Raw genomic sequence first — 57671 nt, 5'->3', positions numbered from 1 at the left:
CGTACCAGCAAATCGAACATTTCCATTTTCTGGGCCACACTCATGGGCGACACCAAGGCCTGATTGCCATCGCGCAAATCCACGCTGGTCCAGGTGGGTGCATGATGCATGCGCCGGTTGGGCCAGCGCCGATCCGGCTTGTGAACCGCCGGGAAAGCCCGATAACGACGATGATTAAAGCTGTTCATGATGATTCTCCTGCCTGCTCAAGACGATGGGAGAACTATACGTGGCATTATCCGGCAGGTGCTTGCGAATTTTGACTTTACTGCGGCTGTTCACGCATTATTATTGCTATAATAGTCTTTTTTTAGATTGGATATTGCGCCATGAAAAATGGAGAACCCAAAATGCCCCTGGACCGGTATGATCGCCGCATCCTTGAAGCCTTACAAAAGGATTCCAGCCTGAGCAATCAGCGCCTCGCTGAAAAAATTGGCCTCTCCCCTTCCCCCTGCCTGCGTCGGGTGCAGGCACTGGAAGAAGCAGGCATCATTCGCAAACAGGTGGCCTTGTTACAGCCGGAAAAAATCGGGCTGGAACTCATGGTGCTGATGCACATCAGCATGGACCGCCATACCCCCGAACGCTTTGAGCATTTTGAAGCAGAGATTAAAAAATCCGACGAAGTTCTGGAATGTCATCTGATCACCGGGCACGATGCCGATTATCAGTTGAAAGTGGTCCTGCGCGACATGGCCCACTTTCAGGATTTCTTACTGAATCGCCTGACCAGAATCGAAGGCGTGACGGGCGTACATTCCAGCTTTGTGTTGCGGAAAATGATCGATAAAACCGAATTTCCTATTTATTGAGAACCTGATTTTCTCAAGCCAACTTGCAGGTGTATTCAACCAATTTAATTGTCAGCAGTGCTTTCGATAGCATCAAGATGTTTTATTTTATTATCTTTCTATTCCTGCAATAAATCAGCTGGTTTAACATCTCCTGATTCTCGCAAAAATTTCTGATAATGACTTTTTACACGAAAATACCGAGCTAGTGCATACCCGCCAAGCAGGATGGACATTAGCAAGAAAAAACCCCCAATACCAATAATCCAACCATATTTAAAAAAACGAATAAATATCAAACCTGTTACATTGAAGTCCAGTGTTGTACGCATAAAAGCATACAGTGTGCGTTTATTTGCTGCTACCGTTCTGTCCATAGCCAGCCAGTCCTGAAGTACCAGGTCTTTTTTCTGGTAACAGTGAAAATAACGACGATGGACATCCATGTGCAATGCGTCCAGCCAAGTATTGTTTGAATGGCTACTCATGATGCAAATTCCGATGATGCAAATACGCCTGCACAAGCAAAAACAATCCCGCCACCAACATCATGCCCGCAAAAATCAATCCCAGATAAATCACCTCATCCCATATTTTTCCATTGAAGATGACCAGAAAAACAATCGTAGCGATAACGGCAGTTATGAAAATTTTGATATAATCATTGAACGTGCGGGCAGCAGCAAAAACCGTCCGATCCATCGCCATCCAGTCCCGCAATACCATTTTATCGCGATTATAATCATCGTAGGGATGTCGGTACATATTTTTCTCCCTTCTCCTGTTCATCGTTTTCTTCAGTTTGCAGCTCTGTTACATACGCATGATAGTTCTTTTTTCTTCCCAAATAGATGCGGAATCCGGTCAGCCACAGGATCACGCCTACCGCAAGCGTCAGATAACCTAAAGCTGACCAACTATTCGCCCCAAAAAATCGTATAAAAGTCATTCCTGCAAGAATGAGTACCAAGGCTGTCCGGGTAAAGGACAAGATGGTTCGTTCGTTGGCGAGAATGGTGCGATCCAGCGCCAACCAGTCCCTCAGGATAAAATTATGGGCTGAAAACTTATTTAGATAAGGCAATATTCTCCTCCTGTTATTGACTGACTGCCCTAAAATTTGGATATCAATGACGCCATCGGCATTTTAAGCTGCGGAATCGAGCAGGAATTGGGCTCGACGGGCCACATCAGCGGCCTCGCTTCGCGCAGCGGTCTTCCACCAATGAATCGCCCTATTGATATCACGTGATACACCCCATCCATGCGCATAAGCATTGCCCATCATAAGTTCTGCCTACGGATAAAGGTTGTCAGCACTCTTACGCCACCAATAGGCAGCTTCACTCAAATTTTGAGGAACACCATCACCTGTTGCATACGCCAGTCCTAGACGATATTGATCTGGACCATAACCATGTTCGGCACCAGCACGCCAATTGGCCAGCGTGTGCGCCGTCACCGAAATACTTGATAAGGCGGAAGTAGCATCGGAACTTGCCATTGCGCCAATAGGCATCAACATTAAGCCACACATAAAAATAAACTGCTTGCCAGGCATATTGGTCATTTACGGACTCCTCGAATCAGTAGTTGCGCTCGCGGAGGAATATCATTCAGCCGAAAAACGCTTATTTGGCTTTAAAAGTGTTGAATGGTCCCTACAGTATGGACCATTAGGACGGTTGTTTGGTTTCATCGGCAAGACGGATACCTGAAACTATTAAAGACGAAGAGGTCCCTGAATAGTTCGAATATAAGACATGACCACATTCAAATAACGCATAACCGTCCACCAGATGACTTGTGGTCTGAATGTCTTTAAGCCAAGTATGCTGACTGACGCTCCAGAAGCCTGGACTATCCGGCATTGCTAGTTCGGCAATAATGGCTACATCGGGGAGCGTCTTGCGTATAGCGGCGGAGAAAAAACGAACAATATGCGTATATTCGGTCGGTCTATTTTCATAAGATGCCACGCGAAGAATGATACCATTTCCCTGAGCGGAAATTTTTAGCAGTTTTGATAACGCTGGTGGGACTTGTGCCTCGTTCCTTTTTGCTGAAGCAAAACCGCTTCCATGTAAGCCCAGAACCCTTAAGGATGGGGCTAAAATCGCATATTTGGCGTGCGCAAATGCCAATTTACCGAAAAGCTGAGCCAAGCTTACCGGATGATGCCATTGTCCTTTAGGACTCTCTTCACCAAGGCTTAAAATCCAATTGTTCGGCTGGGCGTGCGCCAAGGCGGAGAAGGAGTTTATATTACTACTCCAATAGGCCCGATCGCTAGGATTTGAAGTAATTTCCACTTTGGATTGATAACAAGGATTGGTTCCCTCTACCAATATAAAATGATTATTATTACCATTCACAAGCGGTAAAGAGCCCAGTGCTGGCAAAATATGTAACCATAAGCTAATTGGTATCAACCATAACATTGTCAACTTCTCCTAATATTTGAAATTCAGGCCTATAATCGTCAGTTACCTGGTTACAAACGATAAGCTCCAGACCATCCTATACACCGTCATTCCCTGTGAATAGCGGAACTCTACAGCAGCAGTACGAGTCTAGATAGTATACATCATTCGGGTTTCAGGAATAATCATCGATATGATAATGCAAATGCTGCTATTTTTAGTCACACCTAAAAAGGCTAGGTGAATGATCAGAGCAGAATTCCGACTGCTTCCTTTGTATTTTTCTGCACTAAAAATATTTGCAGTTTCACTAGCTATACTTATACTCTACTTTTTGCCATCACTGTGGTATAGAATTGCAAAAAAAAGGAACAAATACAAGTTATACATGTTTAATTTTCTATTTGGATGGAGTCTCATTGGCTGGTGGTGGTGCTGGGAACTAGCCGCATCGAGAAGGTCCTTCAATAGTGGTCCTTCTTTCAAAAGAGCTTTCATACGTAGCTTGTTCAGCATGATGATTGTTTGTGGCGGAATAATCATAACCACCATCATTAAGCTCAATTTGCAACCAAATGCCATGGATAATACGAAAATCACTGTTATCAAGCCTTCATGGAACATAGATAATGTAAAAGCAAAACAACGCAGTAGTTCTCATGAAGATGTGTAGATGTTTATGATTGTGCAGACAAGGATAAAATTGCATTATGTTTTTTGCGCTAGTGATTGTTGTGCATATCAAGAAAATCATGCTGGATTGTCATATAAATATCTTAGCCATTACAGGGGATAGATAATGCTACACTGGATTTTACACAGTCCGACGGGATTTACTGTTTTATTGATGATAGGATTTATGATAATAATAGCCATCTATATTTTACCAGTGTTATTGGCTTGGAGCTTGGAAAGTCCTTACTTCCTGGGCATTACCACACTGGATTTGCTATTAGGCTGGACAGTCATTGGCTGGATCGTCGCCTTGGTCTGGGCGCTGGTCTCTGGAAACGGTGAATCATTTGATGAAGAAAACCCATAAAGAATCTGATCACTCCCCTCCGTTTTTTATAACAGGTCTTGTGACATGCCAAAGAAAAAAGTGGTGGTTCTTACTGGACTCAAAAATCTGTTCAATATGCGTGTGACCCTGATGACCAATCCAGAATAACCAGAATACCGCGAATAGAACTACCACGAGGACTTTCAAAATACGCTTGAGCACAAAACTTACTCATCTCTTGCGATCTTTTGCGGATTGTTGCCACCAATAAACGGCTTTGTGCCTATTCGGCGGCACACCCTCGCCGAAGTTATAGGCGAAGGCCAGTTGAAAAGCCCCATTGGCATTCCCGGCATGGGCCGACTTACGGAACCAGGCATCTGCTTTTTGCCAGTTTTCCGGAACATTTATACCATGTAAGTAGTCTGCACCCAAAGCATTTTCTGCTTCAGGATCTCCAACATGCGCCCATTTTTCAAGTTTACTCAAAGGCATTCCCAATACAGATTTTGGCATCTCCATTACATGCACCCGAAATTCAGGTACTTTATGCACCAGTAACTCACCTGCAATTGCTACACCGGATATCCAGGTGAGCCCAACAACCAAAAAGAAGTAGAAAATGCACTTGCGAAATAATAACGGAAACATAACACCTTCCTGTCATCTGAAAATGTCCCGTGACGTGGGGCTTAATTCGTCAAAAACAGCTAATAATTCCCGACATAAGACTGAATTAATGAGGTATTTGGAGTGTTCACCAAAATCATCTGCTGCTCGCGTTGAGACACCACGAGCTGATCTTTTTGATGTACTTCGTAATGCTATAAAATGGGCATTTGGGACGATCCGTTTTCTCAGGATGCATCCAGCGTAGCGACAGGATCTCTAGAGGGACTTCTTTTCATGGGTATCCTCCTTTGCGAATGGCATTTATGGATGTAATCAACAAATCGGTTATGGACAGGCTGGGCGCCCAATCCCAAGAATTTCGGCATACGCAGCCTTACCCATGGATCCGTATTTCGGATTTTCTTTATCCGGAAAAGTTTGACCAGCTCTGCAAGGATCTTCCTGATCCTGTTCTTTTTGAATCCCAAATGGGTTACAAAAGAGCGCACGGGCAAGCAAGCCATGATCGTCTCGCACTGCAATATCGACCAGCGCTGGAGAAAGTCCTGACGCCCAGCTGGAGGGATTTTATTCACGAATTGCACAGTGAGGCTTACCAGGATTTCTGGCGCGAGATGCTCGGTTTAACACCCAGGACACCGGTTATTCTGACCATGCATTGGCATTATGCGCCATCCGGCGCCTCCATTTCACCCCATACGGATGCCCGGCGGAAAATAGGTTCGCATATTTTTTATTTCAATACGCCAGAAGACTGGGAAGAAGCCTGGGGCGGACAGACGCTGGTTCTGGATGATGGTGGCAAATGGCCACGTCATTCGGCGCCGGTCTATACGGATTTGCGCGAGGCCGGGGCCTCACAGGTACTGGGAAATCGCAGTTTTCTTTTTGCACAAACCGATCATTCCTGGCATGCCGTCAAAGCCGTGCAGTGTCCGCCCGGCCATTTCCGCAAGGTTTTTATTGTCGTTGCCAACCGCCTCACCCCGCAGGTCATCTGGCGACGCGTCCGGGGCAAAGACGCCGACGGCTACCGTCTGGCTGGTGGTGTTCAAGAAAAAAACAAGCAGTGATGCGGTTCATGAACAAGCAGGCAACTTCATCCACGCCGCCGTTTCGGGCAGATAATGCGCGAGTCCCTCCAATACGCCGGCGCTGTAGTTCCCGTTCATGCCCAGAAATCCTCCATGGGCCATATAAAGGGTGTCCGCCAGATCCGACGCTGCAGCCATACGTATGGCCTCTTTCTGGACCTCCTGATGGGCGTTGGCTACCAGCACGGAGTGAATATGGCTGCCTAACACCTCCAGATCGTTACCCGAATCACCGGCAAAAACCGTGCGCTCCTGGGGATACGCGCACTGTTGACCGAGAAATTCTATAGCATGGAGCTTGCTGGCGCTGCTGGGCAGAATATCCAGCAAACCCGTATCGGTCATTTCATCGAAAGACAAGACCAATCGCGCATTAACCCCGATGCCCCAAAGGCGGCGGAGCAGTTCGGCCTCGAGGATGTCGCGATTAATACCCATATCCACCTGGTAACTGACCTTGAATATTCCCTGCTGTTCAGCTGGCTGCAAGGTGATGGCGGAAATATCGGCAAGCTCCGTAGTAATGTCGTGATGCGTCATTCCTCCCCAGTCAGGGCCAATTTCTGCTGACCAATGATCCCAATGACGCCAATGTCCTTCTTCGAGAGTGTAAATGCTTGTACCGACATCACCGATGATAAAGTTGGGAACAGGTAGTTGCCATTGCTCAATGGCTGCGGTAACCAGTTGCAGATGGCGGCCGCTAACCAACGCCAGGTGTACAGCAGGATGGGCGCAAAGCTCCCGAAACAAAGGACGGGCCTGTGCGGATTCAGGCTGACTGCCGTTTGGTATCAGGGTTCGATCCAGATCACAGCAGATTAATATTGTCGGAATGTTTTCCTCTGTTGCGTTCATCATGCTTGTCTCCTGCTTCCTTTAAGACAGATCACCATTTCCCTTGCTTAGATCGCTGCATTATTGCTCAGGAAATCATAATGCGTGATAGCCTCCATCGCTCCTGGTAGCCCACTTACCTGACATTGATAAATATCCTCATGTTGCTGCAGATCTTTTTCTCCGCCCACCTGGGCAGCCAGAATATTACCTCCCAGCAAATCGAGATCCGCACGGGCACTGCCGACGACTAGTACGTGGTCAAGAGCGATGTCATGGCGATCCGCCACATAACGAATAGCGAATCCCAAGGAAGCGCGCTGGGGTACAACCAGAAATTCCTGCGGATTGAGGGCCATCAAACGGCTGGGAATATCACAGTTGTGAAGCTGATCATTCAGCTCTGCCAATCCCGCAAATTCGGCGTTGTCATGGATGAAACCATGCACGGCATAAAAACCCTGGCCGCTGCGGCCTACAATCTGCACGCCAGGGGTTTCGGCAAGCAGGTCGTATACCCGATCGCCTTGCCAATCTACGCCAATGTGGCGGCTCCAACCCTGATCGCGGGAGAGACTGGTACCATAATGAATCTGGGTCCCTCCACGGGTTATGAGAATATCAGGAACATTCATGCGGCGCTGCTTGAGCAGAGCCAACAACTCATGGAGAGGACGAAAACTGACCAAACCAAAGGCCATTTTCCGCCGCTGGCGATGCAGCAGAGCGACCAATTCTTCCTGTTGCTCAGGAATGGGTGCTGGATCAAGCAAACGGGCACCAAGAAATAACAGCCGATCGGCAGTAATACGTTCGCCCGTTGGGATACTTTCTTGTTGCTGAGGAACAGTAAGGGGCAATTCATCCAGAGCGGTCAGGTAATGGTTAACGTGGGTCTGCCAGGAATAATAGCGACGTACCCCGGCAATACCGTTCTTGGCATAACTTTGCCAGATAGTCTTATCGCTCAGCATGCTGAGCAGCTTCTCGCCAATTTCTTCAGTACTCAGAGGATCAATCAACACGCCGTTTTGGCAATTGGCAATAATATCTTTGGGCCCTCCGTCTTCAGTCGCCAGGATCGGTAAGCCACAAGCTGCCGCCTCAATGAGTGTCAGACCAAATGGCTCGGTCAGGGCCGGATTGATGAAAACACCCCCCAGGCCTGCCGCCCAGCGATAAAGATCAGGAACGTCATCAGGGCGATGGTAGCGGGGATAGGCGGCTTTCCCATAAAGATCGTAACGATCAATCAACAGCAGAATTTCCGTCAATACCCGCCGTGGACCGGCGGTCATGTCACGAATGTCTTCGCGTGTTCCGGCCACAATCACCAGATTGGCGCGCGCCTGTAAATCTGGATTTTGGCCGTAGGCATGAATCAGACCGGCAATATTTTTTCGTTCGTCGGGACGGGACAGGGCAAGAATAGGTGGCTTTTGTGGTGCCCGTAAAAACCGTCGCAATTCTGTGCTGATGGGCGGCGAGGGTTGAGGACCGGGCTCAAAGCGGGAAACATTAACCCCTGGCGGAATCACCCGCATCCGCTCAGCATTTGCCCAATCATACATCCCGTATTGTCTATCAATCTCGTCCTGGGTACTGGTGATGATCAGGGAGGCAGTAGCCAGAATTTCTTCCTCAACACGGATACGCTGGGACAGGCGATATTTTTTCTCGAGGGTGCGCTCTGACTCTCCAGAGGCCAAAAGACTCTGGCGTTTGCTGCGCCCGAGGGAATGTCCGGTATGTACCAGGGGCACACCGAGTTGCAAAGCCAGACGCATACCCACATAGCCTGCGTCGGCGTAGTGAGAATGGATAAGACTCGGAGATTGCTGACGCAGATACTCCATGGCGTGATCACTAAAGCCATCCAGATAAGGCCACAGGGCTTCTTTGGGCAGGTATTCGTCAGGTCCAGCCGGAAAACGAATAATATGCGCCTTCGGCAAGTCAGGCAGGATCTCGTGTTGCTTGGCGTAATCATCAGCCACGTTAGAATCGTGAATCCTCCGGGTGAGCAGATCGACCCTCCCGACCCGAGGATCTGCGGCAAGCGCGCGCAGCAGTTCGACGACATAAAGAATCTGACCGCCCGTATCCGCATCGCGGCCCAGTTCCAGATTCTGGCCGCGAATCAGTCCGTGAAGGCTGATAAGAACCAGATGGAGCTGGGCTGAGTCCGGCTTGTTTTCCGGGCGATTGTCCATTATCTAACCCTCACTGTATGCTCCCGAAACATATTACCTACTCCTCTGCACTCTCCGTGGTTTCGTCCAGTGTTTCATCGAACCCCAGCCGCTCCAGAAGACCCGGCTCATCCAGGAAATAGCGCGCAAGTAATAGTCCTGCAGCGCTCCACACCTGTCCGATATTGGCCCGACGACCTACCAGACGTCCAAGACGGCCGTCGTAGTATTCTGGCCAACGGTCGGCAAACAGGCGTGGCTCAACCATTTGCCAGGCCCGCTCTGCCAGATCCATGCGTCCCGCCTTGATAGTTGCCGCCACCAGGGGCCAGATCATGACCGGCCAATTGCCACCATTGTGGTAAGACCACGGAATATTTTTAGGGTCAGACCCCGTGATCAGCCGCCATTCATCCCCCTCAACGGCGGGATAAACGAGTTTCATGGGGACTCGTCCAAGCAGGTCGTTCCAGCGCTGCTCAATCAAGCTGGTCAACGCCTGTGCCTGGGCAACCGTGGCCATGCCCGTAGCCAGCATCAACAAATTTCCCTGGGCAAAAAAGCGAAAATCCATCCGCCCTGGACCCAGATTTCCTACGAAAAAGCCGGCCCCGTCGGGAAGCCAGTCCTGGACCCAAAGAGGAATGGATTCGGGGTGGATATTGAATAGATTTTCAATATCCACCCCGAGCATTTCCGTTTCAAAGCGATAAATCCGGTTAAGGACGTCCATATCCAGCCAGTAATACTGCTGTACATAAGAACGCAATACATTTCTGCGGCGCTGTGCCAAATCTACCAACCATTGACTGCCCTGCTCTGGAAGCAAAAGGGAAGCGCAGCGCAGGGTAGCATTGAACAGCGCCTGAATTTCGATGGGATGACCATTGACGCCCATACGTCGATCAATCATGAAGGAGGCATCAGGAACCAGCAGGGTCGGAAAAACCTCAAAGCGACTCTGCAAACACAGGCTCAGAATCATCCGCAACATGCGCTGGATTTCTGGGCTGTGGGCAAAATCCAGGTCCCCTGTATACAGCACGTAGGCATGCAGGAGCATGGACCACCACATCATCGAGTCCACCGGGGCGACCCGGCCAATGGCCCGGTCGCCAAAGTCCGCCAGCACCTCCTCTTCTCCATGGTCATTGCGCTGCACGCGAAACGAGGCAGGCATAACCCCGGGAGCAATCTGCTGCCCTTCAAGTTCTTCCTGCTGTCCTCTGAGCTGCATAATCAGATGCAGGAAGGAGCGGACGACGTTAGCCCGATTTTCCAGCAGCAGAATCAATCCGACGGGGAAAAAATCCCGTACGAAGCAATCTGCATAATTTTCTGCAGGGGCCTTGGGGTCGACGCTGGCTGCCGTACCCACCAGTTGCCCTCCATAGAAGACACCAGCAGCCTCAATCAGTCGATAGGCATCATCCAGGGCTGGACTGACGCCATGGTACCGGGGTTTATTGAAACAAGGTTCATTCTCGGCCAAAGGCTTTTCTCCTCACAGCTGATACTGGGCTAGCGCCTTCGCATTGGGTTAAACAGATTATTCGCCTTGGGTCCAGCGACTCATGAACGATTCATAAAAATCCAGGGAATCCGGCGTCGCACCTTGCAGAGCGCAAACTGCAGCCGCCAATTCCCCGCCCCGGCGCAGGCGTAATTCCGGGCTTTCCCCCCGCAGCAGACTCCATAACCAGGCGGCAGAAAAGGCATCACCCGCTCCTACCGTATTCACCAGATTATTTACTGGTTCAGCAGCGGCTTCATAAAAGTCGTTATGATCCCAGTAGGCAGAGCCTTCCCGTCCACAAGTCAGCAACATCGACTCCAATGAAAAACGGTCTGCAAAAACCCGCATCTTGTCGCGTAGCACAGGCCCGGAACGTAGCGAAAAAACGGCCAGCAAAGTTTCTAATTCATCAACGTTACATTTCAGTATAGATGAATCGGTCAGTAACGGGGCAAGCGTATCAGGCGTCCACCAGGGTGCCCGTAAATTGATATCCAGAAATCGCTTGTTACTGATGGAAGCTAATTTCTGCAAGGTTTGCCGGGATGTACCGAATTCCCGCAAGGCAAGAGAACCGTGATAAAGCCAGGAAACAGGTTCAGGTAATTTTTCGGGGAATGGAATGTAATCATAAGCCTGATGGGGTAGAATTTCGAAGCGATGACCTTCTACCGGGTCAGGTAGCACCTCCACACGCCCGGTTGGCAAAGTCTTGCTGACTGCCACCCCTGACAAGGGCATCTGCCATTGCCGCATATGATCCAGGATATTCCTGCCATTGATGTCATCGCCCACCTGGCTGATAAAAATGGCGGGCACTCCCAAGCCGTTTAAATGACGCGCCACATTAAAGGGCGCGCCCCCAAGACGCTGGCTGTCGCCGAAGTCATCGACCAGACATTCGCCGAAAATCACTCCAAAACGCTTAAAATCATGCATGCATCTCACCATATCGAAAGCATAGGTCACTGACAAGCAATCCCATTTTTTGGCGACATTGAACCTAAAAACGGCAGGTGCCGTGGGTGCTTTGCCGCGACTTTTGTTTCGAGCCGTTGTTGTTCTTGGCGAAATCCTGCGCCCGTCAGGAGAGCTGTTTGAGCCCGCAGGGCGAGTTCTCTCCTGACAGCAGGATGAGCCCTAGAACAACAGGCGAGGAACAACGGAGCAAAAAACACCCACGGCAACTGCCGTTTTTAGGTTGAACTATTTACCCAGATAGTCATCAATATTTTATATACCCATGATTTTTACGCCAATGCAATTTATCACTCAACGTGAGGGGTCTTGCCATGCTTGTAAAAACAACAGCCGAACAGCATCAACCCAGAAACCCGATATTTTCCAAGGAGCGCAGACGTCTGGCCCAAGCACGCTTCGCCACTGTGCTGAAAATTCTGAATGAGCCAAGGCGCTGGATATCGGTCTGGTTTCTGTCCTACGCCCTTCTCGGCGCCATTTCATCTGGCCTCCTCCCCATCCTGTTACCGTTGATGATTGTTGGTTTAACCCATCATCTCAGTTGGGTCGCCTATGTAATGGGTGGGTTTAATCTGGGACTTCTGAGTTCACCCCTCTGGGGCTTTCTGGCAGACAGCAAACAATGGCATCGACCGGTCTTTTTTACCGGGTTTTTGATGCTGATCATCGCCCTTGCGCTCATGCCTTTTCTTCCGGGGCTTTTGCCCTGGAGTCTGCTGGCACTACTGGCAGGGGCTGGTACCTCGGCCGTGGCCACCGTGGCCAGCTTATTCATTGTCGAATTTGATCCCAAAGACCACTGGGAGTCTCGTCTTGGCTGGTTGCAGACTTTTAATGGTGCCGGACAGGTGGTCGGCCTACTGGTTGCCAGTGCTTTTGTGGCCAATTTCAAGATGGGTTTAATCTGCTCGGCAGTGGCATTAATTCCAGCCATATGGCTGGGCGCCAAAGGTCTTCCCGCTGCTGCAAAACGTTTTGACTGGCCTGCAGAAATTGGCAACCAGATGCGTCGGGAAATAGATTGGCGACTGCTGGCCAATTTTGGGCGTCCCGAACTGTTGGGAGGTGGGGTAATGCGCTTTTCCCATCATTTATCTCTGCGGGGTGGCAAACGCTTTAAGGAAGTCTTGTCCACCCGTTTCGGACGTTTTCTGTTCTCCTGGTTTGCTGTAGCTTTCGGCGTTGCCGCCTTTTTTGCCTATTTCCCCGTAGCCATGCAAAAAGCCTACAGCGTGGCCCCCGCCTTGACTTCCAGTGTCTATGCAGTGACGGCTGCCGTTGCCCTGATTCTCTATTCTGTGGGCGGACAACTCTCGGGAAAGTTTGGCGCCGGACGGGTATATCGCTGGTCGCTCATCGGACGACTGCTTGGGTTTACCCTGCTGTTGGCTGTCTTTTTTACGCCCATTCCCAAAACCTTCGTGGCTCTGTTGGGTTTTGTCCTGATTATTGCCGTATGGCCTTTGCAAAGCATCTCGGGCACTACTCTTACAGCCCGTCTGACGCCGTTCAGCCAGGGTGCCGCCATGGGTTTATTTAATGCCAGTGGCGCGGTAGCTACCGTGCTGGGTACTTTTCTGGGCGGACCGCTGGTGCAGTTCATCGGTTACCCCGCACTATCTGCCATGGCCATTGTGGGGATTATTCTCGGTTGGTTAAGCGGACATAATCTGCAGGCAGAAAATGTGTCACTCGCAACAGAGGCGTCAGCCAACGCAACTACGCGATCTACCATATAAAAATGGAAGACTGTTACAAGAAGTCTGACTGAACATCTAAACGAAAAATATGCAATTCCGGAGAAAATTATTCACTATCTTTCTTATCGCCCACATCCGGTAAACGGCGGATCACACGCTGAAAGAAAAAATTATTGGGGATGACGACCACCGCGCCATCGTCCTGTTTGAGCTCGGTAAACATCAGGTTTTCTTCAACCACTTCACCGATGAGTGCTTCAGGGAAAATTTCGATACGCTGACCTAAACGTAAGGGCTGCCAGAACCAGATAAAAAACCGCGCGGTAATATTGCTGACCATCGCCCACAAAGCCAGCATACCCACACCGATTACCGCCAGCAGACTGACAAAAGTCGTCCATATGGCAGTCACATCCACCGCCCAGACGCGCAACACCACTACCCAAACCAGAAGCCATAAAAACCAGGTAGTTATGCGTTTAAAAACGATGCCATAACCATGGGAAATGGTGCGCCGTGATCCCAGAAAAGACAGCAGGTGATTGATGGCTTTACCGTACCAATGCAAAATGACATAGCTGCCCAGTATAATCAGTACCGTATAAATCGCTCTATGCAATAGCCATTCGGGATCTACATCAATCCCGTATACTGTCATTACCATGTCCTATCCTTGCCGGGTATTTTATAGGCGCACCTTAGCCGAGGTGCTAGTATATGGCAACAAACAAGGCAAGGAGTAAGCATTGAAACTCAGTAAAATCAGTAGTAACAGCACCATCGAATTGGCGCTCTGGCGCGGTCGCGACTTGCTGTCCCTGCGGAATATCGCCCCGCGATTGACCCTGATGGATTTGCTCGGCGCGAGTGCCAGCCTGCGCAATGATCTGGAACAACGACTTAATCGTGCTCATGCCCAGGACCTGCTCGATCCCACGCAACTGAATTTTCTGCCTCCCTTACCCGAAAACTGCAAAATCCTCTGCGCAGGGCTGAATTATCAAAGTCATGCCACGGAAGTCTCTGCTCCACCAGCGGAATATCCCAACTTTTTTATGCGTTACGAAGATACTCTGGTGGGACACGGTCAAGCCCTGCGTATCCCTTCCAGCTCCCGGGAACTGGATTACGAAGGAGAACTCGCTGTGGTTATTGGCAAGCCCTGCTTCGGGTCCATGAACGATGCACAAGCACTGGATTGTGTGTCAGGTTACACCATTTTCAACGATGCCAGCGTCAGGGATTTCCAGTTTCGCGCCAGTCAGTGGACCCTGGGCAAAAACTTTCCTGCTACGGGCGGATGTGGGCCTGTGGTAGTCAGTGCCGATGAACTTCCCATGGGAGCCAAAGGCCTGGCCTTGCAGACGTTGATTGATGGTACGGTCATGCAGACCGGCAATACGGCCGACTTGATTTTCGACGTTGCGGCGCTAATTCGTGCCCTGGCGGCAGTCACGCCCCTGCGTAGTGGAGACCTGATCATTACCGGAACACCGGCTGGTGTAGGATTCACCCGCAATCCGCCGCGTTTTTTACAGGCCGGTGAACACTGCGAAGTTCGTATTGAAGGCATCGGGTCGCTCATCAATCCGGTCTCGGCAAATTAACCAGGCATGCAGCCTAACGATTGCGCATAAAATCCGCCGTGCGCTGCAAGGCGGTCTGTAAATGCGTATACACTTCGGGTGGCATGTCCTGTTCCTGCATGGAGCGCAACATGCAGGCCATCCACTGATCCCGCGCCTGATCATCTACCGGAAAGCTGGCATGGCGCGCCCGCAGGCGGGGATGTCCAAACTTTTCGACATACAAATCCGGTCCCCCCAGCCAGCCTGAAAGAAACAAAAACAGTTTCTCCTTGGATTCGGTCAGGTCAGCCGGATGCATTTCCCGCAAAGGACTGCGCCATTGGGCTTCACTGTCCATCAAGTCATAAAAACGATTGACCAATGCCCGGATCGCGCTTTCGCCGCCCAACAGAATATAAGGAGAAGTTTCAGGTTCAAGAATCACAAATCACTCCAGATAAGTATAACCATGCAGACCATCGGCAAATTGTTGCAGGAAAAGATGCCGTTGCTCAGGGTTGAGATGGGTACAATGATCGACTTTTTTCTGGTAACGCGCCAGTAAATCCGGAGCAGAAAACTGCACGTAATTCAATACCGATTCTACGGTATCTCCGGCCACAGGCTGCTCCAGAAGAACCTGACCCTGCGCATTACAAAGCACATTCACCGAATCCGTATCGCCGAAAAGATTGTGCATATCACCAAGAATTTCCTGATAGGCACCCACCATAAATATACCCAATATATAGGGCTTGTCATTTTGCACGGCATGAACCGGCAAGGCCGGCGTCAGGCCTTCTGCGGTCACATAGGCGTCAATCCGACCATCGGAATCACAAGTAATATCTTCAATCCGGGCGCGACGTTTTGGTTCTTCATTTAAGCGCTGAATGGGCATAATGGGGAAAATCTGATCTATCGCCCAGACATCCGGCAAGGATTGAAATAATGAAAAATTCACGAAATATTTATCGACAATTTTTTCATCCAGTTCATCCAGAATATCCCGATGCGCCCGATTATGGGGGTCCAGAAAGCGACGCACCTGCCAGATAACGCGCGCGTAAATTTCTTCCGCCTGCGCTCTTTGTTCAATATGCAGCAGACCAAGATTAAATTGTTGATGTACTTCACCCAGCAGGTAAATGGCTTCCTGATAAACCTCCAGGGCATCTGATGACTGGGCATTCTCCAGGCGTTGGAGCAGACGTTGCCATTCCTCGGTGATTCCCTGCGCGGCAGTTGGAGACAAGGGCAGCTCTCCTGCTGCCATTTCCACATCTGTCACATTCGTCAACAAAATGGCATGGTGAGCGGTCAGAGCCCGGCCCGATTCCGAAATCACATGGGGCTCCGGCAAATTTTCCTGACGGGACACCTCAGCCAGGGCACTGACAATGGCATGTGCATAATCGCTGACATGATAGTTGGTCGAGCAATAGGCACGCGAATGGGTTCCTTCGTAATCCACCCCCAGACCGCCGCCTACATCCACGACTTCCAGGGCCGCGCCCAGACGCCGCAACTCGGCATACAGTCGCGCGCACTCGCGCATACCACCTTTAATAAACTGAATATTGGGAATTTGCGAACCCAGATGAAAATGCAGTAACTGCAGACTTTGCAGAGCGTTCTCCCGGCGTAGATGTTCAAGCAAATCGAGAATATGCGCGGTGGACAAACCAAACTTGGATTTTTCCCCACCCGTGTTTTGCCATTTACCCGCCCCTGCCGAAGCCAGCCGGGCACGAACGCCAATGCGGGGTTGCACACCAATATCCCGGGATTCACTGAGGATGAGCGGTAATTCCGATATTTTTTCCACCACCAGATAAACCCGCAAGCCCAGCTTTTCGCCGCTCAAGGCCAAACGAATATACTCGCGATCCTTATAGCCATTGCAAATGACTGTTCCGCCTACGGGCATTAAGCCCAGCACGGCCAGTAATTCCGGCTTGCTGCCTGCTTCAAGACCCACATTGCCTGAGCCCGCCCGTAGAATTTCTTCCACAACCCGACGTTGCTGATTGACCTTGATGGGATAAACCGGGGTATAGCCCCCCTGATAGCGCGTATCCTGCATGGCGGCCGTAAAGGCGCCACGCAGTTTTTCTACCCGGTGACCGAGAATTTGTGGAAAACGCAGCAGACAGGGCAGCCCCAGGGAGTGTTCTCCCAATTCGCTGGCCACATCAGCCAGTCCAATCGCCGGACTGTCCGCACGCGCATCGGGCCGCACCAGCATTTGCCCGTCTTCGGCGATGTCAAAATAACCCTCGCCCCATTGCTGAAGATTGTAAAGATGACGACTATCGGCCACCGTCCAGCTCATGCCCGCTCTCCCCCTCAAAAGCCTAGCGCAGTCTAAGGGTTCTGCAGGCCACCCGACAAGTCATCTATAGAGCTTCGTTGGCAAAATCCGCCAGTCTTGAGCGTTCGCCACGGCGCAGGGTAATGTGGCCGCTATGTGCCCAATTCTTGAAACGATCCACCACATAGGTCAGACCCGAAGTGGTCTCCGTCAGATAGGGCGTATCAATCTGGGCAATATTGCCCAGGCAGACAATTTTGGTGCCGGGGCCTGCCCGGGTAATCAGGGTTTTCATTTCCTTGGAGGTGAGATTCTGGGCCTCGTCGATAATGACAAATTTCTCCAGAAAAGTGCGCCCCCGCATGAAACTCATGGATTTCACGCGAATGCGTTTGTTTAGCAAGTCCTGGGTCGCACTGCGCCCCCAACTCCCGGCTTCATCGCTGCTGCGCGCCAGAATTTCCAGATTGTCTTCCAGCGCACCCATCCATGGCTGCATTTTTTCTTCTTCAGTCCCCGGCAAAAAACCAATTTCTTCGCCTACTGGTACCGTTGCCCGGGTAATAATGACTTCCGAATAGCGTTTATGTTCAAAAACCTGATCCAGAGCGGCCGCCAGGGTCAGCAGGGTTTTTCCGGTGCCGGCATGACCCAGCAGGGTGACAAAATCAATGTCCGGATCCATCAGCAGATTCAAGGCAAAATTCTGCTCAGGATTACGGGCGACAATTCCCCAAACGGCATGACGATCATGACGATAATCCGTGATCCGCTCGATGATGGCATGTTCAGGATGCACTTCGCGGACAATAGCCGAGAATTCATCGGCATCCGCCTCCCCCTGATGCAGGGCAATAAATTCATTGGCATGCCAGTGCTGAATGGCAGGACCACTGATTTTATAGAAACTGCGCCCGCTTTCCTGCCAGGCATCCAGATCGCGACTGTGCTGATCCCAGAAATTTGCACTGAGAATTTCCGAGCCTGTGTACAATAAGTCCGCATCTTCCAGGGCACGGTCATTTTCGTAGTCTTCCACGCGGATACCCAGGGTCCGGCCCTTGATGCGCAGATTGATGTCCTTGCTGACCAGAATGACATCTTTCTCAGGGTGACGATTTTGCAAGGCCAAAGTGACCGCAAGAATTTCATTATCGGCCTTACCACCCGCCAGATCTTCCGGCAAAGCCTGCTGGTAGGCGGCCGTCTGAAAAAACAGACGGCCCTGGGCGTAGGGCAAAGGCAGGCCCTGATCCAGATCCGCCGTATCCGTCAGCAGTTCATCCAGCCTGCGACTGACCTGACGGACGTTACGAGCCTGCTCGCTGAGTCCTTTTTTATGTTGATCCAGCTCTTCCAGAACAATCATGGGAAGCAGAATGTCGTGTTCCTGAAAGCGGAACAGCGACGCTGGATCGTGCATCAGGACATTGGTGTCGAGAATATAAAGCCGTGGTTTTTGGGGATCGTTGGCAACCGCTTTGCCGGCACTCATGGGAGTTTTTTGACAATATCAAGTATCGCCGCCGCATGACCTGCCGCTTTGACCTTGCGCTCCACATAGGCAATTTTGCCTTGCCGGTCAATAACAAAGGTGCTGCGCTCTACGCCAATACTGACTTTGCCGTACATGTTTTTTTCCTTGAGCACATCAAAAGCGGTGCAGAGGGCTTCGTCCGTATCTGCCAGAAGCGGAAAAGGGAAATTGAACTTGCAGGCGAATTTTTCATGGCTGGCCAGACTGTCGCGGGAAACGCCCAAAACTTCTGCGCCAGCCGCCTGAAAATCAGGATAAAGGGCAGTAAATTCCTGGCCTTCTGTGGTGCAGCCGGGAGTATCATCCTTGGGATAAAAATAAAGGACGACAATTTTGCCGTTGAGATCGCGCAAACGGATTTCTGAATCCTTGCCATAAGCAGCAGCATGAAATTGCGGGGCATCTTGACCAACGGCGATTTTTTCTGAGGACATGGAAGACTCCTGAGTGAACCTGTTGAAAATCTAGCGCGGCTGATGCCCTGATGTCCAGCCATTCCCCGGATCACGGTCGGACTTGCACCCATGCAGGGGCTGCTCTAGCATGAACCCATGAAAAATCATGTTCATGATACGCCCTCCCCCACGCACAGCGATGCAGAAGTGACTCAGCTATTGCGGGACGCGGGGCAACGCGTCACCAAGTTACGCGTTGCTGTTTACAGGACGCTCCTGGACGCCGAGCAACCCCTGAGCCATCCCGAGGTCCAGCAACGTCTGGAATCAAGCATCGCGAGCCCGGTAGATCGGGTCAGCTTATATCGCAATCTGGAGTGGTTAGTGGATATCGGCCTGGCCCACCGCATTACCGCAGATGATAGGGTCTGGCGTTTCAGTGCCCGACGACTGGAACAATCTAATCAGCATCCCCATTTTCACTGTGTTTCCTGTGGACAGGTTTTTTGTCTTCCGGAAAGCCCGGTCTCCACGCCCACTCTTCCCAAGGATTATTCGGTCATCGAAATGGAACTGGTGGTGAACGGTGTCTGTGCCCATTGTGGTAAAAACAAAACCCCCGATTGATCGTAATACGAGGGCTAATATCAGTCTGATTTTCATCCGTCGATCCTCCATGAATACTCCCTTTGCACAAAGCGAGGGAAATGGGAGGATGGCCGTTAGTCTCCCGGCAATGACTTGCAGAAATCCGTGTGTATAATACACACCATGACGAGCTCAGAACTGATCAAATGCCTGGAGTCGGCGGGATGGTTGCATCGAAGTACAAAAGGTTCGCATCACGTCTATGTGCATCCCGATCGCCCAGGGCATCTTTCGATCCCGCATCCACGTAAAGACCTGGGCACAGGATTACTCCACAAACTTTTGAAGCAGGCAGGACTTAAAGAGGGCAACTGCAAATGAGATACCCAATCGCTATTGAATCCGGGGATGAGACCCATGCCTTCGGGGTAGTAGTTCCCGACTTGCCGGGCTGCTTCTCTGCCGGGGATACCCTGGACGAAGCCATCCAAATGGCCAAGGAAGCCATCGAACTGTGGCTGGAGGTGCAGATTGATGAGAGTGGAGACATTCCAGAACCTAAAGCCATCACGGAGCATCAGGCTAATCCGGAGTTTGCTCACTGGATCTGGGCGCTGGTGGATGTGGACCCGGCGCTCATCTCTGACAAGGCGGAACGAGTCAATATTACTTTGCCTGCACGAGTGCTGCGACGTGTAGACGAGGCTGCTAAAAGCCGTCACGAGAGCCGTTCTGGTTTTCTAGCTCGCGCCGCACTGGCGACATTGCGGCGCGAGGCCTCTTAAATCTGCTACAAATTGGGCGACAAAATGGGGTATTCGTAATTTGTTGTGTATGGCGCCTCAGCTGGATCATAGCTCATTCAGGTCGTGTTTGTGTAATTACACCTATGCCCCACCCCCGCCCTCACTCCAGATTTCTGCCTGAGCTCTGGAAACTAGTGGTGCCTGAAAACGGCAAATATGCTTACCCCCCTTGGGAGTGGGCACCATGAGTAATGCGCCCGAGTCGATATCTTCCGGATTAGTCATCTGATTAATCTGCATGAGATGGGCAACAGAACTGTGATACTGCTGGGCAATTTCTGCCAGATTCTGGCCAGGCCTGATGGTGATGGGCATGGTCGGGCCATGATGGCAGGCAGGAGCCACATCCAGCTCCTGCAAGGCATGACGCATGGTCACCCGAAATACGGGTGCCGCTTCTATGCCCCCAAAATTCCATTTGAAATGACTACCGCGCAGGGAAACGGCCATCACCAGTTGTGGATGATTGCCGGGAGCAAAGCCGACAAAGGTGGCATTGGTGGTATGTCCATAAAAGCCGCCATGACCATTGGCCATATTGGCTGTACCCGTCTTGCCCGCTACATGATAGCCCTCAATGGCCGCCAAGATACCTGTTCCTCCCGGCTCCGCCACACTCTGCAGCCAGACTCGCAATTTTTTGGCCACCCAGGCAGGCATAATTCTCTTGGCGACTGGTGCCTGCCCCATGACCAATTCCGGTCGCATATGGTAGCCCCCGTTGGCAAAGGCGGCATAAGCATCTGCCAATTGCAGGGTGGTAACACTAACCCCATAACCCAAGGCAATGGTGGCATGGCGCGCCAGACTCCAGCTATGCCAGTTGGGCAGTACCCCTGAAGTCGCATCTACGAAACCGAGATCGGGTTTGCGCCCAAAACCGGCGCTACGGTACATATTGTAAATAATCTGCTCGGGGGTTTTGAGTGCAATTTTGGAGGCCCCAATACAACTGGAATATTTGAGAATATGTTCAATATTCAGGATGTGATGGCGCACATCATCCGTGATGGCATAACCGTCTACTATCAGCGGATGAAAAACATTGAATCGGGCAGCAGGCTGAACACTGTGGCTCGCCAGGGCTGCCGCTACAACAAAGGGTTTCATCACTGAACCCGGTTCAAAGGCCTGATGCACGGCATTATTGGTATAGTCGGCAGGATCCATGCAGGAACCCTCTGCATTGGGATTGCAACTGGGTGCACTGACCATGGCCAGAATCTGTCCGGTGTGCACATTCATCACCACCGCAGATCCATCTTTGGCGTGAAAATGATGCAGTGAACGGGTCAGGGTAATATAGGCCCAATATTGAATCTGGGGATTAATGGTGAGCTGCAGGGGATGCCCAAAATGCGCGAGTTTTTGCACTTTGGCCACATGCACTATCTGACCATGTCCATCCACCAGTGCCAATTCCTTTCCGGGATGCGCCCTGAGCCAGGTGTTGTAACCACGCTCCAAACCTGCAGAACCCTGGTGTGCCTCATCCACCAACCCCAGCAGGGGGGTTGTCACCGCGCCCATAGGATAATAACTGCGGCTGGTATCCTGTACATAAATGCCCGGCACCTGCAGCTTTTGTAGAGCCGTTCCGAACTCCGGAGCAACCTGACGTTCAATATAAGCATAATCTGCTCCTCCGCTGGCCACTCGACGGGCAAAACTGGCTTCGGAGAGATGCAGGGCATGACTGAGTTCTGCCCATTGGTCGTGGTGTTTATCCAGAATGGCAGGATCCGCCCAGATGGTAACCGCATGCACATTTACCGCCAGAGGTTCACCATTACGGGCTGTGATGATTCCCCGACTGGCTGGCAAAGGAATAGTCCGTAAATAGCGCATCTGGCCCTGCTGACGCAAGGTGGACTGGTCCAGAATCTGCAGATAAATATCGCGAATCAACATAACTGCAAAAGTCAGTAACAGGAAGATGATGACCAGACGCGCCCGTCCTGCGGGCAGGAATTTTACGGGTCTATCCATTGACAATACGGTTCAATAACAACAAATAGTTCTACCTGAAAGCATTGGAGCAGTTAGTCGGCGTATAAGCTTAATATGATATGTAGACAATGCAAAAGTTCCCGGCAACCCGCTTGGCAGTAAGCTATGGAGGATCAGCACCATATTTTTGATATGATAAGCGCCGCAATGCTGACCCCTACCATGGAGACCGCCTGCTGATATGGCCTTCAACAAAACGCTTAGTCTGTCCCGTTTTTATTTTTTATGCGGCCTGTTGTTTCTGGGTGCTTTTATCCTCTTTGCCTACCATAGTGGCAGCGGCAGCCTCTGGGATATTGATGAGCCCAATAATGCCCAGGCGCTCAAGGAAATGTTTGCGCAGCATAATTTTGTGCTTCCCCTGTTCAACGGGACCCTGCGCGTTGCCAAACCCGCTCTGAATTACTGGCTCATGTGGGGTGGCGTGGAAGTGTTCGGGATGAACAGCTGGGGTTTGCGTATGGGTTCGGTGTTGGTGGGAGCGCTGTTTGTCCTGTACCTGACTGTCTCCACACGGCGTCTGATAGGCAGCGGTCCCGCTTTGCTGACGGGCCTGGTGGCTGCCACTATCTTGCATAGCCAGATCATTTTCCGGGCGGCGGTACCAGACCCTTTATTGATTTTATTTGTCAGCATGAGTCTGATCAGCTATTTGCACGCCTATCAATTCCCGGAGACACGCAGCTTCAATATTTTACTCAGTTATGCCGCCATGGCCCTGGCCACTGTGGATGAAGGACCGATAGGCTTCCTGATTCCGGGGCTGATTATTGTGGTTTTTTTATTGTTGCGCGGTAATCTCCCCTATTTATGGAAAGAAGGGCGCCTGCAATGGGGCTTACCTTTGTTTTTGCTGATCGGCCTGCCCTGGTATGTTGCCGTAGGGGTAGAAAGCCACTGGAGATGGGATCTGGGCTTTCTTTTGCGGGCCAATATCAGCCGGTACAATGCTGAAATGCAGGGGCATCAGGGCCCGTTTTTTTATTACCTGCTGACCATTCCCCTCGCCCTGCTCCCCTGGTCCGTATTTCTCCCTCAGGCAATGCGACCTCTGTGGCGCAAACGCAAGCAACTGATCCGGCAATATCCTGTAGATACCTTTTTGCTCAGCTGGTTATTGGTGTGGGTCATTTTTTTCAGTATTTCCGCCACCAAACTGCCCAATTATGTCTGGGAAGCCTACCCGCCCCTGTTTATTTTTCTCGGAAGACGCTTTTACCAGGCCCTGTCCGGGGAAATACCCTTTCGCAGCCGGGGATTATATATGTCCTTGTCCGTACTTTTCAGCGTCGGGGCGGCTCTGGTCTATGCCGGCGCTATAATCGTGCCGGCAAAAATTCCTCCCCTGGGCTCGCTTTATTACCTGGGCTTACCCTATGCCGTGTCTGCCGTCCTTGCCGCGCTTTGGGTATGGAAAGACCAAGTTGGACGCTGGTTGATCACTCTGACCGCCGGGGCCGCCGCCTTGACTTTCGTGCTGATGACCTACACCGAGCCAGCATTGAATATTTTGAAGCCTTCTTACTTCATGGGAGAAAAAATCCGTCAGTACCAAGGTGATAAACCCTACAGTATTGCCGCCTGGCATTGGTTTCAGCCCAATTTTCTGTTTTATGCCGGACGTGGCAACATGATTTTGCACCGGCCCAGGCATATGGCGGAATTACAGAACATTCTGCGTCATAACCCCAGTCCCCTTTATCTGGTCTTGCCCAGTCGGGATGTTCCTGACATGCGCAGAAGCCTGCCGGATCATCTCCATATCCAAAGCATTTATGTCAGTTATGAGTTATATAATCACGAAAATCTGACCTTGTTACGCATCAGCCCGCAATCTGCTGTTTCCCTTCAGCACCAGGCCCCTTCGGGTTAATCTCGGGATTGGGTCCGGCGGAAGTGGAAAACGCCTGCTCTGTCAGATTTTCCTCGCCAGCCACCTGTTCCAAATTTTGGCGGGCAGGTTCAGGCAATAAAAAAGTCAGTGCCAATCCCGTCATACTGAATAAAAAAGTAAGCAGAAGGGTGTTTTCTATGCCCATCGCCTGGAGCAGAATGGGAAATAAAAACACCCCGATAAATGCGCCTACCTTGGCTGTCCCTGCGGAAATACCAGCGGCTGTAGTCCGTAAATGAGCAGGATAAATTTCTGAGGCCAGGACAAATGTAGTGGTATTCGGGCCAAATTCTGCAAAAAAATAACTGATGGCATACAAGGCAATAAACAGAGCAAATGCCCCGGCTATATCAGGAATCACGCCAATGGCGAGAAAAGCCATGCCCATGCAAAAAAAACCGATCAATTGCAGACGGCGATGACCAATACGGTCCAGAGTGAATGCCGCAAGAAAATATCCCGGCACTGCAGCAATTGCAAAAACAATCCAGCTCCAGGCAATATTGGCCATTAGCCCACCATGTGGGGCCAGCGCATGCATAATCATGGGCGTCGAAATAGTATTACCATAATAGGCATAATCAAAAGCAAACCAGGCCCCAGCCGTACCCAACAAATATCGCCAGTAATGTCTCAGTGACTTTGGAGAGGTAACCGATGAATCCGCGTTGTTGGGAGCTTTTGTGGCCCGATTCAGCCAACGCGGTGATTCCGGCATGCTGCGTCGCATCCAGTATGCACCAAGCGCAGGAAACGCCCCCAGCCCCAGCATGATGCGCCAGGCCAGATCATGGTCAATTTGTGCGGCCAACAATGCCAGGGCAATACCAGGGCCAATCAAAACGCCCAAAGCCTGAAAGGAAAAAGTCAGACCCACCAGCAATCCGCGATTATCCCGATTGGCATATTCGCTCATGATCACTGAAGACAAAGGATAATCTCCACCTACCCCCAGCCCCAGAATAAAACGAAAGATAATCAATGTGGTGATATCATTGGCGCAGGCAGATCCGAGTGCGCCGAGCACCATCAACAGGGCTTCAATACCGTATATTTTGCGCCGCCCATAAATATCCGCAATTCTACCAAACAGATACGCCCCAAATAGTACGGCGAGCAAAGAAACGGAGCCAATCAGGCCCATCATCAGGGCATCAGGATGCCATTCCTGACGAATCAGTGCCAAAGCGTATCCAATGATAAATAAATCGTAGGCTGCCGAAAAAAATCCCAGCCCGGCAGTCAACATGGTTTTTAAGTGAAAAAGCCCGAGAGTGGCGTCATTCAGCGCGGCAATGGACGAAACAGATGTATTTGCTGATTTCATATACCCCGACGGACGTATTTGGGCAGAACAGCGCTATTTACAGACCGGCAATGTTTTCAGCTGGCTGAGCACCTGCCCCGCGAAAATTACCCCCGCCGGATGCACCGGATAACCCGCCGTTTTCAGAGCGGTTACGGTCCAGGTATTGCAGGTATGAAAAGCATCATACGTACCCGGCGAGGCAAAAAATTTGCTGCGAGGATAAGGCCCGGCCCCAACAACTGTCAACCCGTCTGTATGGTTTACAGTCAGAAAGGCAGCTATATAATTATCCAGTCTGTGCAGATTTTCCGGAGTGACCGGTAACCACCGGACTTTAACACCCGGCAGATCGCTTGCTGCACTCAGATTTTCCACGGCTCTGATCAGCATCACGCTATGGGAAGGCAACAGGGCGCTGATTCCCTCCCAGACACTGGGGTTTTCGGCCATATAGTAGCGCCGGTTACCCCATCCAAAAATCCAGTCATGAGGCTTGACCCGAAAATACTGCGGTACAAACTTTAAGTCACCCTGCATTTCATCAGCAGGAATGATCAATCCGGTATGCCAGCCTATATCAATAACACCGATCTCAGATCTGTCGCGGGCACAAGCTGCTGTAGCCGCATGGCTGGAAACCGGCGGTAAGGCTGCACAACCGGCCAGGAAGGCCATCATGCCGATCTCCAGAAAAACTGGTCGCCAAGCGCTCACGCGTCTGCCAGTACCACTAGTTGGAGTCTGATAACATGGCATGATAGACAAAATCCACGCGCCGGTTGCGCTTCCAGCACTTGGGATCATTGGCGTAACAAAGCAGATTGTCCTTACCAAAGGAAACCATCTGAATTCTGCTGGCAGATACCCCGTCGGCTTCCAGCAGGCGCGCCACGGCTTCTGCACGGCGATTACCCAGAGCCAGATTGTATTCCTGGGTACCGCGTTGGTCACAATTACCTTCCAGACGTACATCTACATGGGGGAATTTCAATAAAAACTGGGCATTATCCAGGGCAATACGACGACCGTGGACATTGACCTGACTACTGTTCGTAGCAAAATGAACGCGCAGATGCGAGGGTAAGGCGGCCAGTTCAGCGTCAGACAAATACTTGTTCCGCCCCCCGAGGGGACCATTAATATCCTCACTCTGTACGCCTGGAGCCGCATAACGCTGGGTAGGTGGCTGGGTTATAACATGGGAAGGCACAGGTATGTGGGCGACCGGATGGGGTGAGACTTCCTGCGCGCATCCAGTCAAAAGCAAGGAAGCAGGCAATAGCATCCATAGCATATGCATAATGGGCAGGCGGACACGGAAACGTGGCATTTTTTCTCTCCTTGTGGCAATAGCCTTGTGACCGCCGCCGCGCCGCTAAGTTTCAATCCATATGTAGGGTTGTGTGTGACTCCTTTAACAGTTCCAGCAACTGCGCTTCATCCACAACCGTAATGCCCAGCTTGGCTGCCTTCTCGGCCTTACTGCCCGCATCCGCACCCAACACCACATAATCGGTTTTCGCGGAGACGGAACTACTGACCTTGGCCCCGGTTGCCTCAATGGCCGCCTTGGCTTCCTCCCGACTCATCTGCGGGAGAGTTCCTGTCAGGACAAATATGCGCCCAACCAAATATCCAGAGCTTTTGGGCGCGACCTTCTCCCAGTGCAGGCCGGCAGTGCGCAAGGCCGTAATCACTTCCCGATTATGGGATTGCGCAAAAAAATGCTGGACGGACTCGGCGACAATAGGCCCTACATCCGGAATATTCTGCAGTTGTGCCTCATCTGCCGCCATCAGCGGGTCAAGATCGCCAAAGTGCTCAGCCAGTGATTTGGCTGTCGTTTCACCGACCTGACGAATACCCAGGGCATACAAAAAGCGCCAAAGTTGTGTTTGCCGCGAAGCTGCAATTTCGGCGAGCAGATTTTGTGCGGATTTACGGGCCATACGCTCCAGACCACACAACACGTCTTCATTGAGGGAGTAAATATCAGCCACCGTTTTGACCAGTTCACGATCTACCAGTTGGGTAATCAGTTTTTCGCCCAGACCACGAATATCCATGGCCTTGCGTGAAGCGAAATGACTGATTGCACCCACTCTTTGCGCCGGACAATAAATACCCCCCATGCAACGATGCGCGGCTTCATTACTGAGGCGCAACACTTCCGATCCGCAAATCGGGCAATGTTCAGGCATCTGCCACGGCTGCGTATGCTCCGGCCTGGCTTCAAGGATGACCATGACCACTTCAGGAATCACATCCCCCGCCCGTCGCACCAACACGGTATCGCCCACCCGGATATCCTTGCGATCTACTTCATCCTGATTGTGCAGGCTGGCACGACTGACGGTCACTCCACCCACCTGCACGGGACGCAATTGGGCAACAGGGGTAATCACGCCCGTACGTCCCACCGAAGCCAGAATGTCCTCAACCACTGTTTTTTCCTCGTGCGCCGGAAATTTATAGGCAATAGCCCAGCGTGGCGCGCGCGCTGTGAAGCCCAGGCGCTCCCGTTCATGCAAATCATTCACCTTAAACACCAGGCCATCTATTTCAAAGGGCATTTGTTCACGTAAATTCTGCATTTTTAAATAATATTCTCTATAATCATCAAGATGATCGATCTTACTAAGGTAAGAAGTTACTTCAAATCCCCAGCCAGCCAGTTGCTGTAACGCTTCAAGATGGGTTTCTGCAAAGGGAGCACTCAGTTCCCCCCAGCCCCAGGGAAAAAAAGCGAGGGGCCTTTGTGCCGTGATTTGTGAATCCAGTTGCCGCAAGCTTCCTGCCGCCGCATTGCGGGGATTGGCAAACGGGTTTTCAGCATTCCGTAAACGTTCTGCATTCAAACGCTCAAAAGCCGCCACCGGAATGACTACCTCGCCGCGCACTTCAAGAATATCCGGCCAACCTGCTCCCTGAAGTTGCAAAGGCACATTACGAATGCTGCGTACATTGCTCGTTACATCTTCGCCCGTGTGACCATCTCCCCGGGTACCTGCCTGCAGTAATTGTCCGTTTTCATAGCGGATGTTGACTGAAAGACCATCAAATTTGGGTTCGGCGCTCAAACTGACCTGCTCGCGTCCCAGCCCCTTGTGGACTCTCGCCAACCAGTCTGCAAAACCCGCATCGTCAAACACATTGTCCAGAGAGGTCATGGGCACACGATAATGTATTTCGGCAAAATTGCTGAGGGGTACCGCACCTACCCTTTGCGTCGGCGAATCGGCACTGTGCCACTGTGGATAGCGATTTTCGAGTGCCTGAAGTTCCCGCAGGAGCACGTCATATTCCGGATCGCTGAGCGTCGGCGCATCTTTCTGATAGTAGGCGGCATTGGCTTCGCTCAGTTGCGCGCGTAATTGCATAATTCGCTGCAGATCCCTGTCATTGGCTGATGCCACTCATTGCTCCTTTGCTGAAATTCAAGCGTGGGTAATTTTTGGGCGGCGTATCCCGAATGCCCTTTCTGGTATATTTTTGCAGATAATTGAACTACCAACCAGAAGGAGAATGTATGGCTTTGACCCTGTTTGACCTCGATAACACCCTGCTGACCGGTGATTCCGACCACGCCTGGATGGAGTTTTTGGGTAGTCGTGGCATTGTCGATGCGGAAGAATTCAATCACCGCAATGATCAGTTTTACGCCGATTATGTGGCCGGACGCCTGGACATCCATGCTTTTCTGTACTTTCAGCTCACGCCTTTAGCCGCCCATCCCCGCGCCCAACTGGATGTCTGGCATCGTGATTATCTTCAGGAAAGGGTTTTGCCCATGATTTCCAATCGGGCGCGGGCTTTGGTGGAAGATCACCGTCAGCAAGGCGATGTGCTGGTCATTATTACGGCTACCAATCGCTTCGTGACCGCACCCATCGCCACTGAATTTGGCATTGAAAATCTCCTGGCTACCGAACCCGAAGTAAACGCAGACGGAGAATTTACGGGCAAAACAGTCGGCACCCCCTGCTTCCAGGCGGGAAAAATCGAACGCCTGCGTCACTGGTTGCAAGAGCAACAACTGGATTGGCAGCGAAGCTTGCAAGGCAGCACCTTTTACAGTGATTCCTACAATGACTTGCCGCTTTTGGAAACCGTCGATTTCCCCGTTGCTGTGAACCCCGATGAACGCCTGCGTGCCCATGCCACAAGCAAAGGATGGCCGATTCTTTCTTTACATGATCAATAGACGTTCATCAAATTGTCATATTATGGTGCTAGCATTTGTCCATTATTAAACTGTTAACCGGTAAAAACCGGATCAGGAGCCGCAATGCCCTATTTCCGATCAGTGCCCCGTATCGGTAAAACGGGAGAATTATCGCAACTCCCGAAACTAATCGGGTGAGTGTACGCCTATGAATCCTTCCCGGCAGGACACAGCCTTATTACGCTGCAGAACTGTTGGCAAATTCTATGGAGAAGCACGAATACTCAGGGAGATTTCTCTGGACTTATATCCTGGGGAAATCGTGGCGTTACTCGGTCCCAATGGTGCCGGCAAAAGCACCCTGCTGACCTGTCTTATCGGGCTCATTCTCGCCAATACTGGTGACATTGAGTTATTCGGTCAGGATATCCAGCAACTGGATACCCAAAACCGCATTCAGACTGGCTTTGTTCCCCAGGAATTCAGTGGTTTTTCCTGGATGCGGGTCAAGCAACTTCTTGAGTTGATTGCGGGCTTCTATCCTGCTTCCGGTCGCCACTGGAAAAAACTCGAAGACTGGGCTGATCTGGACTCCAGCAAAAAAGTCCAGGAACTTTCGGGTGGACAAAGACAACGTCTGGCTATTGTCCTAGCCATGCGCCACCGCCCGCGTTTACTAATTCTTGATGAACCTGTGTCTCAACTGGATCCACAGGCACGTCAGGATTTCCTGTCCCTGCTGCAGGAGCACGCCCTGGAGCATGAAGCTGCCGTACTGCTCTCATCTCACATTGTTTCTGATCTTGAACGCATTTGTTCGCGTTTTCTGGTACTCCACCACGGCCGGATAATTGAAGAGTGGCCCCGCGAAACCTTACAGCCCGGAGAAGCGGAAAGCCGATTCCTGGCAATGACCAGAGACAGCAACTGATGGGTATCTGGCGCTGTCTCCACCCGCGCCTGCTGTTTCAGGAAAACCTGACCCTGATACTGGGTAGCCTCCTATTTTTAATGGGGATGGGTATAACAATCGGCTTTTCACTTTCCACCCAGGCTAAGCCACAGGCGTCGCAAGCGGTTTTTACAATGATATTACTGCCCGCATTTTTTATCGTAGCCGGCTTTCTCATCCATTACTGGCGGATAATTTCTGAAGACCTTTTGAGAATTTTACCCGGTTTTCGCAGGCAGGCCATTGGTATATTTGTTTTCATTCTTATTCTCTTGCTGGTCATCATTGCCGGAGAAATACGGTTTTCAAACATTCCCTTAGCAGGGGCCTTTGTTTTAACGGTTTACGTGGCATTTTGGGCTGCTTTTTATGCGATTTTGCTCAATACCGGCGGAAGCCGCAGGAAAGACCGAAAATATTGGCAGGGATTCCCCCTGCTTCCAGTGTATCCCCTCATATTTTTCCCACCTGCCAGAGATGTTTTTTTAGCGATTCCCGCACCAGTGGATTCGGTTCTGGGAATTCTACTGCTTTTACTCATCGTCCTGCTGATGCGAAAAACGCCACGAGAATGGCAAGATTTTTTATCCGAATACCTGCACAGGCCCCAGGATATTCGCATCCAGAACATTCCGTGGAGTGCAATCTGGCGCTGGATGCCCGGAAACTGGCACAACCCCATTCTCGATACGGCGCGACGACCTCAGGGAATTCTGGCGGTTCTTTTTATACAACCCCAGCTACCGGCCGCTATTATTGCAATACAATATCTGCGCCTTGGCACATCGCATTGGCCTCAGGTTCTGCCTTTTCTTCCAGTCATTTTCCTTCTGCCTGTCTTCTCATGGGGTATCTGGTCGGCACGCGCATTTGATTGGCAATATCTGACGCTTACCGGTTATTTTGGTGGCAATCACCAGCAGGCAAGTACGCACATTGTAAAAAGTTACGCTGCGCATACCAGCCTGCTGGCCCTGGTATTACTGTTTTGGCCGGCCCTTATTTTGATTCTTCTGGGATATCCTATTCTGCAAATCAGCATGATTTTGTTGATTTTGTATATGGGCATTCTGGTGCTGGCCTGGGCACCCATGGGTATAATCGGTCTGGGTTTTACCGGTATCCTGCAGCAAATCATCCTGCTTCTTTCTTTTGGGTTGGATGCTGTTCTGGTGTTGCGCAGCGCGCACTACTGGTTTTATCGCCACCTGATTCATGTGCCCTTTCATCTGCGCGGAACACTGGTTTTAATGTTTATGGCCCTTGTCAGTGTGGGGTTTGCCGCCTATCTTGCCCGACAACGTCTGAGTCGCAGTGACTGGAATTTATCCCAATTTTCTGCCCAAAAAATCCGGCAGACAGGACAAAAGTACACTTTATCGGCAGAAAACAACAAGCAACGGACTACCAGAAAATCTCTTAGCACGCATTGGGGGCCCTGGGCAGCGATAATCCTCTTTCTGAGCTTTTTCTTCGGTCAGGCCATCATTGTCATTATTATGGTCATGCTGCGGGATTTCGTCGTCGGCGCGCAGTTGGGTATGCATTATGCCTTACTCCATGAAAAAATGCCGCCGCTTGTCCTGGAAAAGTCCTTACACCAAATCAGTACTTCGTTCCGTATCTGGCTGGGCATCCTGAGCTATACGCTTTGTGCATTGGCGATCCTGATTTTTTTACTGATGAAATTTCCTCGGGAGGTCTGGCGCAAAGCTGAAGGTTTTGCCTGGCGCAAACCCAGTCGTCCAAATGCCTATCTGCTGGCCTTGATACTGGCCATTCTGATTGAACTCTTTGCCCATGGGCTTTTCCAGATATTTCCTTTGCCCAACCATCTAAACCCGCGCGCATTAGGTCTCTTTGAGGGACTGAAAGGCTCAGGATTGACGCACTACGTGGTCCTTTTGTTGCTGATTGTCATTGCGCCCTTTGCCGAAGAAATTATTTTTCGGGGAGCCATATATGCCGGGCTGCGCCGGCGGTTTTCAGCAGGCTGGTCGGCCCTGTTCGTCAGTTTGCTATTTGTGTTAGCCCATATACCCAGCAAAATCGAACAGTTTCATTACCCTCCGGCATTGATTATCATCGCCTTATTGGCAGCCGCATTAATATTTTTGCGCATCCGCTATCGTTCACTCTGGCCTGGAATCCTGCTTCATATGGTATGGAATGGCAGTGGCTTTCTGTTACTACTTTGGCATTGAAAAAAGGAACAAATCATGGACAGCTTTACCCCGATGCAGGCGGATAATACCACTTATAGCGGCGCCATCCGTGGTGGCTGGGATCTACTTAAAAACCAATTTAAAACGCTATGGCCGGCTTTACTCATTTTTATCCTCTTATTGGGAATAGGCTTTGCCATAAATTCACTACTCAATTTCAGCGCACCAACATACGTCCAGTTATGGCGATTCCCATTATTCTTGTGGATCACCTTGCTGGATATGGGATTATTCTACCTGTTAGCTAAAAGTCTCACCGCTCAGCCATGGCATATCGGAAACTTGTTTTGGGCATTCAAACGTGGTGAAGCCTGGTTACTTGCCTTGATCTACGCCACTATTGGCAGCGTCCTGGAGGCCTATTCGGGAATGCCTATAGTTCAGCCGGGGCAAAAGTTGCCTACAGACTGGTTCATGCATCAGCAGATTTGGATAATGTTTATTCCACTCATGTTATTGGGCGCATTCTTTGGATATGTATTTATGCTGTATTCTGCCTATGGATTGAATGCCAAAATGTCCATAGTCAGCAGCTTAGGTATTTTTGGGGGAAAATTGAAATGGCTGTTTTTTCCATTTATTCTGGGCGCAATGCTGATCCTGGTATTCATCGGTGTTGGCATTTTTTTTGCTGTATTTTTTGGCATTCTGTTTTTTCTGGTAAAATATCTGGGCGTTATGCTTGTAGGTAAAATCGTTCTCGCCCTATTGGGCGTGGTACTACTGATCGCATTAGAGATGGCCATTCTTATCTGGACATTTGGTAGTATGCTGATTGCCACCGGTGCCTTGATGGATATGGGGTCGAGGCATGATAGATTGGTCCCCTAAGGCTTCCAAAAGCTGACCCAAAAAGGTTAATCCTAAAAACGGCAGTTGCCGTGGGTGCTTTGTAGCGACTTTTGTTTCGAGCCGTTGTTGTTCTTGGCGAAATCCAGCGCCCGTCAGGAGAGCTGTTTGAGCCCGTAGGGCGAGTTCTCTCCTGACAGCAGGATGAGCCTTAGAACAACAGGCAAGGAACAACGGAGCAAAAAGCACCCACGGCAACTGCCGTTTTTAGGTTAATCAATTTGCTGCGTAGGATTCAGAATCGGCGGCGGCGGCCAACGTTTCCGCTACCGAGACCGGTACAATGCGAGAGACGCCGGGTTCGGTCATGGTAACGCCGATAAGTTGTTCGCCCACCTGCATGGTCAAGTTACGGTGGGTAACAATCAAAAACTGGGTTTGCACGGCCATTTCCTGGACTAAATGGCAGAAACGGCCCACATTGGCGTCATCCAGAGGGGCATCTACCTCGTCGAGCACACAAAATGGGGCTGGATTCAGCCGAAATAGCGCAAAAACCAGGGCAATCGCGGTCAGCGCTTTTTCTCCACCAGATAATTGCTGCAAACTGGCATTACGTTTGCCGGGGGGTTGCGCGCGTAACACCAGACCGGCATCGAGCACATCGTCACCCAGCAGACTCAGGGCTGCCTGACCACCCCCGAACAAAATGGCGAACAGGTTCTGCAATTCCTGATTCACCTGATGGAGGGTTTCGGAAAAGCGCGAGATAGTTTCCTGATCCATTGCGGCCATGGCTTCTTCCAGACTGTTCAGAGCCATTTCCACATCTTCCACCTGACTTAACAAATTTCCGCGCCGCTCTTCCAACTCTTGCAATTCTTCTTCTGCGGCGAGGTTTACATTCCCTAGACGCTGTATGGCGGCAGCTATACGCGCCAGTTGTTCTTCCATAGAGCGGGAATCCGGGCAAGGACCGGGGTTTTCCCCCAGATTTTCAGCCAGTTCTGCAGCTCGCAGACCATTTTCTTCCAGACGAACCTGCAAGGCAGCCATTTCCTGTTCGGTCTGCGCCAGGTTTTTTTGCAGATTGCGCAACTGGGTTTCCAGCGGATGACGCTGCTGCTCCAGAGTGCGTATTTGTAGATCTATGGCCTGTGCGGATTCCTGATGCTTTTGGACAATGGCCTGTTGTTCTCCAAGCCGATCCTGAAGGGTTTTCTGTTTGTCCTGCAAATCAGGAAGGGCTTGCTGTAGTGCCTCCAGATTCTGGCAGCTGAGCGCAATGGACTGCATCAGTTGCAGATCCTGCTGCTGGAGATCATCACCGCGCTGTTGCGCTGCTGCCGATTCTGTCTGCAGTTTTTGCACCTGTAATTCCAGTTGCTGACGTTCTTCCCGCAAGCGCCCGTAGGTATTGCGCAATTCCTGAACACGGCGTTTGTCCTTATCCGCTTTTTGTTGCGCCTCGCGCAGTTGTTTTTCCTGTTCGACCCAGTTCTCTTCTTCGTCGGCAAACGCCTTGCGCAGCCCGCTCAGGCGTTCCGAGCTGGCGGTTTTTTCCGATTCCAGACGCTGGGCTTCCATTTGCCGCTCGGTCCGTTGCTGATCTTCCGATTCCACCCGACTGCGTAAACGGGCGACAGACTCCCGTTCCTGTGCTAGTTCCCGGCCAAGTTTCTGCACTTGTGCTTCAGCTTCGCGCAGGGGTATTTGCAAAACGCGAAGAGCCTCTTGGGCTTCATTCAGCGCTGTTTGCGTGGCAACGGCCTGCGCCTCGGCGGCCGTCATAAGCTGCTGGTTATCTTCGAGTTCCCGCCGACATTGCAGCAGGCTGGCTGCGTCTTCCTGTTCGGGAAAAGTCACACCCATCGCATGCACAATGACTCCCAGCGGAGTTATCCAGGCTTCCCCCGCTCCCAGCTCATGCCGCTTCGCCATGGCGCTGGCCAGGTCGGGCGCGGTTCGCAAACCCCAGAGCCAGTCCTGCATGCCCTTTTGCAAATTATCCGGAATCTCCAGCACGCTCAGCAAAGCATTTTCAGGAAGCTTTGTCGGCTCCTCGGCAGACTCCCATAACGTGCTGTGCTTAATGGTCTGCTCAGGCGCAGCAAGCACCCGGGCATGAAGGCGATCACCGAGCACCCGTTCAATGGCCGCCTCCCAGCCCTTGCGAACCTGCAAACAATCCATCAACAACCCTTGCCCGGATACCCCCGCAGGACTGGATTTTTGCAGGCGTTGCAATAGGCTTTCGAGTGCCTTGTGGCGGGCCTTACATTCTTGCAAGTGCCCCTGGGCGCTTTCACGCGGCTCGCGCAGGTTCTCAATCTGTTTTTGTTGTTGGGCCAATTCCTCACGCAAAGTTGCAAGATGCTGGGTTGCCGTATTCAGGTTCTCTTCCAGCGTTTGCACACGCAGTTCGGCTGCATCGAGAGCAGGGCGTTCAGATGGCATTTCCTGAACAAAACGCGCAAGGCGCTTATCCATATCCTGTAAACGCGGCTCCAGCTCGCGGACCTGAGCCAGCAGCACATCACGTTTGCGGCGCAAATCAGCAGCCTTTTGCACGCCCAACTGTCGTGCCTGTTCCTGCTCTTCAGCCTGGCGCTCTGCGGCCTGACGAGCTTGGCGGGTTGACTCCTCCTCTGTGCTTAAGGCTTCACGACGATCCAGCAAAACCAGAAGGCGTTCTTGTCGTTGTTTTTCACTATCCAGTTGGCGTTGTATTTCGTCCTGGATTTTTTGCTGTTGGTTCTGAAATTGCGCCATTCCCGACTGGACACGCTGAATCTGAGCATGATGTTCTTTCAGTTGATGATCGGCTTCACTAAGATCCGCCTGAACAGCATACAGACCGGCCTGCGCGGCGCTCAGACTGTCCTGACCGACCCGCGCCTCCTGTCGCAAGCTCTCCAGACCCTGCTCGGTCAACTGGCGGTTTTCTTCCAATGTCTGGTTTTGGGACTGTAATTCATCACGGCGCTGATTCAGGACTTGTGCTTCTGTCTCCAGCATCTGCAGGCGTTCACAAACCGCCCACCATTGCCATTGACGTTCTTCAATGCGCAAGGCCCGCATTTTCCGGGCAGCTTCGGCCTGACGTTGCAAACGCTGCCACTGACCATCCATTTCACCGTGAATATCATGCAGGCGTTGCAAATGTTCCCGGGTTTCGGCAATGCGCTGGGCGGTTTCCCGGCGCCTTTCCTTATAGCGGCTGATTCCCCCCGCCTCTTCCAGCATGGCGCGCAGATCATCGGGACGCGCTTCAATAATCCGACCAATGGTTCCCTGTTCGACAATGGCATAGGTACTGCTGCCCAAACCTGTACCCAAAAACAGATCACTGACATCCCGCCGCCGGCAACGCGCGCCATTAATCCGGTATTGACCATCTCCCTTGCGGTCCAGACTGCGTTTGACACTGATTTCGGCCACTTCGGCAAATGCACCGGGCGCAGTGCCATCACTATTGTCAAAACGCAATTCCACACTGGCCTGGGAAGTCGCCGGACGACTGCCCCCCCCATTGGAAATGACATCGCTCAGGGTGCCGCCTCTTAATTGCCGGGCGGAAGACTCACCAAGCACCCAGCGCAGGGCGTCCACAGTATTGGACTTGCCACAACCATTGGGTCCGACAATCACTACCGGATTGGCGCTGATCTGGATGCGGGTGTTTTCGCGAAAGGACTTGAAGCCTTGAAGAATAATAGCCGAGAGGCGCATGAACAGTGGTTTTTAGGTATGATATCGGACTATTGAAACTTTCATGATGAGGATTAAGCTATGCCCAGTCAACCCAGCAAAAGTCTGGAACGATTTCCCAACCCCCATCCCGAGCGGGATTATGTGGTGCATATGGATATGCCGGAGTTTACCTGCCTCTGTCCACTGACCGGACAGCCCGATTTTGCGCATTTTATGCTCGATTTTATTCCTGACCAGCATAATGTTGAACTTAAATCCCTGAAGCTGTATCTCTGGAGTTTTCGCGATGAAGGCGCTTTTCACGAGGCCATGAGTAACCGGATTGCTGACGATATTATTCAACTGATTCAGCCGCGTTATCTTCGCCTTCTGGGCCGCTGGTATGTGCGTGGCGGCATCAGCACCGATTTGCTCATCGAACATCGCCAGCCCGGCTGGGAAAACCCGGATATCCTCGGGCAGTTGCCCGGTGTGCAATGGACCCGGCAGCAGCCCGGTTACTGATCGGCGCCGGACATGCCCACTTATCTGGGGATTGATTTTGGAACGTCCGGCTTGCGCGGTGTAATTATTGATGAAAATCTCAACACGATAGCCAGTGCCGCCCTTCCCTACCCGGGCTGTCCGTCTGAAAGTTTGACCGATAGCCAGGGATGGTTGCAGGGACTGGAAATGCTGGCGCAACAATTGCGATCCATTCATACCCGGGCCTGGTCTGCCATCAAGGCCATGAGTCTGGATGGGACCTCTGGAACCCTCCTGCTCAGTGACCGACGGGGTAATGTTCTGGGTCCAGTATTGGCCTATTCAGATCAACGGGCTGCAGCACAGGCACAACAGTTGAAACAGCAATGGCCAGAAGGGGGAATTTGTCTATCCCCTGCCAGCTCCCTGAGTAAACTCCTGTGGTTACGCTGTCATCTCCATAATTTTTCGGAGGCGCATTACGTACATCATCAGGCGGACTGGGTGGCTGCGCATCTCACCAATCACTGGGGGATTTCAGATCGGGGAAATGTTCTGAAAATGGGTCTGGATGCTCAACACATGAAATATCCGGAGCCAATGCTCAATATTCTGAAAACTGCAGATATTGATCCGGCAATATTACCGAAAGTGGTGCGTGAAGGGATCAGCATCGGCACGCTGTATAAACCATGGGCCCAAAGGCTGGGCTTGTCCACAGCAGTCCAGATTCGCGCCGGTTGTACAGACAGCGTTGCAGCGGCCACTGCGGCTGGTTTATATGTGCCCGGCACAGCCCTGAGCAGTCTTGGTTCATCCCTGGCTTTCAAGGTCGTGCATGGCAAACCAATAAATACAATGGGTCTTTATAGCCATTATCTGGGTGATTTTTGCCTGGTTGGCGCGGCATCCAATGCCGGAGCAAGTATCCTGCTGCAGCATTTTCAGCGAGAACAAATGCGGGCGCTGGAATCCTCCCTCCATACGGCATATCCCAGCGCTGCCTTGTTGTATCCTCTGGCCAGCAGCGGAGAACGCTTCCCGATCCAGGCGCCTACATGGCCGGGAAGTACCATTCCCAGCGGACAAAATACCGAGACTTTTCAGATGTTGCTGGAAGGACTCAGCTATATTGAAGCCTGGGGCTATGACGTCATGGAAAAAGCGGGGGTGAGCATTCAGGGGCCCATAAAAACGGTGGGGGGTGGCAGTATGAATGCTGCCTGGATGCAAATGCGTGCCCACATTTTGAATCGGCCTGTAGAAATCACAGTGGACACTGAGGCGGCAAAAGGATCTGCTCTCATTGCTGCGGCTGCCGATTTGGGGGGCTTAAAAATATTAGGGCAGACACCCGTCCAACCGGGAAGAATACTTTATCCTGCAGCAGATGCCGTAGAGCGTTATGCACCTTATGTTCAAAAATTTCAGGAAAAATTTTCCCGATTTTCTGATTAAAAGTTATAGGCCAGATTGATAGTGGTCAAGGTATTCATCGGCCTAAAACCAGCTTGCACTTTCGCGTTATAAGTTGCGATAAAGGCAAGACGCAGATTCAACGGTCCATATAACGGACTGACCACACTAAAAATCGAATTATAGGTATTCGCTCCATTATCCGCCAAAATGGCATCTACGGCCTCTGATAAATGCGCATGTGGACTGAATTTCCAGAGATATTTTCCATAGAGACGGGCAATGGGATGCGTGCTATACACTCCACCAATGGGGTGGGATTGACGCACACCGGCACCCGCTTCAAGACGCAGATGAGAAACCTGATTCAGAACAAAAAAGTGTCCATAACCCAGGGTTTCGTCAGCACGAAAATAGTACCCGTCAAAATGGTTGCGATGATAATTGAGATTCGCAAACAAATATTGCTGCAGGGCAATGTCATAGCGGGTCTGGTTGCTGACATCCAGGCGATCGGCGCTGACTTCTCCTTGAGAAGTCGCATAGTTATACAGAAGCCGACTCTGGTTCGACCACAAACCGCGATGCCAGAGTAACGCGTCATCCGTATTGAGATTCAGCGCCTGACTGGTTCCTGTACTACTGCTTAAACCTAAACCCACAGAGCCAGACCACTCTGGTTTTTTTGCAAATTCACTTTTGGATATAACCAAAGGACTTACCGCCGGTTCATCGGCCATGGCCTGCACTGTAACGCTGGAAAACGCCATCATAACCATCCAGACAGACCATTTATTGAACAGAAAACGCATGCAAATTCCTAGTTAACTGGCTGAATTATACTGCTGAATCCAACAGGAGTTGGGCGCGGCTGGCTACTTCTGGCGGGCCATAGCGCGCGGCAGCTTTCCACCAGTGAATAGCCTTGTCTATATCGCGGGGTACTCCCCAGCCATGAGCATAGGCTTCACCCAACATGAGTTCCGCCTGAGGATTGATGTTGTAGGCACCTTTACGCCACCAGTGTGCGGCCTCACTGAAATTCTGAGCGACACCATCCCCCGCAGCATAAGCCAGTCCCAGACGATATTGATCCGGTCCATAACCATGCTCGGCCCCGGACATCCATTTCGCCAACACAGCAGGTGTAACTGCCTCAGTCGCGCTTGAAGCCAGCGGCTTAGTGCCAGGGGCTGCCGTTGCAGCTAATGGCAAAAAAAGCAGAGAGGCACTTAAAATTAAAACTTTTCCAGGCATTCCCGATATCAACTCTGACCTCCGGTCTGATGGAGAGTTGACCAGACTAAGCTTTTTCCCTATGCTTGTGAAGGGTAAAAATCCATCCAGAGCATAATCCCTTGAGCGAAGCAAAATTCCCTTTGATACACCAGCATGATACGTCAGCGCGTTGCGAATCCCGACAAGATGGGCATGATCACCAGCATCCTCATTCCGGGCATCAGCACGGCCATCACCATCATGCGCCCAAAAGTTTCGGGCGGGCCTTTTCCATTGGCATTTTCCTGAATGTGGTCTTTGTGCTCGCAGAAGCTGTATTTGGCGTGCTGGGTCATTCACTGGCTTTGCTCGCCGATGCTGGCCACAACCTGAGTGACGTACTGGGCCTGGTGATGGCCTGGGGTGCCAGCGCCTTGGCCTTGCGGCCTCCATCACAGCGCTACACTTATGGCTTGCGTAGTAGCTCCATTCTGGCAGCACTCTCGAATTCTCTGTTTCTGCTGGTTGTGACTGGTGGTATTGCCTGGGAGGCCATAGAACGCCTGCTTCATCCCAGCCCGGTAGACAGCCGGGTAGTCATTGCCGTTGCTGCCCTGGGAGTACTGATCAACACCGGTACGGCCCTGTTGTTTTTGTCCGGGCGCAAGGGTGACCTGAATATCAAAGCGGCCTTCTTGCACATGGCCGGGGATGCGTTTATTTCTCTGGGTGTCGTGCTGGCAGGAATCGTCATGCTGTTTATGCACTGGTACTGGCTGGATTCAACCGTCAGTCTCATTATCAGCGCCCTGATTATTCTGGCCACCTGGTCTTTGCTGAAAGAAGCTGCCCGCCTCGTTTTGCACGGGGTCCCGGACAATATTGATACTGATGCCGTGCGCCGCTATTTACGCGGCCTTCCAGATGTGGCGGCCGTACATGATTTGCATATCTGGGCCATGAGCACCACCGAAACTGCCCTGACAGCACACCTGGTTATGCCTCAAGGTTTTCCCGGCGATGGGTTTTTATCGGACATTGCTACGACACTCCGGGAACAGTTCGCCATCGTTCATCCTACCCTGCAAGTAGAAACCGGAGATACCGAACACCCCTGCGCTCTGGAACCAGAACAGCAGGTCTAAACAGACCCCCTCAAATCCCTTCAATAGCAGCCCAGTAGCGATCTTCCGCAACAATTTTTTTAAGATGTTCGCGCAGAGCTTCACCACCCACAGGATGGGTTCTGCCTTGATCCCGGCGCAGGAGATCCGTTAACGGCAAAGCCTGAAAGTACTTCAGGGTGAAATCCGTCACGCCCAACTCCCGTAACCAGGTGGCCTTTTTTTGTAGTTCCACGGCGTCCAGATGGGTATCTGCCATAATCAACACATCACATTGTTTGACTGCATCGTGAACCCGTTGCTCCCAAAGCCATTGTACCTTGCTTTCCCAGGCCGGATTCCATTCGCCCCAGGAAAAGGGTTGACCGGTCTCAGCCTCTTGCAAGGCCACCCGAATCATGTCCCGTTCCAGGATGATAATACGCAAGGTAGGATGCTTTGCCTGCATGGATATTGCCCACGAGCTTTTGCCCGAAGCGGCGGTTCCGACCGTAAAAATGACCAGGGGGAATTTTTCCTGATCGACGGATGGGGCCGTGGCGTCCACTTTAGTTTTTCCCTTTTGCTTAAGCTCGCTCATTTTTTTCCTGAATAATCTGATAATACATTGAGAATTTTTTCATTATTGACAGCTAGCGCAACCAGGGTTCCTTTCTGACAACCGGATCTTCGTCAAAACGCTCAGCTTTGCCAGAAGCCAAAGCCCAAACCAGTACCGCTATCCAGACAAACACAGTCCAACCTAGAAAAACATTCAGCAATGAAATAGTCATCCGCTGCGGACAGGCCATTATCCAGGCCAGCAGAGCCGGTAACAAATACACACCCAGCATTACAATAAAGGCAACAACAAGCAGTGCAACAAAACCTGCAGGGCTTTCGGTCATCCACTGTAGCATGATGTAGGCCTCCTGGCAGAGACAATAGAATTGTACCGGAATTTTGCTCAGAAAGGGAGTGATTAGAACAACATACTATAATAATAAATTATATTAGAATAGAAAATATTATTTAAATTCCATCCAATTGATTAATATTATTTTTTTGAAAATTTCCACGATCATTATCTTTTGTAAGGAAAAAGTCATGAAATTGACGCAATAGTGTCATATTTCGTTGCTATCGTATCTGCGACAGTGAGGTATAGAACTCTCAGAAAGATTTTTGTATCGAGCATAGTTTGAGCATTGCATATTTTACATGGTATGTCACCCTATGTTTGTTGACAATAAAGATAACATGTTTACAATAAATTACAAGTATGACATAGTAACTCTCAAAGAGAGAGTCGGGTAAGGCCCAAATGATGTGTAGGCGTAGGTTGGCATCCAGTTAGAAGAACCCCCTTGGAAAGAGAGCCAAGGTAAGGAGATTATCTTTGTTGGGTACATTGCATGAAACTTTTCTTTACCGATTCTACATGTAGCATTGAGGGCGTTGAGCGCCCCAATATTCCTTTTCTGTGCGATGACCAGATGGAGCTGGTGAGTCCACCCAATCAGTATCTGCGCTACATAGCTACAGTCAGAGGCAGAACGCGGTCGGAGAAAACCTGGCAAACTTACGGGTCGAATCTGCTGGAATATTTTGCCTTTCTGGAAGCAAACGGACTGGACTGGAACGCTGTCAGCCAGAGACAAATTGCCGCATGGCGGGATGCCATGCTGGAGAGGGGGTGTGCACGGAGCACGGTCAATCAAAGATTGCGGAGTGTGCACGCTTTTTATGACTGGTCCGTCAAATCGGGAACAGCCACGGTAGTACCCTTTTCCAAACAGGATATTTGGGTGGCCAAACCGCGAGGATTTCTGGCCCATGTGGACGCCAAAGGGGGACGTCTTGAGGTAAACGCACTAACCCTCAAGACCTACGATCGTAGACCCCAATTTCTATTATTGGAAAAGGCCATCCGTTTTCTGGAAGAGACCCGCCCACGACGGCTGCAATTGATGGGCTATCTCATGCTGTTGACGGGGATGAGACGGGAAGAAGTCACCGCTCTGGACTATCGAGTAGTCCCCAATCCCGCAGGGCGGGATCCAAGAAAACAAATCTCGATGGTCCTGGATGCGAGCATGACACCTACGAAAGGAAACAAAACGCGAACCGTGATGTTGCCTTATGATCTTGCCGTCGCCCTCCATGAATATTTTACATTCGTATGGCCCAAGCTGTTGGCCCTTCATAGAAAAAAATACCAAACGGAAACCACACGTTTTTTTCTATCGAGAACGGGGGATCCGCTCTCCATTAAGGGCGTCAATAATGCTTTTGCCAAAGTCAGTATGAAAACAGGTATTCCCTGTCATCCACATCTCCTGCGGCATACCTACGGGACCTATGAACTTTTGCGCATGCTCCGAACCAAGGGAGAAAGTCAGGCATTGCTCTGGGTCAAGGATCGTATGGGGCACAGTTCCATTACCACAACTGAACAATACATCCATGCTGCGGATCTGATTCAGCATGATGACATTGACGGTTACATAGCTGATGTCTGCAGGTCGCTGAGCCATGGCCATTAGGCGGACGAAATTAGACCGAAAGGTGTCTCTGACAGAAAAGGACGGCGAGCTGATTGATCTGCCACATGGTTGGACTTTTACAATCCAGTGTCCACACATAGGCTCAGTCTGTCTGGATTTTAATCGCTATCGGGCGAATGGAAGAGAAGCACTGGCACAGGAGATGCGTGATGCGGTATGGCGTATGCGCCATGCCGTTGTAGGCAAAACACTGCAGTCAATTACATGGATGGGCCTCAGATATTTTTGGCGATTCCTGGATCACCAAGAAGAAAACGGAATAACCATCGCCAACACAGGTCAGGTTGATCGTAAGGTCATTGTTGATTTTCTCGGCTGGCTGGAGCTTCAACCTGTTACCAGAGGCGCTCATAAAGGATCAATGCTATCACTGGGTACAAGAAGGAGCATATACAATACGCTCAAAACGCTGCTGCTGTACTGTTCTCGGAACCCAAGCGACACTGCTGCGATTTTTCCCAGCAATCCGTTCCCCCATGGGAATCGACTTGTCCCTAAAAAATCTCCTTACTCCCGTTTGGAGCAGCAGCGCATTCTGGCTGCAGCCCATAAAGATCTGAGCAATATCCACAGTTCATCGGGACATGACCTCGATCAGACCCAGGTGCTTGTAGTGCATTTACTCATCATAGGCATTGCCACGGGGAAAAATCTGCAAAGTTTGTTGGATATTCGTCGGAACAGTCTGCAGGAACACCCGCTACCCGACCGAGAGTTTCTTGTAACGATGAAGCGACGCGGATACTCCACGCAAGCCACGGCATTTAGTAGAAAAGCAGGTTCCAGATCGCATAATGCTCTCGAAGCAATTCCTTCTACCATCGCCGACCACATTCGCTTTTTGAGCCAATATACAGAACCACTATCGCGATTGGCTTCAAAAGAACTGCGGGAACTCGTCATGATTCGACGTCTCCGACATGGGAAAGTGGATGGTGAAGTCGTTCGTTTAGACGCTAACTCGGTAGGGTGTGGTGCCAGAAAGTTTTCTGCCCGTCACGCACTTCAAGATGATGACGGGAAACCATTGTCGTTACAATTTTCCAGGCTAAGACCCACGATGGCCACCGAACTGTATCGCCGCACACACGATATCCGATTAATACAAAGGGTATTAGGGCATTCATCAGCAGAAACCACCGCCCGACATTATTTGACACTGCCTGCTGAATCAGAGCGCAATCATGCGTTGGTATTGGATGCTATGGCGCATCGCTTTACCCGCACAGAAATTGAAGGAAAAGCCATTCTGGCCGCAGATGGAGCCATTCCTCTACAGGAAATGCGCAACCTTCTTGCCGGAGGTTACAGTACGGGAATAGCCCGTTGTCGTAACCCTTTCAGAGAGAATGATGCTGTTTGCAATAAATACCTTAGCTGTTTTCGCTGCCCTAATATGTGTGTCTTTGAAGACGATCTTTGGCGACTTTTCAGTTTTTATTATCGCTTGCTGGCTGACCGCATCAAAATAAACCCTGAACATTGGCTCAAAACATACGGCCCGATCATTCAGCGCATTGATGTGGATATAGCCCCCTTGTTTGATCCTGAAATCGTGGAGCAAGCCCGCCAAAAAGCGCAAGTGTCACCGCACCCTACCTGGCGAAGCATATTACCATGAGTCTCAGCCTGTTAGCCCTTTGGCCACAAACGTTAGCCAACCATACGGAGTTGGGAGACTTACCGGTTTCTATCGCAGTACGTGAAGACGGCAGCCTCTTCACGGTCAGTCGATTTGGTGATCCAGTGTGGGATTTTTATCCCTATATATTGCAAGAAAATCTTACCCAAAGCAGTAAGATGATTCGTTGGGACTTTAAACTGCCTCAAGGAGGAAGGTTTACCGATTCGGAACATGCCGATTTGCTATTGTCGGCGAAAAGCTTTATCTGGTCACTTTTCCTGGATCCTGTAGAAGGCAGGAAAAGACCTGGTATGTTAACTCTAAAACACAAAACTGCTTCTGTGCGATATTTAATTTATTGGATGCTAAAATGTGGTTTCAAACAGTTCCGTGAAATAGAAAACCATACGCTTGATTATGCCAAGGTAGCGCGCTTCAGAGCGAATGGAGAGGGTTTGTTAAGCCCTGGAACGATAGCCCAGTTTCTGGGGATTGTAGAGGATATTTATCATCAAAGAGAGAAGTTAAACGATGCCCTCTCTAAGCATCCATGGCCGCATGAATCTTCGGTTTCCCTTGCTGGGTTAAAAACATGGAAGAATCATAGAGCTTCAACGACGGAATGCATTTCTGAAGACGTGCTCAACAAACTTACTAAAATTTCACTAGATTATATCCAGAATCGTGCTCCGAAAATTCTTGAAGTCCTAGAAAATACCATAAATACAGACATAAAACCAAAAAATAAAAATCGATCTTATGACTATATCTCGTTAACGATCAAGAGTAAATCTAAAAATTGTAGTGTTAAGCTCAGCAATGAACTATATACTTTAAGAACAAGTTGTTACATTATCATAAACCTTTTCTCCGGGATGCGTAATTCTGAGGTTTTGTCTCTCGATACAGATTGTATCACCCACAAATCTACAGAGGATGGCTTTGGTTCCCTGACCTTTCTGCATGGCACAACATATAAAACTGGTCACAAGAAAAAGACGTGGCTGGTTCCACCCGTAGTAGAGGAGGCGGTTATTGTCCTCACCCGTCTTATGCACAGTGTCCATGGAAGAATGGAAGCAGAAGAACAAGGACTCAAACGACAATTAGAAAATATTAGTAATGAAGATGTACGGCAGGTTAGTAAGCGGCATACATTTTTGACTCGACACAAAAATAAACTTTTCTTAACTATTCCTGGCAGAAGTCCTGTAACCGTTATTGGAATCACTGCTATTAACAGCGATCTTAAGATTTTTTGTAAAGATTTTGATATTCGTGGTGAGAATAATCAACCCTATCCGCTGCATACCCATCAGTTTCGGCGAACGTATGCACGATTCATAGCCCGCTCGGAATTGGGTGATTTACTGACACTGTGTGAACATTTTGGTCATTGGAGCCTGGATATGACCACTTACTATGCGGATGGGGGTGCAGATGAGTATGAATCGGACATCGAATTGATGGCTATGGTCACGCAGGAAAAGCAAACTCGGCAATCCGAGATTATGACTGGGTTGTTGGATTCAGAGGCCCCTTTGGCCAAGGGGGGCGAATGGCTGAAGGCCTGGCGATCGTCAGTCCGTACGGCGGAAAATAAAGAAAAACTGATTGCGGAGTATTCAGGATCCATCACCCTGAATGGAACCGGTCATTCCTGGTGTGTAGGGAACGCCCGGGGAACGGGATGTGGGGGTTTGTGCATTTTCGAAGCGCAAATGTGTGTGGATTGCCATTATGGCATTATTGGCCCTGAACATCGGCCGGTCTGGGAGGGTATTCGTGACCAGCAAAAGGAGGCGTTGGCTCTGGACGATATGGGAGAATCGGGTCGCGCCCGGGCGCAACTGATCCTGGACAAAGCCGAAACTGTTCTACGCAGACTGGAAGCATCAAAGGACCAATAATTATGGGTTCGGAAAAAAGCCTCGCAGCCTTGAGGCAGCACGGTCAAAATTCGCTTAAGGCGACTCGCCGCAAGCTGGAAGCGGCTCTGAGCCGTCTGGTGCATGGTAATCCGCGCCGGGTGAAAAAAGGGATCAAAATCACGGCCGCCGCCGTAGCTGTAGAAGCAGACGTGGATCGGGCGACGCTATATCGTTTTCATGAACCGATCCTGGTACAGATTCGTAAAATCAACGACATGGCCCCTCGTACACAACTCAAGGCCCAGCGTTCCGAATTGGCTGAGGCCGAAGCGAAACTCAAGGAATACCGGAAACTGGTAGAAGAAGCGCAAGCCGAAGTCGCTGCCCTGGCCCGGATCAATTACCGGCTGGATCTCCGCATTCATGAACTGGAAACGCAACTGCAGGTCCGTGATGCCCGTATCGCGGACTATCAGAAACAGATGCGTGCACCCACCACCTTACAGAAAGTGATCACCCTACCCAATGCTGGGGATGGAGAGACTCTATCCTGACTGTTTTGCGCCGGACCCACTCTCCATCAGTCGGCCATGGGAAATTTTCACGACATAGTGCGACATAATCACGTTGTTAGAATTGCTAATTGCAAGTACTTGGCCTTTTTGTTGTCCATGCGACATATAGCACCGGGGCCAGCCATAAGGTCATCACTGTTCCTAGTGCCAGTCCGCCCATGACCGAGGTGGCCAGAGGTTGCAGTAGATCGGTTCCGTGCCCGATGCCGATAGCGAGAGGCAGAAAGCCAAAAACATCGGCCAGCATCGTCATCAGGATGGGCCTCAGACGCTGGCGGGCAGCAAACGCTACACTGGCCGGTTTTGGATGGTTACCGTCCAGTTGGCGGGCACGAGCGAAGATCAGGATCACATTGTTCACGGCAATCGCGAACACTAGCAAAATCCCGAGAAAAGCCGTGCTGTCAAGATCCTTACCAGTAATCAGCAACAAGATCAAAGCGCCCGGTGCCGCCAGTGCAATGGAGAAAATAGCAACTGTCCCTGCCTTCTGGCTTCCGAACTGGAAGCCCAGCAAGATGAGCAAAATCAATAGTGCGGCGATGAGAATCACCGTCATTTGCTGAAAGCTTTTCTGTTGCTCCTGATAAGTACCGGCTATATAGCTGGTGACGCCAGTAGGCAGGTGTGCACCGGCAATGACAGCGTTGGCCTTGGTCGCAGCCTGTGAAAGCCCCTCTCCTGCCCGCGGACTCAGCTTTATGGCCGCATAGGGCACGAGATTCTGATGGGTCACATAAGGCACCATCCCCTGCGGTAACACCTGTGCGACCTGGGACAACGAAGTTAACGTGCCATTGGGCAGGCGCACCGGCGTATTACCAAAGTTGGTCGAATTCATAGCTTGCCCCCCTGCGACCTGCACACGGATAGGCAAAATCTGCTCGCCATGCAGGAGAAATCCTGCCTGGCGTCCCCAATAACGGGTCTTGAGTTCCTCAGATAAGGCGAGCGGACTGAAGTCTTCCATGTTAGCCAGTGCGCTCGGATTGATAGCGATTTCCGGACCTGCCGAGGGAGATTTGAAAACGATGGACTGAAAGTCATGGCTTGCCTGTAGCGCCTTGGTCAGTCGCAGTCCTGTGTCATGGAGGATGGTGGAATTGCTGCCGAAAAGATCGATTACGAGAGGAGCATGGGAGCCGGAGAGGTTGCCGAGGCGGTTGATCATGACCTGCATGGTCTCCAGGGATGCCAAATCGGGCGCTGCTTGATGAAACCGGCGACGCAGAACGCGCATCACAGTTTCTGTGCTCTGCGTACGATGGGCTTTGAGCAGTATCGTCAATGCACCCTTGTTGGGTGTCGAATAGGCGGCACTAAGGCCACGGCCCGCGACCAAAGAGACCCGCTCCACATTAGGATTTTCCTTGGCTATGCGCATAAAGGCTCGACCGACGCGCATGGTTGCTGCAATACCGCTCCCCACCGGCGTGCGATAGGGCACCACGAAAACACCCTCATCCCAATGAGGTAAAAACGCGGTCGGTATCTGGGTGGCGCCGACCCCCGCTACAAGCATTAATACAAGCACTACTGGAATGGTCACCCAGGGGCGGCGCATGCCGCCCACTAGCAACCGACTGTAGTGACGACGCAGCCAGCGTTCTCCGGGTAGACGATGAACATGTTTCGCACGGGTGGAGATCCACAGAGCGAAAACGGGTGTGACAATAATGGCGACAAGCTGAGAAGTGATCAACGCCACCACAATGGCTAACGCCATGTGTCGGAACAATAGGCCGATGGTGCCGGAGAGAAAAATCAGTGGAATAAAAATGACACATGCGGTGAGCGTCGCGAGCGTCATCATGGGTAAAATATCGCTAATCCGTCGCAAGGTCATGCGTCGACGCGTCTCATCGTCACCTTCCAGCCCGTGTATGCCCCTTTCGACGATAACAATGGCATGGTCAACAAGTGCTCCGATGGCGGCGGTAATACCACCGAGCGTCATGATGTTGATGCCGAGCCCCAGTGCATGCAATACCAGCATCGTTGCGGCTACTGCCAGAGGCACCACGGCCAGGGTCGCAATAGCTCCATCCCATCGGCCCAGAAAGAGAAAGACGATAATGAAAGCAATGGCCGTGCCAAGACCTAGTGCGATCCAGACATCGCTCAAACTGGACTGGATGAGATGGCTCATTTTATAAATAGGAACGATATGCATATGTGCTGGCAAATGCGCCTCCAGCAACTGTATTCGTTTTTGCACGGCATTCGAGACATTGACCTGATTCACGCCCTGTTGTGCCGAGATGTCCATGAGCAGCGCGTGGCGGTACCCAGCGACGGCGGCCTGTCGGATCAGTGGCGGTGGTCCGGTCTGAATGCTGCCGAGTGCCCCCAAGGCGATGGGTGCGTGCACCCCTGCGGCATTGGCGCGGCCTAATGGAAGTGTCACGTTGGCTAGATGGGCGGCGTCACTGGGGCGCGGCGTAGTAGCAAGAATAAATTGCTCATGAAACGCATTGAGTACCCCGGAGAAAAAGGGCCCCTGTTGAGCGCGCAGGGCGCTGACCACTTGAGCAGCGCTGAGATGATATTGCGCCAATTTTTTTGGATTCAGACGGATATGGACTTCGGGCCAGCCGCGCCCTGTGTCGTCCACATGGTAAACCCCCTGCACCGACAGAATTGCTGGACGAATGGAAAAGGCGAAAGTCGCCATCATGGCGGAGCTATCCAGGTGATTGGAGACCAGTGCATACTCAGACAGGGGGTAGATATTGGGCGTCATCAGCCGCACGCTCATTTTTGCTCCGACTGGGAGGACAATGTGTGACAGTCGGGCCTGTAGCATCAGATAGGCAAGATCAGGATTGGTATGGGGGCCAAAGTAGACATGCAGCTTGGTCAGGCCATTTCCTGTTTGAGAGCGCACCAACGTAACCCCTGGTTCGCCTTTGGCGGCTTCCTCCAAGGGCCGAGTCACTTGCAGCAGCATGAATTTGACTGGAAGATCGTTGGTATGTACCAGCACCGACACCTTGGGGAAGTCTACTGCTGGAAAGATGCTCTCTGGCATTTCCTGGAAGGCGATCCAACCGGCGGCCAAGAGCAAACCAATCAGGAGAAGCACTGTATAACGCGTTTCCCACAAAAACCGTAGATAGCTCCGGATCATTTCTGAATCTCCAGCGGAGCGTGACTATTCAGGCGGGTATTGCCAGACATGACGACCCGTTCACCGACCTTGAGATCACCGACTACTCGCGCAACACCATGTTCTGTATCCAATACCCTAATGGTGACAGGCTGGGCATGACCGTGATGATCTACATAGACCACGGCATGAACACCGTGCATCACCACAGCAGCGACCGGTACAGCCACGGCCCGCTTTTTTGGGACTTGGAGATGTACGGAAATCCATTCTCCGGGTAGCAACCGTGCATTCGCAGGCAAATTGATCACAACAGAGACGAGACCAGACTGGCGCGCGCTGCTTCCAATGCTGCGAATTCGCCCAATTCCCTGCCAGGGGCCTGCCTGCAGATGAACGGGTGACCCAACCGTCAGGTGAAAGGCAGTCTGCGGTGGGACGAGTGATTCTACCCAGGGCTGCCCACGACCGCTCAGTCTAGCGATGGGGGCTCCCGCCGTGACCACAGCCCCGGGGGCCACGAGATAATCAATGCTCCCTGCAAAAGGGGCCACGAGTGACTGATCCGATTGTTCAGCTTGAAGCGCGCGTGAGGTGGCGATGGCTTGTTGCAAGGCAACCCGACTGGAATCCACCGTGGCAACGGCAACAACGCCATCCCGCAGCAAGCGTTGATTGCGCTGCAGAGCAATCCGGGCGTAGTCCGTCTGGGCCTTTGCAGCCTGAATGCGTGCCTGTAGACCTGGGGGATCAATGCGTGCAATCACCGTACCGGGCTGAAGCATTCCGGTAGGCTGAAATGGCCCTATGACTCGCCCGGTCATAGGGGCTGTCAGGGTGACCTGTCCAACACTTTTGACTTGTCCCATGGCGGATATCTTTTGCGTCCATGTTGAGGCCTTCACAATCGCCACGGTAACCGGCACAGCCCAGGCCGAAGATATCGATAAAAAGGAAAGCAGCATCACCAGGTATCGCGCAGCATGGTGTGGTCGAATGCTTCGGGAGGATAGCGTCATGTGTGGGAAGTTTCCTTTTTTTCTGTAGGGTAGCGCCCCATATCAAGTTCCAATTGAGCGCGCGTCATTTGCACGGCAATTTTGGCACTGGCGAGGCGCAAGCGCGCTCGTACCCAACTGCCCTCTGCCTGAGCGAGATTCAGTGCATTAAAGGCACCCGCGAAATAGCCTTTTCGGGTCATGGTGTAGACGCTAAATGCTTCATGGGCTGTCGTACGGGCATTATTCAATGTTTCTTCAGCCGCCTGGGCAGCGCCATAATCATGGGCAATTTGGCTGTCAATCTGCAGAATCAGCGCCTGGCGCGCGGAACGTAAGGCGGCTAACTGTTCTTGAGCAGCAGCGATTCGATCTTGATGTGCGCCAAATCCGAATATCGGCATACTGAGTGTCAAGGCTCCCTGCCAGCCGAGATCTCCAGTCCGTGGCGCGGTGGCTGTGTCCACGCCATAAGCAGCACTGGCGTTGATAGTCGGTAATGTGGCACCACGCTGCACTTGAATCTGCGCGCGTGCTAAAGCGATTTGTCGATCCGCAACCTGTACCAACGGTTGCCTTTGCTTTGCCTGGGTATCCAGGTGAGATGGACTGGGCAATAGGCTCGCAAACTCTGGTCTATTGGACAATATGATCTTCCCATCTGCTGCACGCCCTAACTGCAGATTCAGCAACCTTGTCGCAGCACGGGTCTCCGCTGCGGTCTGCTCTAATCCGGCGCGTGCTTTGTTACGCAGTATGGCAGATTGGGTCAGATCCAATTGTGATACGGCTCCGGCTTTATACGCTTTATGCGTGTCCAGATAGAGTTTTTGGGCGACATTCAACGTGCTGCGCCATATGGTTGTCTGAGTTTGCAGCAAGTTGAGCTGATAATAGGCATTGACGACCTGAGCAGCCACCCGCAGAAGGGTTGCCGTTTCTTGAGACCGGTTAATGGCGGATTGATCTTTTGCGGCCTTCGCTAGGGCGTGCAGTTGCGGAGCATAAAGCGGGACTGAGACATGGATTTGTCCAACCACTTCGCGCGGAGCGTTGGCCGCAATAAACAGGGGTTGGCCATTTCTGCTCTCGGACCAGATGCTACCTGCGGCAAGAGAAACCTGCGGCAAAAGCACGGCATGCGCCGCCTGAGAGAGATCTCGACCTGCTGCCGCAGTGTGTGCAGATTGAAAAACTTGCGGTTGCGTGTGCAGGGCTTCGGTAATCGCTGCAGGCAGAGTAAGGGAAACCCCATCTGCAAGTGCAATGCTTGGCAAAATGCAAACTATGAGAGCCGTTAAATATAAACGAACATGAAACATCGGCGAATGTTACTCCCAATCAGCTAGGCTGGTCCATTTGAGGCATATCGTTACGTAATGAACAAGCGCGAATGGTCACGCGATCTCAAAACCCGTCTTGCAGGGCAGAAAAACGGTGCTAGCCTCTGGGCGCGAACATAATAACGGCCATTCCCGTCAGGGCAAGGAAACTGCCGATAACGTCCCAAAAACTTGGGCGTATTCCCTCAACCATCCAAAGCCAGCCGATGGCCACTGCGATGTACACGCCGCCATACGCGGCGTAGGTACGCCCGGCGGCGGTCGGATGCAGGGTCAACAACCAGGCGAAGGCACCGAGCGAGATGGCTGCGGGCAACAGCAGCCAGAGCGGTTTGCCCTGTTTGATCACGAGCCAAGGTAGGTAACAGCCGACAATCTCAGCGAGCGCCGTAACAATAAACAGGAATAATATTCGCAGCAGCTTGAGCGCCACGCCCACATTTGTCATATTCGGTTCAGTTGCGAGCATGTTCAATCCTCTGCTTGGGCTCAAGATCGTATGTTTGGCCTGTTAATCAGCGTCATCTTTTGCCATATGTCAGCATCATGCATTTACCATGCGACTTAGTTAAAAATGAATATTTAACCACGTGATAGATTGACATATTTTGTGGAATACATGTTAGGTCAAGGGCAAACCATTTTGACGCTGTTTTCTGCTAAAAACTGATAAATCTCAAGCGCTGTTTAACACTGGAGGTGGCCCAGATCCGGTCGGTTCGCACCGACTACGCCAAACGCATCGCCCTGGTACCCATGCAGACAGAGGAGCCGGTGGGCATAGACCACTTGCGATCGCTGCTGAATCCAGCGTCGTGACCGTAGTGATCGGACCTGAGAGACCGAACCAGCAAAGAGGAGAAAACGAAATGAACGTGGAGTGACTCATGACTCCGCATCCGATTATCGTCGGGCCGCAGACCCAAGTGGCGGAGATCGCCCAGCTACTGCTGGAACACCAAATCAACAGTGTACCGGTAATCGACACGCATGCACAAACCGCACAATCATCATGGTCTAAAAGCGGCAGGTGACATGGACTGCCGCTGAATTCAATCGCAGTCATTTGGGAAAGACAAAAGCCTTGTTATGAAAAGATTGCGGACGCTACACTGAATCTGTTGCTAGAGATCTTATATGATTGTTTTCTAAAAATACTTATCGTACGCAACGTGACGTAAAGATGACATAAGGCATGGAGATAGCCACATGAACGTCGTAAAACATAATCTGACGCATAGCCAGCCGTGGTTGTCTGCCCATAGCGGAGTGATGATTTCAGACACGATGAAGCAAATTCCTATGCAGCGATCTTCTCTGCTAAGGAGCATCTTGCGCGCGTTGTATTGGCAACGCTCCCCGCAGGCTACACAAGAACATTCGCAGGCATACAACTCATTGAAATGGGTACCGAGAAATTTTGTCCGGATGAGTGTTATCTGTAGTATCTTCGCAGGGCTGCTCTACAACTTGCCAACCGCCTTGGCTAACCCACTTGATCGACAAGTATTGAGTGCGGTTCAGCTTGACGCACAAAACAAAGCAAATTATACCGCCATCTTACCCACCGGACGCAGCGCAACACCGGTTGGTACCATCAACGGCACACCAAATTTCCCTACGATGGTAGCCGCTTATGGCGATGATGTTGCTGTGCTGGCTAATGGTGCGACACCTTTTCAAACTATTACATTTTATGACGGAAAGACGCTTCAGCGGATTGATCGTCTGGCCGCTTTTTCTAAAGTCGTACCGGCTCAAGCAATGGCTTTTGCAACTCCCGGCGGTAGTGGAATCGCTATCAATCCACAACATGCGGGTGCGGCAGGGGTGGTTTATGTGCCCGAGGAAGACGCTTCATTGAAAACTGCCCAAGCCAAAGCTTCACTTACTGCTGAAAGCAATCCGAAAGTGATTTCCACATCCGTTCTCTCGCACAGCGACTTTTTCCAGGGATTGGCTGCAGGTCCGGATGGTACTTTCTACGCTACCGGGGGGAATTCTGATCAAGTAGTGGCTTTGCGCAACATTCAGGGAAAAATTACGGTTATTCATCAGTATTCCTTACAGTGGCAGGCTTTTCCAAAGGATCAGTATCCCTATCAGTATCAGGGCAACCACCAGAAGAAATATCTGTTTTATCCGGACTCTGTGGTGGTTGGCCCTGAAAATAAACACCTCTATGTCACGGGCATGCTCGCCAATAGCCTGGCACGTATCAATATCGCTACCGGCAAAACCGAATATGTCAATGTCGGCGCTTATCCCTTTGCGGTGACCCTGGCCGACAGTGGTCAGCACTTGGTAGTCAGCGACTGGGCGGGTAACGGCGTTGTCGTTCTCAACCGGCAAAGCATGCAGGTTCTGGGCGAAATCCCCACCGGTCCGGCGGTCGGCTCCTCGACAGTGGCGGCGGGTGTGCATCCCACCGCAATGGTTGCCGTACCGAATAGTCCCAACGTTTTTGTCGCCGACGCAAATATTGACAAGGTGGTAGAAGTGGATACTAAAAATTTGCGGCCATTACAGGTAATAGATGACAGCCCTTATCCTGACGCTCCTCCGGGCAGCTATCCGGACGGGCTTGCCGTTGCCGATGGCAGACTTTATGTTGCCAATGCAGGTAACAACGATGTAGCGGTGTATGACATCCACACCGGGAAGCGTCTGGGACTGATTCCTACAGCCTGGTACCCGACCAGTCTGAGCATAGCGAACGATGCGCTGTATATCAGTTGCGCCAAAGGCCTGGGCTCCGGACCCAATCTGCAAAGCCAGTGGATTGGCAACATGATGCACGGCGTGATCCAGAAAGTGGCTCTCAAGGACATCCCGGCCCACCTTGCTGAATGGACAGAGACGGCTTTGCACAATGATGGTTTTACTTTGGAGCAGCGCAACGTCCGCAATAAGGAAAATGTCGAAACTACCGCCTATCTGCGTAAGCATATTCACTACGTTGTATTTATTCTCCGTGAAAACAAGACATTTGATGAGGATTTAGGAGATTATAAACCGGCTGGGAAATGGGCAGATCCGCATTTTGATTTATATAATCAGAAAGAATTACCGAACTTGTATAATTTGGCCGGACATTATGCCTTGCTGGCCAATTTCATGGCCGACGGGGAAGTCACCGCGCAAGGCCACCAATGGACTGATGGTGCCTCGGATTCAGATGTTGTTCAACGCCTGTGGCCAGAATATTATTCCAATCGTGGTTTGCTCTGGAATGCAGGTCCCGGCGGCACATCTTCTCTAAAACCCAAAGCAGCGGGCGCACACAATCCCTATGTTATTTATCAACCGTTGGGCGATCACACTAATCCATGGATCAGCTATCCTGAAAAGCTTTATTTATTTAATGATCTTTTACAGCATCATGTCAGTTTTGAGGATTTTGGCGAAAACGTGACACGTCGCCGGGATGGTGTCATTCGTGCTGGCTTGCTGCAGCACATGGATGTTCGCTATCCCTATTGGAACAGGATGATCCTGGATACAGACCGAGAGAAACTGGCAGAACAATGGCTCAAATCACATCCGGGCGCGAAATTTCCGCATTTCATTTATATCTGGTTGCCGGATGATCATACTGCCGGTTTGTCCCCCTGCTATTACACGCCAGACTATTATGTGGCCAACAACGACTACGCCACGGCCAAATTTATCCATTATCTGTCTACGACCCCGCAATGGAAACATATGGCAATTTTTTTGAGTGAGGATGACGCACAGTCCGGTGCTGATCATATTAATGGCCATCGGACATTGGCGCTGGTTATCAGCCCCTGGGTGTCAAACAGCGTTTAAAAATGACCAGGTAACAGCGTATATTTTTGACCAGTTTTAGAGGGGGTGGCTGCGACGTTTTTTGAACCGGTAAGAATCGTTTCCGGTCTCCAGAATATCGCAGTGGTGGGTCAGTCGATCGAGAAGCGCC

The 57671-nt window shown here is 51.1% G+C and carries 54 protein-coding genes and 1 pseudogene (1 of these 55 only partly in view); 23 read left to right on the top strand and 32 right to left on the bottom strand.

Annotated features, from left to right (window positions below):
- Window positions 1–188: the start of a 2-isopropylmalate synthase gene (locus BLW97_RS06680; RefSeq protein WP_024893747.1), read on the bottom strand. The gene continues 1513 nt to the left of window position 1, outside the view; only the first 188 of its 1701 coding nucleotides appear in the window; it begins with the start codon at window positions 186–188; its stop codon lies off the left edge, out of view.
- Window positions 189–329: 141 nt separating this feature from the next.
- On the opposite strand from BLW97_RS06680, the gene BLW97_RS06675 reads away from it, so the two are divergent.
- Entirely contained in the window at window positions 330–815 is a 486-nt protein-coding gene (locus tag BLW97_RS06675) for an Lrp/AsnC family transcriptional regulator (RefSeq protein WP_075322726.1), read from the top strand.
- A gap of 98 nt (window positions 816–913) precedes the next feature.
- Here BLW97_RS06675 and BLW97_RS06670 read toward each other — a convergent pair whose 3' ends face one another.
- The 6 genes from BLW97_RS06670 to BLW97_RS06650 all read right to left on the bottom strand — a co-directional run bounded on the left by BLW97_RS06670 (window position 914) and on the right by BLW97_RS06650 (window position 3235).
- On the bottom strand, window positions 914–1282 hold the full coding sequence (locus tag BLW97_RS06670) for a DUF202 domain-containing protein (protein ID WP_207650566.1): 369 nt from the start codon (window positions 1280–1282) through the stop codon (window positions 914–916).
- Window positions 1275–1559 carry a hypothetical protein gene (locus tag BLW97_RS06665; protein WP_075322725.1) on the bottom strand — a complete coding sequence of 95 codons (285 nt, stop codon included), beginning with the start codon at window positions 1557–1559 and terminating at the stop codon, window positions 1275–1277. Before BLW97_RS06665 ends, BLW97_RS06670 begins: the two co-directional genes overlap by 8 nt.
- Window positions 1537–1878: a DUF202 domain-containing protein gene (locus BLW97_RS06660; RefSeq protein ID WP_242947724.1), complete on the bottom strand. Its 342-nt coding sequence runs from the start codon at window positions 1876–1878 to the stop codon at window positions 1537–1539. Before BLW97_RS06660 ends, BLW97_RS06665 begins: the two co-directional genes overlap by 23 nt.
- Before the next feature lie 63 nt (window positions 1879–1941).
- Window positions 1942–2079 carry an SEL1-like repeat protein gene (locus BLW97_RS20400; protein WP_423230371.1) on the bottom strand — a complete coding sequence of 46 codons (138 nt, stop codon included), beginning with the start codon at window positions 2077–2079 and terminating at the stop codon, window positions 1942–1944.
- Between the two features lie 12 nt (window positions 2080–2091).
- The gene (locus tag BLW97_RS06655; RefSeq protein ID WP_075322723.1) at window positions 2092–2364 is read right to left on the bottom strand and encodes an SEL1-like repeat protein; all 273 of its coding nucleotides are present in this window, start codon (window positions 2362–2364) and stop codon (window positions 2092–2094) included.
- Between the two features lie 106 nt (window positions 2365–2470).
- Entirely contained in the window at window positions 2471–3235 is a 765-nt protein-coding gene (locus BLW97_RS06650; RefSeq protein WP_075322722.1) for a hypothetical protein, read from the bottom strand.
- Window positions 3236–3461: 226 nt separating this feature from the next.
- Between BLW97_RS06650 and BLW97_RS06645 the strand changes: the two genes are divergently transcribed.
- Window positions 3462–3890: a superinfection immunity protein gene (locus BLW97_RS06645; RefSeq protein ID WP_075322721.1), complete on the top strand. Its 429-nt coding sequence runs from the start codon at window positions 3462–3464 to the stop codon at window positions 3888–3890.
- 126 nt (window positions 3891–4016) lie between these two features.
- Entirely contained in the window at window positions 4017–4259 is a 243-nt protein-coding gene (locus BLW97_RS06640; protein ID WP_075322720.1) for a superinfection immunity protein, read from the top strand.
- Window positions 4260–4451: 192 nt separating this feature from the next.
- Here the strand turns inward: BLW97_RS06640 and BLW97_RS06635 are convergent, their stop codons facing one another.
- Window positions 4452–4871 carry a tetratricopeptide repeat protein gene (locus tag BLW97_RS06635; RefSeq protein ID WP_075322719.1) on the bottom strand — a complete coding sequence of 140 codons (420 nt, stop codon included), beginning with the start codon at window positions 4869–4871 and terminating at the stop codon, window positions 4452–4454.
- Between the two features lie 284 nt (window positions 4872–5155).
- Between BLW97_RS06635 and BLW97_RS06630 the strand changes: the two genes are divergently transcribed.
- Entirely contained in the window at window positions 5156–5926 is a 771-nt protein-coding gene (locus BLW97_RS06630; protein ID WP_075323597.1) for a 2OG-Fe(II) oxygenase, read from the top strand.
- Between the two features lie 6 nt (window positions 5927–5932).
- Here the strand turns inward: BLW97_RS06630 and BLW97_RS06625 are convergent, their stop codons facing one another.
- Genes BLW97_RS06625 through BLW97_RS06610 form a run of 4 tightly spaced genes read right to left on the bottom strand, consistent with a single transcriptional unit; the run spans window position 5933 to window position 11431 of the window.
- Complete coding sequence (locus BLW97_RS06625; RefSeq protein WP_075322718.1) at window positions 5933–6808, bottom strand: HAD-IIB family hydrolase; 876 nt, start codon at window positions 6806–6808, stop codon at window positions 5933–5935.
- Window positions 6809–6852: 44 nt separating this feature from the next.
- A complete protein-coding gene (locus BLW97_RS06620; RefSeq protein WP_075322717.1) occupies window positions 6853–8997 on the bottom strand; it encodes an HAD family hydrolase in 2145 nt (714 codons plus the stop codon).
- A 37-nt stretch (window positions 8998–9034) separates the two neighbouring features.
- Window positions 9035–10468: a glycoside hydrolase 100 family protein gene (locus BLW97_RS06615; protein ID WP_075322716.1), complete on the bottom strand. Its 1434-nt coding sequence runs from the start codon at window positions 10466–10468 to the stop codon at window positions 9035–9037.
- 57 nt (window positions 10469–10525) lie between these two features.
- Complete coding sequence (locus BLW97_RS06610; RefSeq protein WP_075322715.1) at window positions 10526–11431, bottom strand: PfkB family carbohydrate kinase; 906 nt, start codon at window positions 11429–11431, stop codon at window positions 10526–10528.
- 353 nt (window positions 11432–11784) lie between these two features.
- Here BLW97_RS06610 and BLW97_RS06605 point away from each other — a divergent pair, with 353 nt between their 5' ends.
- Window positions 11785–13212: an MFS transporter gene (locus tag BLW97_RS06605; protein ID WP_143214859.1), complete on the top strand. Its 1428-nt coding sequence runs from the start codon at window positions 11785–11787 to the stop codon at window positions 13210–13212.
- 67 nt (window positions 13213–13279) lie between these two features.
- Here BLW97_RS06605 and BLW97_RS06600 read toward each other — a convergent pair whose 3' ends face one another.
- On the bottom strand, window positions 13280–13837 hold the full coding sequence (locus BLW97_RS06600) for a mechanosensitive ion channel domain-containing protein (RefSeq protein ID WP_075322714.1): 558 nt from the start codon (window positions 13835–13837) through the stop codon (window positions 13280–13282).
- Between the two features lie 82 nt (window positions 13838–13919).
- Between BLW97_RS06600 and BLW97_RS06595 the strand changes: the two genes are divergently transcribed.
- Window positions 13920–14780, top strand: a complete 861-nt coding sequence (locus BLW97_RS06595) for a fumarylacetoacetate hydrolase family protein (RefSeq protein WP_024893741.1) — start codon at window positions 13920–13922, stop codon at window positions 14778–14780.
- A gap of 13 nt (window positions 14781–14793) precedes the next feature.
- Here BLW97_RS06595 and BLW97_RS06590 read toward each other — a convergent pair whose 3' ends face one another.
- The 4 genes from BLW97_RS06590 to BLW97_RS06575 form a co-directional block, all read right to left on the bottom strand.
- A complete protein-coding gene (locus BLW97_RS06590) occupies window positions 14794–15186 on the bottom strand; it encodes a group II truncated hemoglobin (protein ID WP_075322713.1) in 393 nt (130 codons plus the stop codon).
- Window positions 15187–15189: 3 nt separating this feature from the next.
- The gene (gene speA / locus BLW97_RS06585; RefSeq protein ID WP_075322712.1) at window positions 15190–17076 is read right to left on the bottom strand and encodes a biosynthetic arginine decarboxylase; all 1887 of its coding nucleotides are present in this window, start codon (window positions 17074–17076) and stop codon (window positions 15190–15192) included.
- A gap of 64 nt (window positions 17077–17140) precedes the next feature.
- A complete protein-coding gene (locus BLW97_RS06580; RefSeq protein WP_075322711.1) occupies window positions 17141–18550 on the bottom strand; it encodes a PhoH family protein in 1410 nt (469 codons plus the stop codon).
- Entirely contained in the window at window positions 18547–19026 is a 480-nt protein-coding gene (locus tag BLW97_RS06575; RefSeq protein WP_010639104.1) for a peroxiredoxin, read from the bottom strand. Before BLW97_RS06575 ends, BLW97_RS06580 begins: the two co-directional genes overlap by 4 nt.
- A gap of 117 nt (window positions 19027–19143) precedes the next feature.
- Here BLW97_RS06575 and BLW97_RS06570 point away from each other — a divergent pair, with 117 nt between their 5' ends.
- From BLW97_RS06570 to BLW97_RS06560, 3 genes are all read left to right on the top strand, one after another.
- Entirely contained in the window at window positions 19144–19614 is a 471-nt protein-coding gene (locus tag BLW97_RS06570) for a Fur family transcriptional regulator (protein WP_024893737.1), read from the top strand.
- 144 nt (window positions 19615–19758) lie between these two features.
- Window positions 19759–19956, top strand: coding sequence for a type II toxin-antitoxin system HicA family toxin (locus tag BLW97_RS06565; RefSeq protein WP_075322710.1), 198 nt, complete (start codon window positions 19759–19761; stop codon window positions 19954–19956).
- Entirely contained in the window at window positions 19953–20360 is a 408-nt protein-coding gene (locus tag BLW97_RS06560; protein ID WP_010639110.1) for a type II toxin-antitoxin system HicB family antitoxin, read from the top strand. The genes BLW97_RS06565 and BLW97_RS06560 overlap by 4 nt, the downstream gene beginning before the upstream one ends.
- A 102-nt stretch (window positions 20361–20462) precedes the next feature.
- Here the strand turns inward: BLW97_RS06560 and BLW97_RS06555 are convergent, their stop codons facing one another.
- Window positions 20463–22370: a penicillin-binding transpeptidase domain-containing protein gene (locus tag BLW97_RS06555; RefSeq protein ID WP_075322709.1), complete on the bottom strand. Its 1908-nt coding sequence runs from the start codon at window positions 22368–22370 to the stop codon at window positions 20463–20465.
- Between the two features lie 202 nt (window positions 22371–22572).
- Between BLW97_RS06555 and BLW97_RS06550 the strand changes: the two genes are divergently transcribed.
- A complete protein-coding gene (locus tag BLW97_RS06550; RefSeq protein WP_075322708.1) occupies window positions 22573–24264 on the top strand; it encodes an ArnT family glycosyltransferase in 1692 nt (563 codons plus the stop codon).
- Here the strand turns inward: BLW97_RS06550 and BLW97_RS06545 are convergent.
- From BLW97_RS06545 to ligA, 4 genes are read right to left on the bottom strand one after another with little or no spacing between them, the layout of a single operon-like run.
- Complete coding sequence (locus tag BLW97_RS06545) at window positions 24215–25612, bottom strand: MFS transporter (protein ID WP_075322707.1); 1398 nt, start codon at window positions 25610–25612, stop codon at window positions 24215–24217. The genes BLW97_RS06550 and BLW97_RS06545 overlap by 50 nt on opposite strands.
- Before the next feature lie 33 nt (window positions 25613–25645).
- On the bottom strand, window positions 25646–26272 hold the full coding sequence (locus tag BLW97_RS06540; RefSeq protein WP_010639115.1) for a DUF2459 domain-containing protein: 627 nt from the start codon (window positions 26270–26272) through the stop codon (window positions 25646–25648).
- Between the two features lie 52 nt (window positions 26273–26324).
- Window positions 26325–26924: an OmpA family protein gene (locus tag BLW97_RS06535; RefSeq protein ID WP_075322706.1), complete on the bottom strand. Its 600-nt coding sequence runs from the start codon at window positions 26922–26924 to the stop codon at window positions 26325–26327.
- Window positions 26925–26976: 52 nt separating this feature from the next.
- A complete protein-coding gene (ligA, locus tag BLW97_RS06530; protein ID WP_423230362.1) occupies window positions 26977–29010 on the bottom strand; it encodes an NAD-dependent DNA ligase LigA in 2034 nt (677 codons plus the stop codon).
- A 113-nt stretch (window positions 29011–29123) separates the two neighbouring features.
- On the opposite strand from ligA, the gene BLW97_RS06525 reads away from it, so the two are divergent.
- The 4 genes from BLW97_RS06525 to BLW97_RS06510 all read left to right on the top strand — a co-directional run bounded on the left by BLW97_RS06525 (window position 29124) and on the right by BLW97_RS06510 (window position 33767).
- Entirely contained in the window at window positions 29124–29798 is a 675-nt protein-coding gene (locus BLW97_RS06525; protein WP_075322705.1) for a histidinol-phosphatase, read from the top strand.
- A gap of 169 nt (window positions 29799–29967) precedes the next feature.
- Window positions 29968–30690 (top strand): ABC transporter ATP-binding protein, encoded by a 723-nt coding sequence (locus tag BLW97_RS06520; RefSeq protein WP_075322704.1) that lies wholly within the window; start codon window positions 29968–29970, stop codon window positions 30688–30690.
- Between the two features lie 155 nt (window positions 30691–30845).
- On the top strand, window positions 30846–32915 hold the full coding sequence (locus BLW97_RS06515; protein WP_158025136.1) for a CPBP family intramembrane glutamic endopeptidase: 2070 nt from the start codon (window positions 30846–30848) through the stop codon (window positions 32913–32915).
- A gap of 15 nt (window positions 32916–32930) precedes the next feature.
- Window positions 32931–33767, top strand: a complete 837-nt coding sequence (locus BLW97_RS06510; protein WP_075322702.1) for a hypothetical protein — start codon at window positions 32931–32933, stop codon at window positions 33765–33767.
- 234 nt (window positions 33768–34001) lie between these two features.
- Here BLW97_RS06510 and smc read toward each other — a convergent pair whose 3' ends face one another.
- A complete protein-coding gene (smc, locus tag BLW97_RS06505; RefSeq protein WP_075322701.1) occupies window positions 34002–37457 on the bottom strand; it encodes a chromosome segregation protein SMC in 3456 nt (1151 codons plus the stop codon).
- Window positions 37458–37517: 60 nt separating this feature from the next.
- Here smc and queF point away from each other — a divergent pair, with 60 nt between their 5' ends.
- Both queF and BLW97_RS06495 read left to right on the top strand, forming a co-directional pair.
- On the top strand, window positions 37518–37943 hold the full coding sequence (queF, locus tag BLW97_RS06500; protein WP_024894724.1) for a preQ(1) synthase: 426 nt from the start codon (window positions 37518–37520) through the stop codon (window positions 37941–37943).
- A gap of 12 nt (window positions 37944–37955) precedes the next feature.
- Window positions 37956–39362 (top strand): FGGY-family carbohydrate kinase, encoded by a 1407-nt coding sequence (locus tag BLW97_RS06495; protein WP_075322700.1) that lies wholly within the window; start codon window positions 37956–37958, stop codon window positions 39360–39362.
- Here BLW97_RS06495 and BLW97_RS06490 read toward each other — a convergent pair.
- Together BLW97_RS06490 and BLW97_RS06485 are read right to left on the bottom strand one after the other, a co-directional pair.
- Window positions 39359–40093, bottom strand: coding sequence for a DUF481 domain-containing protein (locus tag BLW97_RS06490; protein WP_242947720.1), 735 nt, complete (start codon window positions 40091–40093; stop codon window positions 39359–39361). The genes BLW97_RS06495 and BLW97_RS06490 overlap by 4 nt on opposite strands.
- A gap of 64 nt (window positions 40094–40157) precedes the next feature.
- The gene (locus tag BLW97_RS06485) at window positions 40158–40445 is read right to left on the bottom strand and encodes a tetratricopeptide repeat protein (RefSeq protein WP_024894719.1); all 288 of its coding nucleotides are present in this window, start codon (window positions 40443–40445) and stop codon (window positions 40158–40160) included.
- A gap of 257 nt (window positions 40446–40702) precedes the next feature.
- Between BLW97_RS06485 and BLW97_RS06480 the strand changes: the two genes are divergently transcribed.
- The gene (locus tag BLW97_RS06480; protein ID WP_075323593.1) at window positions 40703–41683 is read left to right on the top strand and encodes a cation diffusion facilitator family transporter; all 981 of its coding nucleotides are present in this window, start codon (window positions 40703–40705) and stop codon (window positions 41681–41683) included.
- Window positions 41684–41693: 10 nt separating this feature from the next.
- On the opposite strand, the gene BLW97_RS06475 is transcribed toward BLW97_RS06480, so the two are convergent.
- Together BLW97_RS06475 and BLW97_RS06470 are read right to left on the bottom strand one after the other, a co-directional pair.
- Window positions 41694–42242 (bottom strand): AAA family ATPase, encoded by a 549-nt coding sequence (locus BLW97_RS06475; protein WP_075322699.1) that lies wholly within the window; start codon window positions 42240–42242, stop codon window positions 41694–41696.
- Between the two features lie 52 nt (window positions 42243–42294).
- The gene (locus BLW97_RS06470; RefSeq protein WP_010643038.1) at window positions 42295–42561 is read right to left on the bottom strand and encodes a superinfection immunity protein; all 267 of its coding nucleotides are present in this window, start codon (window positions 42559–42561) and stop codon (window positions 42295–42297) included.
- A 495-nt stretch (window positions 42562–43056) separates the two neighbouring features.
- On the opposite strand from BLW97_RS06470, the gene BLW97_RS06465 reads away from it, so the two are divergent.
- The 4 genes from BLW97_RS06465 (at window position 43057) to BLW97_RS06450 (ending at window position 48257) form a co-directional block, all read left to right on the top strand.
- Window positions 43057–44187 carry a tyrosine-type recombinase/integrase gene (locus BLW97_RS06465; protein WP_075322698.1) on the top strand — a complete coding sequence of 377 codons (1131 nt, stop codon included), beginning with the start codon at window positions 43057–43059 and terminating at the stop codon, window positions 44185–44187.
- Between the two features lie 163 nt (window positions 44188–44350).
- Window positions 44351–45829, top strand: a complete 1479-nt coding sequence (locus BLW97_RS06460; RefSeq protein WP_207650565.1) for a tyrosine-type recombinase/integrase — start codon at window positions 44351–44353, stop codon at window positions 45827–45829.
- Complete coding sequence (locus BLW97_RS06455) at window positions 45826–47742, top strand: site-specific integrase (protein ID WP_075322696.1); 1917 nt, start codon at window positions 45826–45828, stop codon at window positions 47740–47742. Before BLW97_RS06460 ends, BLW97_RS06455 begins: the two co-directional genes overlap by 4 nt.
- 2 nt (window positions 47743–47744) lie before the next feature.
- Window positions 47745–48257 (top strand): hypothetical protein, encoded by a 513-nt coding sequence (locus BLW97_RS06450; RefSeq protein WP_075322695.1) that lies wholly within the window; start codon window positions 47745–47747, stop codon window positions 48255–48257.
- Window positions 48258–48342: 85 nt separating this feature from the next.
- Here the strand turns inward: BLW97_RS06450 and BLW97_RS06445 are convergent, their stop codons facing one another.
- The 4 genes from BLW97_RS06445 to BLW97_RS06430 form a co-directional block, all read right to left on the bottom strand.
- Window positions 48343–51408: an efflux RND transporter permease subunit gene (locus BLW97_RS06445; protein WP_075322694.1), complete on the bottom strand. Its 3066-nt coding sequence runs from the start codon at window positions 51406–51408 to the stop codon at window positions 48343–48345.
- Window positions 51405–52406, bottom strand: a complete 1002-nt coding sequence (locus tag BLW97_RS06440) for an efflux RND transporter periplasmic adaptor subunit (RefSeq protein ID WP_075322693.1) — start codon at window positions 52404–52406, stop codon at window positions 51405–51407. The genes BLW97_RS06445 and BLW97_RS06440 overlap by 4 nt, the downstream gene beginning before the upstream one ends.
- The gene (locus BLW97_RS06435) at window positions 52403–53707 is read right to left on the bottom strand and encodes a TolC family protein (RefSeq protein WP_075322692.1); all 1305 of its coding nucleotides are present in this window, start codon (window positions 53705–53707) and stop codon (window positions 52403–52405) included. The genes BLW97_RS06440 and BLW97_RS06435 overlap by 4 nt, the downstream gene beginning before the upstream one ends.
- 118 nt (window positions 53708–53825) lie before the next feature.
- A complete protein-coding gene (locus tag BLW97_RS06430) occupies window positions 53826–54197 on the bottom strand; it encodes a YnfA family protein (protein WP_226859375.1) in 372 nt (123 codons plus the stop codon).
- 418 nt (window positions 54198–54615) lie between these two features.
- Between BLW97_RS06430 and BLW97_RS19025 the strand changes: the two genes are divergently transcribed.
- Both BLW97_RS19025 and BLW97_RS06425 read left to right on the top strand, forming a co-directional pair.
- Entirely contained in the window at window positions 54616–54762 is a 147-nt protein-coding gene (locus BLW97_RS19025; protein WP_143214857.1) for a CBS domain-containing protein, read from the top strand.
- 394 nt (window positions 54763–55156) lie between these two features.
- A pseudogene (locus BLW97_RS06425) lies at window positions 55157–57526 on the top strand (quinoprotein amine dehydrogenase, beta chain-like protein); the annotation flags it as partial.
- A 51-nt stretch (window positions 57527–57577) separates the two neighbouring features.
- On the opposite strand, the gene BLW97_RS19020 reads toward BLW97_RS06425, so the two are convergent.
- On the bottom strand, window positions 57578–57671 hold a 94-nt coding region (locus BLW97_RS19020), incomplete at its 5' end, for an ATP-binding protein (RefSeq protein WP_242947823.1).

It is taken from the genome of Acidithiobacillus albertensis (genome assembly GCF_001931655.1).
In the GTDB taxonomy this organism is placed as follows: Bacteria; Pseudomonadota; Gammaproteobacteria; order Acidithiobacillales; family Acidithiobacillaceae; genus Acidithiobacillus; species Acidithiobacillus thiooxidans.
Note: the sequence above shows the minus strand (reverse complement) of the source record. Positions and strands in the feature narration are given on the sequence as shown.

Coding starts and splice junctions, on each gene's coding strand:
- BLW97_RS06675 (WP_075322726.1), top strand. CDS start 330: ATGAAAAATGGAGAACCCAAAATGCCCCTGGACCGGTATGATCGCCGC.
- BLW97_RS06670 (WP_207650566.1), bottom strand. CDS start 1,282: ATGAGTAGCCATTCAAACAATACTTGGCTGGACGCATTGCACATGGAT.
- BLW97_RS06665 (WP_075322725.1), bottom strand. CDS start 1,559: ATGTACCGACATCCCTACGATGATTATAATCGCGATAAAATGGTATTG.
- BLW97_RS20400 (WP_423230371.1), bottom strand. CDS start 2,079: ATGGGCAATGCTTATGCGCATGGATGGGGTGTATCACGTGATATCAAT.
- BLW97_RS06655 (WP_075322723.1), bottom strand. CDS start 2,364: ATGACCAATATGCCTGGCAAGCAGTTTATTTTTATGTGTGGCTTAATG.
- BLW97_RS06650 (WP_075322722.1), bottom strand. CDS start 3,235: ATGTTATGGTTGATACCAATTAGCTTATGGTTACATATTTTGCCAGCA.
- BLW97_RS06645 (WP_075322721.1), top strand. CDS start 3,462: ATGATCAGAGCAGAATTCCGACTGCTTCCTTTGTATTTTTCTGCACTA.
- BLW97_RS06640 (WP_075322720.1), top strand. CDS start 4,017: ATGCTACACTGGATTTTACACAGTCCGACGGGATTTACTGTTTTATTG.
- BLW97_RS06635 (WP_075322719.1), bottom strand. CDS start 4,871: ATGTTTCCGTTATTATTTCGCAAGTGCATTTTCTACTTCTTTTTGGTT.
- BLW97_RS06630 (WP_075323597.1), top strand. CDS start 5,156: ATGGATGTAATCAACAAATCGGTTATGGACAGGCTGGGCGCCCAATCC.
- BLW97_RS06625 (WP_075322718.1), bottom strand. CDS start 6,808: ATGATGAACGCAACAGAGGAAAACATTCCGACAATATTAATCTGCTGT.
- BLW97_RS06620 (WP_075322717.1), bottom strand. CDS start 8,997: ATGGACAATCGCCCGGAAAACAAGCCGGACTCAGCCCAGCTCCATCTG.
- BLW97_RS06610 (WP_075322715.1), bottom strand. CDS start 11,431: ATGCATGATTTTAAGCGTTTTGGAGTGATTTTCGGCGAATGTCTGGTC.
- BLW97_RS06605 (WP_143214859.1), top strand. CDS start 11,785: ATGCTTGTAAAAACAACAGCCGAACAGCATCAACCCAGAAACCCGATA.
- BLW97_RS06600 (WP_075322714.1), bottom strand. CDS start 13,837: ATGGTAATGACAGTATACGGGATTGATGTAGATCCCGAATGGCTATTG.
- speA (WP_075322712.1), bottom strand. CDS start 17,076: ATGAGCTGGACGGTGGCCGATAGTCGTCATCTTTACAATCTTCAGCAA.
- BLW97_RS06580 (WP_075322711.1), bottom strand. CDS start 18,550: ATGAGTGCCGGCAAAGCGGTTGCCAACGATCCCCAAAAACCACGGCTT.
- BLW97_RS06575 (WP_010639104.1), bottom strand. CDS start 19,026: ATGTCCTCAGAAAAAATCGCCGTTGGTCAAGATGCCCCGCAATTTCAT.
- BLW97_RS06570 (WP_024893737.1), top strand. CDS start 19,144: ATGAAAAATCATGTTCATGATACGCCCTCCCCCACGCACAGCGATGCA.
- BLW97_RS06565 (WP_075322710.1), top strand. CDS start 19,759: ATGACGAGCTCAGAACTGATCAAATGCCTGGAGTCGGCGGGATGGTTG.
- BLW97_RS06560 (WP_010639110.1), top strand. CDS start 19,953: ATGAGATACCCAATCGCTATTGAATCCGGGGATGAGACCCATGCCTTC.
- BLW97_RS06555 (WP_075322709.1), bottom strand. CDS start 22,370: ATGGATAGACCCGTAAAATTCCTGCCCGCAGGACGGGCGCGTCTGGTC.
- BLW97_RS06550 (WP_075322708.1), top strand. CDS start 22,573: ATGGCCTTCAACAAAACGCTTAGTCTGTCCCGTTTTTATTTTTTATGC.
- BLW97_RS06545 (WP_075322707.1), bottom strand. CDS start 25,612: ATGAAATCAGCAAATACATCTGTTTCGTCCATTGCCGCGCTGAATGAC.
- BLW97_RS06540 (WP_010639115.1), bottom strand. CDS start 26,272: ATGATGGCCTTCCTGGCCGGTTGTGCAGCCTTACCGCCGGTTTCCAGC.
- BLW97_RS06535 (WP_075322706.1), bottom strand. CDS start 26,924: ATGCCACGTTTCCGTGTCCGCCTGCCCATTATGCATATGCTATGGATG.
- BLW97_RS06525 (WP_075322705.1), top strand. CDS start 29,124: ATGGCTTTGACCCTGTTTGACCTCGATAACACCCTGCTGACCGGTGAT.
- BLW97_RS06520 (WP_075322704.1), top strand. CDS start 29,968: ATGAATCCTTCCCGGCAGGACACAGCCTTATTACGCTGCAGAACTGTT.
- BLW97_RS06515 (WP_158025136.1), top strand. CDS start 30,846: ATGATATTACTGCCCGCATTTTTTATCGTAGCCGGCTTTCTCATCCAT.
- BLW97_RS06510 (WP_075322702.1), top strand. CDS start 32,931: ATGGACAGCTTTACCCCGATGCAGGCGGATAATACCACTTATAGCGGC.
- smc (WP_075322701.1), bottom strand. CDS start 37,457: ATGCGCCTCTCGGCTATTATTCTTCAAGGCTTCAAGTCCTTTCGCGAA.
- queF (WP_024894724.1), top strand. CDS start 37,518: ATGCCCAGTCAACCCAGCAAAAGTCTGGAACGATTTCCCAACCCCCAT.
- BLW97_RS06495 (WP_075322700.1), top strand. CDS start 37,956: ATGCCCACTTATCTGGGGATTGATTTTGGAACGTCCGGCTTGCGCGGT.
- BLW97_RS06490 (WP_242947720.1), bottom strand. CDS start 40,093: ATGATGGCGTTTTCCAGCGTTACAGTGCAGGCCATGGCCGATGAACCG.
- BLW97_RS06485 (WP_024894719.1), bottom strand. CDS start 40,445: ATGTCCGGGGCCGAGCATGGTTATGGACCGGATCAATATCGTCTGGGA.
- BLW97_RS06475 (WP_075322699.1), bottom strand. CDS start 42,242: ATGAGCGAGCTTAAGCAAAAGGGAAAAACTAAAGTGGACGCCACGGCC.
- BLW97_RS06470 (WP_010643038.1), bottom strand. CDS start 42,561: ATGCTACAGTGGATGACCGAAAGCCCTGCAGGTTTTGTTGCACTGCTT.
- BLW97_RS06465 (WP_075322698.1), top strand. CDS start 43,057: ATGAAACTTTTCTTTACCGATTCTACATGTAGCATTGAGGGCGTTGAG.
- BLW97_RS06460 (WP_207650565.1), top strand. CDS start 44,351: ATGCGTGATGCGGTATGGCGTATGCGCCATGCCGTTGTAGGCAAAACA.
- BLW97_RS06455 (WP_075322696.1), top strand. CDS start 45,826: ATGAGTCTCAGCCTGTTAGCCCTTTGGCCACAAACGTTAGCCAACCAT.
- BLW97_RS06450 (WP_075322695.1), top strand. CDS start 47,745: ATGGGTTCGGAAAAAAGCCTCGCAGCCTTGAGGCAGCACGGTCAAAAT.
- BLW97_RS06445 (WP_075322694.1), bottom strand. CDS start 51,408: ATGATCCGGAGCTATCTACGGTTTTTGTGGGAAACGCGTTATACAGTG.
- BLW97_RS06440 (WP_075322693.1), bottom strand. CDS start 52,406: ATGACGCTATCCTCCCGAAGCATTCGACCACACCATGCTGCGCGATAC.
- BLW97_RS06435 (WP_075322692.1), bottom strand. CDS start 53,707: ATGTTTCATGTTCGTTTATATTTAACGGCTCTCATAGTTTGCATTTTG.
- BLW97_RS06430 (WP_226859375.1), bottom strand. CDS start 54,197: ATGCTCGCAACTGAACCGAATATGACAAATGTGGGCGTGGCGCTCAAG.
- BLW97_RS19025 (WP_143214857.1), top strand. CDS start 54,616: ATGACTCCGCATCCGATTATCGTCGGGCCGCAGACCCAAGTGGCGGAG.